This window comes from Luteibacter sp. CQ10, from assembly GCF_040900725.1.
Taxonomy (GTDB): domain Bacteria; phylum Pseudomonadota; class Gammaproteobacteria; order Xanthomonadales; family Rhodanobacteraceae; genus Luteibacter.
In genome coordinates, this window is record NZ_JAEUYM010000001.1 from 1,585,816 (window position 1) to 1,643,486 (window position 57,671).

At 67.1% G+C, this 57,671-nt stretch carries 46 protein-coding genes (2 of these 46 only partly in view); 28 read left to right on the forward strand and 18 right to left on the reverse strand.

Annotated features, from left to right (window positions below; all coding sequences use genetic code 11):
- Together JNG39_RS06895 and JNG39_RS06900 are read right to left on the reverse strand one after the other, a co-directional pair.
- A protein-coding gene (locus tag JNG39_RS06895; protein ID WP_368310415.1) for a hypothetical protein crosses the window boundary here: on the reverse strand, window positions 1–865 show its 5' portion. The gene continues 707 nt to the left of window position 1, outside the view; only the first 865 of its 1,572 coding nucleotides appear in the window; the start codon lies at window positions 863–865; its stop codon lies beyond the left edge, outside the window.
- Window positions 866–951: 86 nt separating this feature from the next.
- Complete coding sequence (locus JNG39_RS06900; RefSeq protein WP_247366553.1) at window positions 952–1,116, reverse strand: hypothetical protein; 165 nt, start codon at window positions 1,114–1,116, stop codon at window positions 952–954.
- Between the two features lie 221 nt (window positions 1,117–1,337).
- On the opposite strand from JNG39_RS06900, the gene JNG39_RS06905 reads away from it, so the two are divergent.
- The 8 genes from JNG39_RS06905 (at window position 1,338) to JNG39_RS06940 (ending at window position 12,371) form a co-directional block, all read left to right on the forward strand.
- A complete protein-coding gene (locus JNG39_RS06905; protein ID WP_368310416.1) occupies window positions 1,338–1,628 on the forward strand; it encodes a DUF3649 domain-containing protein in 291 nt (96 codons plus the stop codon).
- The gene (locus JNG39_RS06910; RefSeq protein ID WP_368310417.1) at window positions 1,625–3,178 is read left to right on the forward strand and encodes a PepSY-associated TM helix domain-containing protein; all 1,554 of its coding nucleotides are present in this window, start codon (window positions 1,625–1,627) and stop codon (window positions 3,176–3,178) included. The genes JNG39_RS06905 and JNG39_RS06910 overlap by 4 nt, the downstream gene beginning before the upstream one ends.
- The gene (locus JNG39_RS06915; protein ID WP_368310418.1) at window positions 3,175–3,483 is read left to right on the forward strand and encodes a DUF3325 domain-containing protein; all 309 of its coding nucleotides are present in this window, start codon (window positions 3,175–3,177) and stop codon (window positions 3,481–3,483) included. Before JNG39_RS06910 ends, JNG39_RS06915 begins: the two co-directional genes overlap by 4 nt.
- Window positions 3,484–3,612: 129 nt before the next feature.
- Window positions 3,613–5,841, forward strand: coding sequence for a TonB-dependent receptor (locus JNG39_RS06920; RefSeq protein WP_368310419.1), 2,229 nt, complete (start codon window positions 3,613–3,615; stop codon window positions 5,839–5,841).
- 309 nt (window positions 5,842–6,150) lie between these two features.
- Window positions 6,151–6,765: a hypothetical protein gene (locus JNG39_RS06925; RefSeq protein WP_368310420.1), complete on the forward strand. Its 615-nt coding sequence runs from the start codon at window positions 6,151–6,153 to the stop codon at window positions 6,763–6,765.
- A gap of 89 nt (window positions 6,766–6,854) precedes the next feature.
- The gene (locus JNG39_RS06930) at window positions 6,855–9,242 is read left to right on the forward strand and encodes a glycoside hydrolase N-terminal domain-containing protein (RefSeq protein WP_368310421.1); all 2,388 of its coding nucleotides are present in this window, start codon (window positions 6,855–6,857) and stop codon (window positions 9,240–9,242) included.
- Window positions 9,239–10,432 (forward strand): SGNH/GDSL hydrolase family protein, encoded by a 1,194-nt coding sequence (locus JNG39_RS06935; protein WP_368310422.1) that lies wholly within the window; start codon window positions 9,239–9,241, stop codon window positions 10,430–10,432. Before JNG39_RS06930 ends, JNG39_RS06935 begins: the two co-directional genes overlap by 4 nt.
- A gap of 67 nt (window positions 10,433–10,499) precedes the next feature.
- The gene (locus JNG39_RS06940; RefSeq protein ID WP_368310423.1) at window positions 10,500–12,371 is read left to right on the forward strand and encodes a hypothetical protein; all 1,872 of its coding nucleotides are present in this window, start codon (window positions 10,500–10,502) and stop codon (window positions 12,369–12,371) included.
- A 49-nt stretch (window positions 12,372–12,420) separates the two neighbouring features.
- Here the strand turns inward: JNG39_RS06940 and JNG39_RS06945 are convergent, their stop codons facing one another.
- Complete coding sequence (locus JNG39_RS06945; protein WP_368310424.1) at window positions 12,421–13,320, reverse strand: LysR family transcriptional regulator; 900 nt, start codon at window positions 13,318–13,320, stop codon at window positions 12,421–12,423.
- Window positions 13,321–13,456: 136 nt separating this feature from the next.
- Between JNG39_RS06945 and JNG39_RS06950 the strand changes: the two genes are divergently transcribed.
- The 3 genes from JNG39_RS06950 (at window position 13,457) to JNG39_RS06960 (ending at window position 17,311) form a co-directional block, all read left to right on the forward strand.
- Entirely contained in the window at window positions 13,457–14,386 is a 930-nt protein-coding gene (locus tag JNG39_RS06950) for a pyridoxamine 5'-phosphate oxidase family protein (protein WP_368310425.1), read from the forward strand.
- A 26-nt stretch (window positions 14,387–14,412) separates the two neighbouring features.
- Window positions 14,413–15,300, forward strand: coding sequence for an alpha/beta fold hydrolase (locus JNG39_RS06955; protein WP_368310426.1), 888 nt, complete (start codon window positions 14,413–14,415; stop codon window positions 15,298–15,300).
- 196 nt (window positions 15,301–15,496) lie between these two features.
- The gene (locus JNG39_RS06960; RefSeq protein WP_368310427.1) at window positions 15,497–17,311 is read left to right on the forward strand and encodes a glycoside hydrolase family 2 protein; all 1,815 of its coding nucleotides are present in this window, start codon (window positions 15,497–15,499) and stop codon (window positions 17,309–17,311) included.
- Between the two features lie 19 nt (window positions 17,312–17,330).
- On the opposite strand, the gene JNG39_RS06965 is transcribed toward JNG39_RS06960, so the two are convergent.
- The 3 genes from JNG39_RS06965 to JNG39_RS06975 all read right to left on the reverse strand — a co-directional run bounded on the left by JNG39_RS06965 (window position 17,331) and on the right by JNG39_RS06975 (window position 19,443).
- Window positions 17,331–18,452, reverse strand: coding sequence for a serine hydrolase domain-containing protein (locus JNG39_RS06965; RefSeq protein ID WP_368310815.1), 1,122 nt, complete (start codon window positions 18,450–18,452; stop codon window positions 17,331–17,333).
- Window positions 18,453–18,610: 158 nt separating this feature from the next.
- Entirely contained in the window at window positions 18,611–19,294 is a 684-nt protein-coding gene (locus JNG39_RS06970) for a 4'-phosphopantetheinyl transferase (protein ID WP_368310428.1), read from the reverse strand.
- Window positions 19,291–19,443 carry a hypothetical protein gene (locus JNG39_RS06975; protein WP_368310429.1) on the reverse strand — a complete coding sequence of 51 codons (153 nt, stop codon included), beginning with the start codon at window positions 19,441–19,443 and terminating at the stop codon, window positions 19,291–19,293. The genes JNG39_RS06970 and JNG39_RS06975 overlap by 4 nt, the downstream gene beginning before the upstream one ends.
- Between JNG39_RS06975 and JNG39_RS06980 the strand changes: the two genes are divergently transcribed.
- The gene (locus tag JNG39_RS06980; RefSeq protein ID WP_368310430.1) at window positions 19,436–19,582 is read left to right on the forward strand and encodes a hypothetical protein; all 147 of its coding nucleotides are present in this window, start codon (window positions 19,436–19,438) and stop codon (window positions 19,580–19,582) included. The two genes, JNG39_RS06975 and JNG39_RS06980, sit on opposite strands and share 8 nt — an antisense overlap.
- 58 nt (window positions 19,583–19,640) lie before the next feature.
- On the opposite strand, the gene JNG39_RS06985 is transcribed toward JNG39_RS06980, so the two are convergent.
- Window positions 19,641–19,823 carry a hypothetical protein gene (locus tag JNG39_RS06985; protein WP_368310431.1) on the reverse strand — a complete coding sequence of 61 codons (183 nt, stop codon included), beginning with the start codon at window positions 19,821–19,823 and terminating at the stop codon, window positions 19,641–19,643.
- A gap of 155 nt (window positions 19,824–19,978) precedes the next feature.
- Between JNG39_RS06985 and JNG39_RS06990 the strand changes: the two genes are divergently transcribed.
- Window positions 19,979–21,196, forward strand: a complete 1,218-nt coding sequence (locus JNG39_RS06990) for an FAD-dependent oxidoreductase (protein ID WP_368310432.1) — start codon at window positions 19,979–19,981, stop codon at window positions 21,194–21,196.
- Here JNG39_RS06990 and JNG39_RS06995 read toward each other — a convergent pair.
- The gene (locus tag JNG39_RS06995; protein ID WP_368310433.1) at window positions 21,170–21,616 is read right to left on the reverse strand and encodes an acetyltransferase; all 447 of its coding nucleotides are present in this window, start codon (window positions 21,614–21,616) and stop codon (window positions 21,170–21,172) included. The genes JNG39_RS06990 and JNG39_RS06995 overlap by 27 nt on opposite strands.
- 220 nt (window positions 21,617–21,836) lie before the next feature.
- Here JNG39_RS06995 and JNG39_RS07000 point away from each other — a divergent pair, with 220 nt between their 5' ends.
- Entirely contained in the window at window positions 21,837–23,930 is a 2,094-nt protein-coding gene (locus tag JNG39_RS07000; protein WP_368310434.1) for a phosphocholine-specific phospholipase C, read from the forward strand.
- Between the two features lie 190 nt (window positions 23,931–24,120).
- On the opposite strand, the gene JNG39_RS07005 is transcribed toward JNG39_RS07000, so the two are convergent.
- Both JNG39_RS07005 and JNG39_RS07010 read right to left on the reverse strand, forming a co-directional pair.
- Window positions 24,121–26,664, reverse strand: coding sequence for a family 78 glycoside hydrolase catalytic domain (locus tag JNG39_RS07005; RefSeq protein ID WP_368310435.1), 2,544 nt, complete (start codon window positions 26,662–26,664; stop codon window positions 24,121–24,123).
- Entirely contained in the window at window positions 26,657–27,712 is a 1,056-nt protein-coding gene (locus tag JNG39_RS07010; protein ID WP_368310436.1) for an NAD(P)H-dependent flavin oxidoreductase, read from the reverse strand. Before JNG39_RS07010 ends, JNG39_RS07005 begins: the two co-directional genes overlap by 8 nt.
- A 227-nt stretch (window positions 27,713–27,939) precedes the next feature.
- On the opposite strand from JNG39_RS07010, the gene JNG39_RS07015 reads away from it, so the two are divergent.
- Window positions 27,940–28,155 carry a hypothetical protein gene (locus JNG39_RS07015; RefSeq protein WP_368310437.1) on the forward strand — a complete coding sequence of 72 codons (216 nt, stop codon included), beginning with the start codon at window positions 27,940–27,942 and terminating at the stop codon, window positions 28,153–28,155.
- Window positions 28,145–29,917, forward strand: coding sequence for a glycoside hydrolase family 97 catalytic domain-containing protein (locus tag JNG39_RS07020; protein ID WP_368310438.1), 1,773 nt, complete (start codon window positions 28,145–28,147; stop codon window positions 29,915–29,917). Before JNG39_RS07015 ends, JNG39_RS07020 begins: the two co-directional genes overlap by 11 nt.
- On the opposite strand, the gene JNG39_RS07025 is transcribed toward JNG39_RS07020, so the two are convergent.
- Entirely contained in the window at window positions 29,908–30,405 is a 498-nt protein-coding gene (locus tag JNG39_RS07025) for a DUF4265 domain-containing protein (RefSeq protein ID WP_368310439.1), read from the reverse strand. The two genes, JNG39_RS07020 and JNG39_RS07025, sit on opposite strands and share 10 nt — an antisense overlap.
- Window positions 30,406–30,601: 196 nt before the next feature.
- Between JNG39_RS07025 and JNG39_RS07030 the strand changes: the two genes are divergently transcribed.
- The 12 genes from JNG39_RS07030 to JNG39_RS07085 all read left to right on the forward strand — a co-directional run bounded on the left by JNG39_RS07030 (window position 30,602) and on the right by JNG39_RS07085 (window position 47,667).
- Window positions 30,602–31,444, forward strand: a complete 843-nt coding sequence (locus JNG39_RS07030; protein WP_368310440.1) for an SAM-dependent methyltransferase — start codon at window positions 30,602–30,604, stop codon at window positions 31,442–31,444.
- A 206-nt stretch (window positions 31,445–31,650) separates the two neighbouring features.
- A complete protein-coding gene (locus tag JNG39_RS07035; protein ID WP_368310441.1) occupies window positions 31,651–32,397 on the forward strand; it encodes an HpcH/HpaI aldolase/citrate lyase family protein in 747 nt (248 codons plus the stop codon).
- A gap of 71 nt (window positions 32,398–32,468) precedes the next feature.
- Window positions 32,469–34,514 carry a TonB-dependent receptor family protein gene (locus JNG39_RS07040; protein WP_368310816.1) on the forward strand — a complete coding sequence of 682 codons (2,046 nt, stop codon included), beginning with the start codon at window positions 32,469–32,471 and terminating at the stop codon, window positions 34,512–34,514.
- A 43-nt stretch (window positions 34,515–34,557) separates the two neighbouring features.
- On the forward strand, window positions 34,558–35,775 hold the full coding sequence (locus JNG39_RS07045) for an ATP-grasp domain-containing protein (RefSeq protein WP_368310442.1): 1,218 nt from the start codon (window positions 34,558–34,560) through the stop codon (window positions 35,773–35,775).
- The gene (locus tag JNG39_RS07050) at window positions 35,772–37,547 is read left to right on the forward strand and encodes an IucA/IucC family protein (protein ID WP_368310443.1); all 1,776 of its coding nucleotides are present in this window, start codon (window positions 35,772–35,774) and stop codon (window positions 37,545–37,547) included. The genes JNG39_RS07045 and JNG39_RS07050 overlap by 4 nt, the downstream gene beginning before the upstream one ends.
- The gene (locus tag JNG39_RS07055; RefSeq protein ID WP_368310817.1) at window positions 37,544–38,716 is read left to right on the forward strand and encodes an MFS transporter; all 1,173 of its coding nucleotides are present in this window, start codon (window positions 37,544–37,546) and stop codon (window positions 38,714–38,716) included. Before JNG39_RS07050 ends, JNG39_RS07055 begins: the two co-directional genes overlap by 4 nt.
- A complete protein-coding gene (locus tag JNG39_RS07060; protein ID WP_368310444.1) occupies window positions 38,694–40,442 on the forward strand; it encodes an IucA/IucC family siderophore biosynthesis protein in 1,749 nt (582 codons plus the stop codon). The genes JNG39_RS07055 and JNG39_RS07060 overlap by 23 nt, the downstream gene beginning before the upstream one ends.
- Window positions 40,439–41,623 (forward strand): type III PLP-dependent enzyme, encoded by a 1,185-nt coding sequence (locus tag JNG39_RS07065; protein WP_368310445.1) that lies wholly within the window; start codon window positions 40,439–40,441, stop codon window positions 41,621–41,623. Before JNG39_RS07060 ends, JNG39_RS07065 begins: the two co-directional genes overlap by 4 nt.
- Before the next feature lie 57 nt (window positions 41,624–41,680).
- On the forward strand, window positions 41,681–42,616 hold the full coding sequence (locus JNG39_RS07070; RefSeq protein ID WP_368310446.1) for a hypothetical protein: 936 nt from the start codon (window positions 41,681–41,683) through the stop codon (window positions 42,614–42,616).
- Window positions 42,617–42,640: 24 nt separating this feature from the next.
- Entirely contained in the window at window positions 42,641–42,946 is a 306-nt protein-coding gene (locus JNG39_RS07075; RefSeq protein WP_368310447.1) for a putative quinol monooxygenase, read from the forward strand.
- Window positions 42,947–43,022: 76 nt separating this feature from the next.
- Window positions 43,023–44,552 carry a hypothetical protein gene (locus JNG39_RS07080; protein WP_368310448.1) on the forward strand — a complete coding sequence of 510 codons (1,530 nt, stop codon included), beginning with the start codon at window positions 43,023–43,025 and terminating at the stop codon, window positions 44,550–44,552.
- A 283-nt stretch (window positions 44,553–44,835) separates the two neighbouring features.
- Window positions 44,836–47,667 carry a TonB-dependent receptor plug domain-containing protein gene (locus tag JNG39_RS07085; protein WP_368310449.1) on the forward strand — a complete coding sequence of 944 codons (2,832 nt, stop codon included), beginning with the start codon at window positions 44,836–44,838 and terminating at the stop codon, window positions 47,665–47,667.
- A 60-nt stretch (window positions 47,668–47,727) separates the two neighbouring features.
- Here JNG39_RS07085 and JNG39_RS07090 read toward each other — a convergent pair whose 3' ends face one another.
- The 7 genes from JNG39_RS07090 to JNG39_RS07120 form a co-directional block, all read right to left on the reverse strand.
- A complete protein-coding gene (locus tag JNG39_RS07090) occupies window positions 47,728–48,825 on the reverse strand; it encodes a hypothetical protein (protein WP_368310450.1) in 1,098 nt (365 codons plus the stop codon).
- 69 nt (window positions 48,826–48,894) lie between these two features.
- Complete coding sequence (locus JNG39_RS07095; protein ID WP_368310451.1) at window positions 48,895–49,050, reverse strand: hypothetical protein; 156 nt, start codon at window positions 49,048–49,050, stop codon at window positions 48,895–48,897.
- 372 nt (window positions 49,051–49,422) lie between these two features.
- Complete coding sequence (locus tag JNG39_RS07100; RefSeq protein ID WP_368310452.1) at window positions 49,423–50,715, reverse strand: PAS domain-containing sensor histidine kinase; 1,293 nt, start codon at window positions 50,713–50,715, stop codon at window positions 49,423–49,425.
- A complete protein-coding gene (locus JNG39_RS07105; protein ID WP_368310453.1) occupies window positions 50,702–52,090 on the reverse strand; it encodes a sigma-54-dependent transcriptional regulator in 1,389 nt (462 codons plus the stop codon). Before JNG39_RS07105 ends, JNG39_RS07100 begins: the two co-directional genes overlap by 14 nt.
- A 20-nt stretch (window positions 52,091–52,110) precedes the next feature.
- Window positions 52,111–54,552, reverse strand: coding sequence for an ADOP family duplicated permease (locus JNG39_RS07110; protein WP_368310454.1), 2,442 nt, complete (start codon window positions 54,550–54,552; stop codon window positions 52,111–52,113).
- A 29-nt stretch (window positions 54,553–54,581) separates the two neighbouring features.
- On the reverse strand, window positions 54,582–57,023 hold the full coding sequence (locus JNG39_RS07115; protein WP_368310455.1) for an ADOP family duplicated permease: 2,442 nt from the start codon (window positions 57,021–57,023) through the stop codon (window positions 54,582–54,584).
- Window positions 57,020–57,671 carry the 3' portion of an ABC transporter ATP-binding protein gene (locus JNG39_RS07120; RefSeq protein WP_368310456.1) on the reverse strand. Its footprint extends 98 nt past the window's final position, so 652 of the gene's 750 nt are visible here — the last part of the coding sequence; the start codon falls outside the window, past its right edge; the stop codon is at window positions 57,020–57,022. The genes JNG39_RS07115 and JNG39_RS07120 overlap by 4 nt, the downstream gene beginning before the upstream one ends.

A 57,671-nucleotide genomic window follows, 5' to 3' on the forward strand; every position in this document is an offset into this window, starting at 1 on the left:
GGCTCGGCGGATAGGCGGCGATGTCCACGGTGTCGTCCAGAAGACCCAGGCGTTCGATCATCGCCCCGCGTCGCTGCACCTGCGGTGCGCGCACTTCGCCGTCGAGCAGGATGCCCCTGGATGCGATGTCGCCGTGCTGTCTCGTCAATGCCGTCGCGACCGTGCCCGAGTCCATGCCGCCGCTCAGTTCGAGCGACGTGGCACCTTCCAGCCAGGGCCGGAGGGACATGACCCGCTGCAGCGCCTCGGCGAACGGCGCAAGCATGTCCTGTCCCGAATCCGGCGCCGGCGCGGTCTCCGCCATCGCCTCGGGATATCGGTAATTCGCCCTGCCGGGCTCGATGTGCAGCGAGGCGCGCTCCGTCAGCATGACCACGCCGGTATAGATCTGCCGCGCCGAGTACACCGTGTGGAGAGCCAGTTGATGGCTCGCGACTTCCGCATCGATCATCGTCGGAACGTCGTTGAAATCGGCGGAATCCCAGGACACCTTGACCCGGTCGTCCATCACCCGGCAATACACCGGCACGGAGCCAAGTACTCCGGCGCGAATACGCACCCGATGTCCCGCGCGCGCCACTTCGATCATCACGTAATCGAGTGGCCAGAGCAGGCATTCCCGATAGAGCCTGTGGAACGTCTCGTCGTCCACGTGATCGCGTACGATCGACCCATTCGGCGCGGAGGCTGACGACGCCTGCCGCTCCCTCACCACGATGAACCACTGGTCGGACGCATGCACGAACAACGTTTCGAGCATGGCATGCGCATGCGGCCTGATGCTGCTGGTCCCCACGCTCACGGAGCCCTCTTTCCACGCCGGATCGAACGAAAGATCGGATAACGCGATATCGGCCTTGATCACCCAGGAGCTCCATCAATGGAAAGCCGCCCCCGGTGAAGGAGGCGGCTTTCGTTGCATTCGTCGACCGTCGGAACCCGAGCGGGGAATCAGCCCCAGTCGCCGCCGCTATGGGTGGAGCCGATGCGGCCGATGTCGCCCACGTCGTCGATCTTCGGCGCATGCTTGACCGCCGTCATGCCCTTCTGCATCGGTTCGTCCATCTGGATGGAGAACGGATTGACGTCGTTCAGAACCTTTTCGAGCTTATCCATGAAACTCTCCCATCGGTTGGTGGGCCGCGAGATGGCGGCGCTTTCGACCGTAACACGACAGCTATCGCAGCAAACGGCGGACGTTTACGCGTAATCGGACACGTTTTCCGGCAGGTCGCCGAAAACGTGCAATGGTGTAGAATCCGCCCGCTCGACCAGCCAGCCATCGCAAGCCACGTCGGCCACGACCTCCCGCTTTCACCGAGGCATCGCCGATCGCCATGCGCCACCCCATCGCTCCTGCCCTTCGGATCGCGTCGCGCGCGTTCGTCGCCATCGTCGGCGGTTACGTCGCGGCGGCACTCTATGCCGCGACCATGGCCCGCTGGCTTCCCATGCCTCGCACCGAAGCCGTGATGATCGGCATGCTGGCGTCGTTCGCCATCTACGCGGGCGTCGCGATCATGGCGTTCGCCGTCGGCAGCGCGACGCGCGCATGGATCTGGCTGGCCGCGGGCTGCCTGCCTCCGGCCCTCGCCCTCTACCTCTCGACACACGGCGTCTTCGCATGAAGGTCGGTCTGCGCCAGTCGATGGCGTTCCTGCACACCTGGGCCGGCCTGTTGTTCGGCTGGCTGCTGCTGGCGGTGTTCGTCACCGGCACCACGGCGTATTTCCAGGATGAGATCACCCGCTGGATGCAGCCGGAAATCAAGGGCGAGCGCCACCTCGTGGCCTCCGCCGAAGGCGCCGTCGACTACATGCGGCAGCACGCGCAGGGCGTGGAAACCTGGTCGATCCAATTGCCCGGCAAGCGTTCCGTGGCGGCCATGGGCTACTGGAAGGAAAAAGGCGAGACCTACCTCCAGTGGCGCGACCACGCTTTCATGGTCGACGGCCGTGGCGTTCGGGTGGACGCGCGTGACACCACCGGCGGCTGGCTGCTTTACCGGCTGCATTTCGACCTGCACTACGTGCCCGTGCTGTGGGGACGCTGGACGGTAGGGCTCGCCGCGATGTTCATGCTCGTGGCGATCGTCAGCGGCGTGATCACGCACCGGAGGATCTTCGCCGACTTCTTCACCCTGCGCCTGGGCAAGGGCCAACGCTCATGGCTGGATGCGCACAACCTCGGCGCCGTGCTCGCGCTGCCCTTCCACGTCATGATCACCTATACCGGCCTGGTCACCTTGCAGGCCGCGTACATGCCCTGGGGCATCGCCGCGGCCTACGAGCGGCCGGCCGACTACCATCGCGAGCTCACCGGCATCGATGCGCCGCCGACACGCTCGGGTACGTTCGCCGCCTCCGCGCCGATAGCGGACATGATCGCCCAGGCCCGCGCGCGCTGGAACGGCGCCGATCCCGGGTTCATCGCGATCCTGATCCCCGGCGACGCGAACTCGGTGGTGAAGATCACCCAGGACACGGGCACATCGATGGCCACGCGAGGGGAAACGCTCACCTTCGACGCCGCCACGGGCCACATGCGAACGCCGCCGGCGTCCAGGGGCGGCGCCGCCATGACCGAGAGTGTGATGGTGGGCCTGCATGCCGGGCGCTTCGCGCCGCCGGCGCTGCGTTGGCTCTACTTCCTGAGCGGCCTGATGGGTTCGGCCATGGTGGCGACCGGCCTCGTGCTCTGGACGGCCAAACGCCGCTTGCGGTTGCCCGATCCCACCCGTCCCCACGTTGGTTTCCGTCTCGTCGAGCGTCTGAACGTCGCCACCATCGCCGGGCTGCCTTTCGGCATCGCCGTGTACTTCATCGCGAACCGGCTGCTCCCGTCGGCCATGACGCATCGCGCCGCCTGGGAGGCGAACTGGCTTTTCATCGGCTGGGGCGCGCTGCTGCTGTACGTCTTCCTGAGGCCGCCGCGACGGGTATGGATCGAATCACTGTCGATGGTCGCGGTGGCTTACCTCGCGGTGCCGGCGGTCAACGCCCTGACCACGGACCGCGGCCTGCTGCGAAGCTTCGTCGCCGGCGATCTCGTCTTCGCCGGCTTCGACCTGTCCATGCTCGTCACCGCAGCGGGATTCGCGTTCGCCGCGTGGAAGCTGTTTCGGCGTCCGCTTGCCCGGGTTCGCGAAACACGATCGCGAAGGGAGCGCATCGCGTGATCGCCCTGTGCATCCTCGCAGCCCTCGCCGGTTTCGTGGGACTCTCGTTCGGCATGACTCGCCATCAGCGCGATGTCCTCGGCCGGACCCTGGCGCCATCGACTTCGCTTCGCTGGCGAATCGTCGGCTGGACAGGCGTGGCCCTTTCCCTGGTTCTCGCGGCGATCCGGGATGGCGCCGCGCTGGGAACGGTCTATTGGCTCGGCGAACTGACCGTGGCGGCGCTGGCCGTCGCCTTGGGCACGACCTGGCGCGGATCGAGACGGGGAGCGTCACCTGTCCGCGAACCCTCGGGCGAGCGGTAGAACGCCCGCAGGCCTCCTTCGGTAAGCAACCTGCGACGTTCCGTTGCTATGCAACACCTCGATTTTATTTCATAATGCGAGTCGTTCTCATTTGCGTCCGCATTATGGGCCCCGGGCCCGAGGAATTCCATGCTCCCCGCTCCGCTTCGCCGCCACTCGCTTTCGGCCTCCGTTCGCTCCGCCCTCATCGCCACCATCGTTTTCGCTTCGACCGCGCACGCCGCCGAAACGGACGAACAGAAAGCGCTCCGCGACAACAGCACCACCTTGTCGGGCGTACAGGTGCAGGCCAACGTGGCGGCGCCGACCGCCGAGTACGCTGGCGGCCAGGTCGCCCGTGGCGGACGGTTCGGCGTGCTGGGAAACCAGGACGCGATGAACGTGCCGTTCGCCCTCACCAGCTACACCGACACGTTGATCCGCAACCAGCAGGCACGCTCGCTCGGCGACGTGGTGGGCAACGATCCGGCCGTGCGTACCGGCTTCGGCTTCGGCAACTTCTCGCAGGTGTTCACGATCCGCGGCTTCCAGATCTATAGCGACGACATCGCCTTCGACGGTCTGTATGGATTGCTGCCACGCCAGCTGCTCGCACCGGAACTGGTCAGTCGCGTCGAAGTATTCAAGGGCGCCAGTGCGTTCCTCAACGGCATCAGCCCGGGCGGCTCGGGCATCGGCGGCAGTATCAACATCGCGCCCAAGCGTGCCGACGCCACACCCGTGACGCGCGTCGGCCTGGACTGGGGCAGCGACAGCCAGATCGGGGAAAGCGTCGACGTCGGTCGCCGCTTCGGTGCGAGCCAGCAGTTCGGCGTGCGCGTCAACGCCGTGCATCGCGAGGGCGGCACCGCCATCGATGGCGAGAAGCGCCGCGTCACGGCGCTTGCAGTGGCGTTCGACTATCGCGGGGAAAACCTCCGCGTGACCACCGACCTCGGTTACCAGAAACAGGTGATCACGGGAGGCCGCGCCGTGGTCTACGCCAGCGGTCTCACGTCCATTCCGCGCGCGCCTTCGGCCACGACCAATTACGCGCAGCCCTGGTCGAACTCCTCGCTGGAAGACACCTTCGGTGTGGTGCGCGCCGAATACGATGTCACTCCGTGGCTAACGGGGTACGTCGCAGCAGGCGCCCACCACGGCAACGAGTTCGGCGACTACGTGAGCCCGACGCTGGTCGCCACGAACGGCGCCGCCACCGAGTCACGCTTCACCGTGCCCTATATCGCCGACACTGCCACGGGCGAGGCCGGTTTCAATGCTCACTTCGAGACGGGCGAGGTCACCCATCGCGTGAACCTCGGCTTCTCCGCGCTGAGTTTTCGCAAAAAGGCGGCGTATGCCGGTTCGAGCAGCAGCACCAACCCTCACGTCATCGACACCAATATCTACGATCCCACCTACGTTTCCGTACCCGAGTTCGTCTACAACATCGGTCCCATCAGCGATCCGGGTATCACCGGCCGTACGCAGCTTCGCAGCATCGCCGTGTCCGACACGCTGGGCTTCATGGACGACAGCCTGGAAGTCACGCTCGGTGCGCGTCGCCAGAAGCTTCACACGCTCGGCTATGCCTACGCGGTGAACGGCGTGAACGGCAGGAAGAATTCGGAATACGAGCAATACGCCACCAGCCCGGTCGTGGGCGTGAACTATCGTTTCGCCGACCAGTGGTCCGTGTACGCGAACCATATCGAGGCCTTGAGCCAGGGCGACCAGGCCCCGGACTCCTTCGCCGGCAAGCCCGTCACCAATGCGGGCCAGGTGTTCGCGCCGTACAAATCCAAGCAGAACGAAGTGGGCGTGAAATGGGATGCCGGCACCATCGGCAGCACGCTGGCCCTGTTCCAGATCAAGCAGCCCAGCGCGTACGTGGACGCCGCCACCAACACGTTCGTGGTGGACGGCGAACAGCGCAACCGCGGCGTCGAGTGGAGTTTCTTCGGCCAGCCGGCGCAAGGCGTTCGCCTGCTGGGCGGCCTGAACTACATCCAGCCCGAGCAGGTGAAGACGCAAGGCGGCGCCAACGACGGCAAGGACGCGATCGGCGTGCCGCGCTTCCAGGCGAACGCGGGCGTCGAATGGGACATCCCCCATACGCCCGACATCACCGTGAGCGCACGCGCGGTGCGCACCGGCAAGCAGTACCTCGACACGGCCAACCAGCTGAAGGTACCGGCGTGGACGACGTACGACGTGGGCGCGCGTACCACGGCGCATCTCGAAGGCGTTCCCGTCACCTTCCGTCTCACCGTGCAGAACCTGACCAACAAGGGCTACTGGGCCTCCGCCAACGGCGGTTACCTCACCCAGGGCCTGCCGCGCACTTACTACGTATCCGCGTCGTTCGACCTCTGATCCCCACACGTCGCGCACGAGAGGCCTCGGCGTCGTTCGACCGTTGACCCTCCTCACGTCGCTCCTGCGCACGCAGGAGCCCAGCGCCCTGAGATCGGTTTTCGCGAAACGGTGATGCGGCTCTTCGGTGCCTTGCCAAAGCCGATGAAACGTTTTCGCTCGCCGGGACGCAAGGCGCTGGATTCCTGCGTGCGCAGGCATGACGTGAGGGGACTGGAACCAAATCCGTCCCCGAGGGTCTGAGCGACCTGACCGCAGGGAGGGCGTGGGGTGGAGAGGAACCGATACTCGAGGCTATCCGCTCGCCGCGTGGCAGCCATGGTCGTGGCGATCGGGTGCCATCTGGGGCTGCTGGTGGCGGTGCTTCGACCGGCGACCCATCGCCATACCGCCATTGATGTGGCGCCTCGCGAAGTCAGCGCGCTTGAGCTTCGTTTTGTCGCCATGCATGCGCCACGACCGATTGTCGTGCCCGCACACACGCGGATCGCGACACCGCCAAGGCATGCGAAGCCACTGCCGATTCGACCGAAAGACGCCCCGCCGGCGCCCCCGCCCTCACTCGGCGAGGTCACGGCACCGCCTGCCCCACCCACGGCCCCCACGACGTCCTCCTTCGCCAACGGAAGCTTCGAGCGGCAACTGCACGACGCGCAGCGATCGAACGCCATGCCTGCGCTTCCCGGCTCCGATCTGCGCCGGGCGCCCGGCATTCAACTGATCGATCCGATGAACCAGGGCATCGGTGCCATCGCACGCAAGTCGCAGCGCCTCTTCGGCGTTCCGAGCAGCCATTGCGTCGATGTCGATCGTTTGCGAAGCCTCAGTCCCGAAGAACTCGCTTCGCGCCATCTGTCGCCGCGTGACGTGGCGCACATGAACGAGAAGTACGACTGCCAGCGGCCCCTGGGCCTGAGTTTCTAGTTGACAGAGCGCGCGATGCGAGCCTAGTTTCCGTTTTGTAGTACAAATACCCGCTCGTGGCGCCGGGGAGCGTCGGCACAGGGATCACGATGAAGCACGAAGACGAGTCGCCGTCGGCATCGCGCCGCCAGTTCCTGAAAATGAGCGGTCTGGCCGGCCTCCTGCCCCTGATGGGCATGCCGGTGTTCAGCGCCTGCGCGGCGGTGTCGCGCCCCACGGCGCCGCTGCCGCCCGGATCGAACAAGCTCGCGCTCTGGTATCCCACACCTTCCAGCGAGGCGAACGTCTTGCGCGAAGGCCTGCCGATCGGCAACGGCCGCATCGGCGCCCTCGTCGGCGGCGATCCGCTGCGCGACTTCCTCTACGTCACCGACGGTTCGATGTGGCTGGGCGGTCGCAACGCCGTACTCGACGAGAAGGGGCAGTTCGGCTACGCCACCACCGACTTCGGCAGCCTGGTGATGCTGGCGAAGCTCTATCTCCAGGTGGACGGCCACGACATCGCCGGCCTGGAGGACTTCCGCCGCGAGCTGGACATGGCCCGCGGTGTCGTGCGGATGTCCTATCGCAAGGGCGGCGTGCGTTACCTGCGCGAGGTCTACGCCAGCCATCCCGACGACGTCATCGTGGTGCGCCTGTCGCAGGACGGTGGCGGCCGTTACAGCGGCGTGCTCGACCTGCAGGGCGCGCACGGCGAGATCGCCCGCACCGAAGGTCGCGTGCCCTCGCGGTTGTTCGACGGCAAGTTCGACAACGGCCTGAAGTATGCCGCGGTGGCGCGGATCGAGGCATCCGGCGGCACCGTGCGCGGCACCGCCGACGGCCTTCATTTCAAGGACTGCGATGCGCTGACCGTGATCTTCTGCGGCGGTACCAACTACGTGCCGGACGCCAGGCGGAACTACATGGATGGGACGGTCGATCCGGCCGCCCGCGCGCTTTCGAAGATCGAGGCCGCCCTCGAGCCGTCGCCGGACGCGTTGCTGCGCACGCACGTTGCCGACCACGCGCGCCTGTTCGACACCATGCACGTGGACCTGGGCGAGTCGACCCCCGAACAACGCTCGCTCGACACATGGGCGCGCCTGCAGGCTCGCTCGCAGGCCACCTCCGCACCCGATCCGGAACTGGAAGCCAGCTACCTGCAATTCGGCCGGTACCTCACCATCGCGGGCTCGCGCGACAAGCTGCCTACCGGCCTGCAAGGCCTCTGGCTGTCGGACAACGCGCCTCCCTGGATGGGCGATTATCACACCGACATCAACATCCAGATGAACTACTGGCTGCCCGATCGCGCGGCGCTTTCCTCGTGCTTCGACGCGTTGACCGAGTATTGCCTGTCGCAGATCGATTCATGGACGGCGCTCACCCGCCAGCTCTTCAACGATCCGCGCAACGGCTTTCGCAATAGCTCGGGCAAGGTCGCCGGCTGGACGGTGGCGTTCTCCACCAACATCTACGGCGGCAACGGGTGGTGGTGGCATCCCGGTGCCAGCGCCTGGTTGTGCAACAACCTGTGGCAGCACTACGAATACACCCAGGATCGCCGCCACCTGGAGCGCATTCACCCACTGCTGAAGGGCGCGTGCGAATTCTGGGAGGCCCGGCTGATCCCCACCCGGGTCACCGATCCCGCGACGGGCCACACCCGCGAGGTGCTGATCGACGACGCGGACTACTCACCCGAGCAGGGGCCGACCGACGCCAAGGGCAACACCTATGCGCAGGAGCTGGCATGGGACCTGTTCGGCCATTTCCGCGAATCGAGCGTGCTGCTCGGCCGCGATGCGGACGCCGCGGCGCGCTTCACCGCCCTGCGCGAAAAGCTCTATCTGCCCCGCATCAGCGAAAAGACCGGCTGGCTCGAGGAATGGATGACGCCGGACAACCTGGGCGAAGTCACGCACCGGCATCTCTCGCCCCTGTTCGGCTTCTTCCCCGGCGATCGCATCCGCGTCGAGGATAGCCCGCCCGAACTCATCCAGGCCGTCACCCGCCTGCTCACCGCCCGCGGCATGACGGGCTTCGGCTGGGGTTGCGCGTGGCGCGCGATCTGCTGGGCACGCCTGAAGAACGCGGACAACGCCTACCGGTTGCTGCTCACCAACCTGCTGCCGGCGATGAACCACAGCAACGGCACCACCGCGAATTTCTTCGACTTCTACCAGCTCGACGAGAACGCCGACGCCTTCCAGATCGATGCCAACTACGGCACCCCCACCGCCATGCTGGAGATGCTGTTGTATTCGCGACCGGGACGCATCGAACTGCTTCCCGCGCTGCCCAAGGCATGGCGCGACGGCAGCATCACCGGCCTCGGCGCGCGCGGCGGTTTCCAGGTGGACATGGCCTGGCGCAACGGCAAGGTCACGGCGCTGACCGTGCGCAGCGTCGGCGGCGCAAAGACCGACGTGGTCTTCGACGAACGATCCCATCCCGTCTCGCTGCGTGCGGGCGAAAGCAAGGTGCTGCTATGAAACGACTCGCGATAGGACTTCTCGGCCTGATGGCCTGCGGCCAGGGCATGGCCGACGATGCGGGCCAGCGCGTGGCGGCGTGGGCGCCGTCCGTGACGCCGGGCGGACCGGCCTTCCACGCCCAGACCTTGCGCATGGCGGTGCATCCGTCGGTCGGCGGCACGGCGCCGCAAGTGCGCGTGTCCAACCTGTACGGCACCACGCCCCTGCAAGTCGGGCATGCCACGCTCGGCCTGCAGGCGAGCGGTGCCTCGCCGGTACCGGGAAGCCTCCGTCCGCTCACCGTGGGCGGCTCGGCGAGCTTCACGATCCCCGCCGGTGGCGAGGTCTGGACCGATCCCGTGCCGGTCGAGGTCAAGGTGGGTAAAAATCTGCTGGTCTCGCTCTACCTGCCCGATGCCGTCGCGTCGTCGACCTTCCACCAGGACGCGTTCGAGACGACCTACGCCAGCGCGGACGGTGCGGGCGATCATGCGGGCGACGTCGACCCGGCCGCGTTCACCGAAACAAGCACGCACTGGTACGAGCTGTCGGCCGTGACGGTCGCCGCCCCGAAACACGACACGCTCGTGGCCTTCGGCGATTCCATCACCGATGGTTACAACACGCCGGTCAGTGCCAACGCGCGCTGGCCCGACGCGCTCGCCCGGCGTCTGGTCGCCGGCGGGATTCCCCTCGCCGTGGTCGATGCGGGCATCGGCGGCAACCGCGTGCTCACCGACGTGGTGCCGGACGTGGCCCGCGGCGTCAGCGCCCTCAAACGCTTCGACCACGACGTACTGTCCCTGCCGCGCGTGCGCACGGTCATCCTGCTCGAAGGCATCAACGACATCGGCAACAACGCCGGGCCGGACGGTGGCCCGCTCACCGCGGACCACCTGATCGCGGGCTACCGCGAACTGATCCGCCGGGCCCACGCCGCCCACATCCGCATCCTCGGCGGCACGATCCTGCCTTACCGGGGTGCCGGCTACTTCTCCGAAGATGGTGAGAAGACGCGGCAGGCGGCGAACGACTGGATCCGCACCTCCGGCGAATTCGACGGCGTGATCGATTTCGACAAGGCGGTTCGCGATCCGGCCCAGCCCCAGCGCCTGAAGGCGGCCTACGACGCCGGCGACCATCTCCATCCCAACGCGGCGGGAATGAAGGCCATGGCGGACGCCATCGACCTGCGCAAAGTGCGGTAATAGCCAAGCCGACGCAGGGATAAACGCCTATACTGAGGGGTCCAGCGTTTACGGTACTGCCCAGCATATGTTGAGAAGCGATCAGGTCCTCGTCACCGTCGGCACCGCCTGCACCATCTCGGCGGTCGGCTCCACGGAAACCTACCAGGCCGTGGTGGCCGGTTCGGATGAATTCCTGCCCCTTGCGGCGTTCGACGCCGGTCTGGTCGAGCTCGACCCCGAGGCCGCCAGCGCGGCCGACGGCATGCGCTGGGCCCAGGGCGACCGCGCCGGCGAGCCCGTCTCGCTCGACGAACTCACGCGCCTGCACGGCGAGTCGCTGCGCGCCAACAGCGGCATCCGCCACGTGCCCGGCGTGCGCGAACTGGCGCCGCGCGTGGTCACCGACATCGCCGCGCCGCTGCCGCACGACCTCGAAACCGTCGGCCTGCGCCGCCTGGCCGGCCTGCGCTACGAGGACATCCGCGGTTCGAAGCTGAAGGAAATGCACGGCCTGTTCCAGAGCGACCCGCTGCTCAGCCCGTCGCTGCAGTCGCAGCTTTTCGCCTATGGCGCCCTGGGCGCGCTGGCCGGCCTGCCGCGTCCGCTGGCCGAGCTGGTGCCCGACCCGTTCGGTTTCCGCGTGGCCTCGGCCACCGCGTTCGGCGGCCTCGACGGCCTCGGCCAGTGGCTGCGTCCCGATGCGCCGCTGCCCGAGGGCGGCTTCCCGAAAGACACCTTCGCCGTACGCCTCTCGCATTCGCTGGGCTCGCATGGCCCCGCCCTGGTCTCGACCATGCTCGCCCCGGCCTACGGCATCAGCCGCGTACTCAAGAATCCCGAGCTGCGCGAGTCGCTGAAGTCGGACAACGTCGGCTTCATGCGCGTGCCGCAGGCGCCGATGACCGCCGTGGGAGCCTGCGCTTCCAGCCTCGTCGCCCTGGCCGACGTCGCGCCGCAGATGCTGTTCGACTACCCAGGCTTCCAGAAGCCGAAGATGGTGCTGCTGACGGCCGCCGATGCCGCGTTGCAGCCGCGCTACGGCATCCTCGAGGCCTTCGGCGGCGGCGCCCTGATGACCGGCGACAAGCTCGCCGCGAAGAATGCCGCCCATGCCGACGGCACCGTACGCAGCGTGCACGACTCGCTGGCGCCGTTCGACGTCGATGCCGACGGCACGGTGGTCGGCCACGGCGGGTCGGGCCTGCTGGTGACCACGCTCGACTTCGCGCTGCGCAACCGGCTCGACATCACCTCGATCATCGTCGGCTGGGGCCAGAGCGCCGAGGCCGGCGGCAAGGCGCACTTCGCCGGCGTGGGCTTCGGCGGCGAGAACGCCCTCGTGCAAGCCCTCGACATGGCCTACGAAGGGCATGGTTACGGCGTGCACGACTTCCACTACCTCGCGGCACACGCCACGGGCACGCGCACCAATTCCAAGACCGACCTCGGCACCGCACTGGCGGGCCTGCGCGGCGCGGCGCAGCGCCAGGGCGTCGAAGGCGACGTGCCGAAGCTGTTCGTCGGCACGCCGAAAGCCGTGGGCGACGGGCATACCATGGGCGAAACAGGCCTGAAGGCGATGTCGCAGGCGCTGCAGTTCGTGCTCGGCCGCAAGGCCCCGGGCGTGCCCACGTTGCGCCGCCTCGATCCGGATCTCGGCGACGTATCCCGTTACTTCCACCTGCAGGCCGCGCCCTCCGAAGGCATGGCCGACGGTGGCGCCATCTGCGCCACACAGGGTTTCGGCGGTTACAACGGTGCGGTGGCGCTACGCTCGGCCACGGCCGAGGCGTTCGCACGCTATGCGTGCGATGCCGAGGTGCTGTCGGCGTATCTCGAGGCGTGGCCGACGATCCGAGCGGAGCGCGAGAAGCGCGAGCGCGTTGCCCGCCGTAGCCCGAAGCTGGCGCTGGCGATGGCCGAAATGCACGCGTGGAAGGGTCTCGAGGCGACCTGACCCTCGACGCCGCAGGCACCGGCCTGCGCCGGTGCCTACGGCGAATCGCTCAGGCGAAGGCCGGGTGCCCGCGCAACGACTCGGCAAGCATGTCGATGAACCGCCGAACCTTCGCCGAGCCGAACTTGCTTTCCCGGTGCACCACGTGCACCGGCCACGGCGCTTCCTCGTAATCGCCCAGGATCACCTTGAGACGGCCCGAGGCCAGTTCGTCGGCCACCTGGTAGGACAGTAGCCGTACCACGCCGAGCCCTTCGGTGGCGGCGGCGATGGCGCCATCGTTGCTGGTCACGGTCAGCCGCGGCTTCACCCGCACCATGGTGGGATCGTCGGCGGCGCCGAACTTCCAGTCCACGCGCGGCGACACGCCGCTGGCCGCGACGATCACGTGATTCAGCAGGTCCACCGGGTGCGTCGGCTCGCCATGGCGACGCAGGTAGTCGGGCGACGCACACAGCACCCGCCGCACCTGCCCCACGCGGAGGGCCTTCAGGCCCGAGTCCGGCAGATGGCCGATGCGCACCGCCACGTCGATGCCCTCGTCCACGAGGTTGACCACGCGATCGAGGAAATAGGCGGCGATGTCGACCTCGGGGTATTCCTGCAGGAAGCGCACGATGCACGGCATGATGAACCGCTTGCCGAACAGCACCGACGCGGTCACCGACAGGTTGCCCTTGGGCGCGGCGTTGACGCCGGCCGCGGCTTCGTCGGCTTCGTCGATGCTGGCGAGGATGGCACGGGTGTCGTCCAGGTAACGGCGTCCGGCCTCGGTCAGGCGCACGTTGCGCGTGGTACGCGCGAGCAGCTTCACGCCCAGGTGCTCCTCCAGCGCGCCGATCGCCCGGGTCACCGCGGCAGGCGACAGGTCGATACGCCGCGAGGCGGCGGCGAAGCTCTCTTCCTCACCCACCGCCACGAACACCTTCATGAGGTGGATCTGGTCCATGTCCCGTCTTCGCGTAACGCCGGAGGCCTTGCGGGCATTATGACCTCCGCCGCGCGCAATAGTGAATTACCCACCGCCTCGTTCCCGGACTTGCGTCGAATTCCCAGAATTCACCCAACGCAACGAGGTCGGTGCCATGAACAACCCACGCTTCCACGAAGGCGAAAGAACGGCCCAGGCGATCACCGGCGAAGCCGGCATCGCGGCCCGCAACATCGCCATGCTGCGCGATACCGTGCCGGGCGGCGCCCTGCCCTTCATCGCACGCCAGTTCATGGTGGCCATGGGCACCGTGGACGCCGCCGGCAACGTCTGGGCCTCGATGCTCTTCGGCACGCCCGGTTTCGCCCATGGCGAGACCGGCGAATCCCTCCGGGTCGAGATGCCTTCGAGCCGCCGCGATCCGCTGGAACCCGCATGGGACAACCTGGCCGAAGGCAAGCCCGTGGGCCTGCTCTTCATCGAACTGGATACGCGTCGCCGCTTTCGGATCAACGGCGTGCTGGCGAGCCAGGACGAAACGGGCTTCGAGGTTGGGGTGCGCGAGGCGTACGCCAATTGCCCGAAGTACATCCAGCGACGCCACCTGCGCACGCTCGGCGAACCCGGTGCTGCCGGTCAGGCGGCGCACGGCAGCGTACTGCGCGGCAGCGTGGCGACGCTCATCCGCCAGGCCGACACGATGTTCGTAGCGAGCCGCCATCCGACGGCCGGCGCGGACGTGTCGCATCGCGGCGGTGAACCGGGCTTCGTGAAGCTTCTCGACGAGCGCACGCTGCGCATCCCCGATTTTCCGGGAAACAGCCTGTTCAACACCCTGGGCAATTTCCTGACCGATCCGCACGCCGGACTGTGCGTGCCGGATTTCACGAGCGGACGGCTGCTTCAACTGACCGGCACCGCCGAGCTGCACTGGAACGAAGACGATCCCGACGACGAGACCGGCGGCACCCATCGCTACTGGGACTTCCACGTCGGCCAATGGATCCTGCGCGATGCCCTCCAGCGGGCGGAGTGGGAGTTTCTCGACGCATCTCCCTTCAATCCGCCCGTATCCCACCCCTGAAACACCTTCATCACCGGAGAATCCTCATGAACGCTTCCACCCTCCCTGTCGTATTCCATCGCAGTGAACAGATCGACGGCCTCAAGATCGCCTACCGCGAAGCCGGCCCGAAAGACGCGCCCGTCGTGGTGTTGCTGCACGGTTTCCCCACGTCGTCGCACATGTTCCGCCATCTCATGCCGTATCTGGCCGATGGCTACCGCGTGATCGCCCCGGACTACCCCGGCTACGGCCAGAGCGACGCCCCGGACCACACGACGTACGCCTACACGTTCGAGAACTTCGGCAATCTGGTTCGCACGCTGCTCGAGCGGCTCGGCGTGCAGAAATACGCGATGTACGTCATGGACTATGGCGCGCCGGTGGGCTGGCAGCTGTTCCTGAAGCATCCGGAGAAGCTCACCGCCCTCATCGTGCAGAACGGCAATGCCTATGACGAAGGCCTCAAGACCTTCTGGGACCCGATCAAGACGTATTGGGCCGACGGTGCCGAGAAGAGCCGCGATGCGCTGCGCTGGCTGGTGAAAGCGGACACCACCATTTTCCAGTACACCGACGGCGTGGACGACGTCACGCGCATCTCGCCCGACAACTGGGTGCACGACCAGGCGCTGCTGGATCGCCCCGGCAACGAGGACATTCAGATGGACGTGATGTACGACTACCGCAACAACGTGCCGCTGTATCCGGAAGTGCAGCGCCTGTTCCGCGAACACCAGCCGCCGACCCTCATCACCTGGGGCGAGCGCGACACGATCTTCCCGGCCGACGGTGCGCATCCGTACAAGCGCGACCTGCAGGACCTGGAGTTTCACCTGTTCCCGACCGGGCACTTCGCGCTGGAGGACAAGGGCGACGAGATCATGCCGTTGATCCGCGATTTCCTCGATCGGAAGATCGGCAAGAACGTCTGAGTGTCGTCGCACCCTCATGGAACGAGGCGCTGGGTTCCCGCTTGCGCAGGAACCCAGCGCCTAACGTGCGGCTTTCGCGAAAGAGGCGATGCGGATCGTCCCGACCCGCCATGTGGATTTCATCTTCCGCACCCCGTTCAAATCCACACGCTCCTTGAGCTAGCCTTCCGGATCACGGATTTACGAAGGCGGCATCATGAACTTCCACGCACGTTGCATCCTGGCCATCGCACTCGCCACGGCATCCACCGCCGAGGCGTCGTCCACCGTGCCGTTGACCACGCCATGGACCGAAGAAGCCAGGGCCGCACAGGTGCCGCTTCCCGACTATCCGCGCCCACAGATGACCCGCGCCGCCTGGCTCAACCTCAATGGCACCTGGGATTACATGGGCGGAAGCGCCGCGCCGAAACCCGACAGCCAACGGACCGCGCCGCCGGGCTTTCCGGCGAAACACGCCACCATCAAGGTACCGTTCGCTCCCGAGTCGTATCTGTCCGGGGTGATGACCAGGCAGCCGATCAACATGTGGTATCGGCGACGCTTCGCCGTTCCCGCGTCGTGGGGACAACGACCCGTGCTGCTGCACTTCGACGCGGTATCCCACGAGGCCGTCGTCTACGTGAACGGCCATCTCGCCACCACCCACCAGGGCGACTGGGATGCCTTCGAAGTGGACATCACCCGATGGCTCCGTCCCGGTGAGAACGAACTCGTCGTCGGCGCGCGGGATACCCACGACGGCACGCACTCCAGCGGCAAGGGCGCATTGAAGCGCGGCGATTACACTTTCACCTCGGGCATCTGGCAAACGGTATGGCTCGAGCCCGTGCCGTCGACGCACGTCGAAAGCCTGAAGATCACGTCCGACGTGAAGACGTCGACGGTGACCGTGTCCGCGGCCATCCAGGGCGACGCGGCGCGGCTCCACGCGATCATGCTGTCGGACGGCAAGGCCGTCGCCGAAGCCACGTCCGATGCGTCCCGGGCCGCCGAACTGCACGTCGCGCATCCTCGCCTGTGGTCTCCCGACGATCCCCACCTCTATGACCTACGGGTGCAACTGCTGGATCGCGAAGGCAAGGTGCTCGACGAGGTCGGCAGCTACGTGGGCATGCGCTCGGTGGCCCTGGGCAAGGTCGACGGCCGGTTGCGCCCCTTGCTCAACGGCCGGTTCGTATTCCAGATGGGGCCGCTGGACCAGGGCTATTGGCCCGACGGCATCCACACCGCTCCCACCGACGCCGCGTTGAAATCCGACCTCGACGTCATCAAGCGCCTGGGTTTCAACATGGTGCGCAAGCACGCCAAGGTCGAACCGCAGCGCTGGTATTACTGGGCCGACCGAATCGGCCTGCTCGTGTGGCAGGACATGCCGTCGATCTGGTATCCCGACGATCGTCCCGAGGTGCGCACGCAATTCGAGCACGAATGGCGGCGGATCATCGAGCAGCACGGAAACTCACCGGCCATCGTCGCCTGGGTGCCCTTCAACGAAAACTGGGGCGCTTACGACGTGCCGCGGATCACCGCCTGGACCCAACGACTCGATCCCACTCGGCTTGTCGACGGCAATACCGGCTACAACAACGCTCCCGATTATCGAAAGGCCGCGGGCGACCCCGGCAACGGGGATTTCGACGACCTGCACATCTATGTCGGCCCCGGCCATCCCCCCAAGCCGAGCGCTACGCGCGCGGCGGCGCTCGGCGAGTACGGTGGGTTGGGCATGCTCGCACCCGGCCACATGTGGCCCGGAAAACACGGGTCATACGAGATGGCCCCGAACAAGGAAGCCCTGACGAAGCGTTTCGAACAGGTGCAGTCGGCGTTGATACCGCTGGTCGCGCAGGAGGGTCTCGGTGCCGCCGTCTATACCCAGACCAGCGATGTCGAGCACGAGGTCAATGGCTTTCTGACTTACGACCGGCGCATGGAGAAGATGGAGTTCCAACGCGTAAAAGCCGCCAACGACGCCGTGTTCAAGGCTGCGAACCCTCCCCGTCCATGACGTCGCGCCGAGGCACTCGTCATCGCAGGGGCAGGAATTTCAGGTCGCCGTACTCCCACGCCCAAGGGACGCCCGCCTCGCCCAGCACGGCGTGGACGATGCGGGGAAACCCCGCCTCCGCACGCACGTCGTTGCTCAACACGACCACGCAGCGTTGGCCACGCTCGACGCACACCCATACGTTTCCTGTCGAATCGTTGTGACCGGTCTTGAAGAACCCCGGGCCCTGCGGTCCCTCGAAATGGACCACGCCGATACCCGCGCCCAGGCCGGGCACGCGATCGGCGACGGGCAAGTCCGGCTGGAGGGTCGGGAACTGCGACTTCGTGGTGATCGGTGCCTGCGAACGGACCATCTCGGCGCGGGATGCCGCACTCAGCCCCTGTCCTCGCACCATGGCCGCCGCGAAGCGCGCCATGTCGGCGATGGTCGTGTCCATGGAACCGGCCGCCCGGGTCTTCGAACGCTCGTCATGGGGTTCGGTCTTGCCATCGAGGGTCCATCCATCGGCGAGGTTGCCGGCGAAGTCGGCACGCCACACCATGGAGGTGCGCTTCATGCCCAGCGGGGCGAACACACGTTTGCGCATCTCGTCGCCGACGTCGAGGCCCAGGCCCTTTTCGAGAACGAACTGCATCAGGATGATGCCGTCGCCGGAATAGCCGTAACGGGTGCCGGGATCGAAATGGAAATGGAGCTTGTGGTCGGGCTCGAGAAAACCGAAGTTCGCAAAGCCGCTGCGATGGCTGAGCAGGATGCGCGGGGTGAGCTTCCGCCATCGCTCGTCGCCTTTCAGGGCGCTGTAGTCGGCATAACGGTCCTCGATGTCGTCACCGACGTAATCGGGAAGCGGCCTGGGCAGGTACGTGGCGATCGAGCGGTCCAGATCGACGCGTTTTTCGTCGACCAGCTGCATCACCGTATACGCGAAGACGGCCTTGGTCAGGCTCGCTCCGTACATGATCGTGTCGGTGGTCAGCGGCTCGCCCTTGGCGTTCCGCTTGCCGTACGCCTGCACGTCGACGACCTTGCCCCCGTCGATCACGGCCACCGCGATGCCCTGGGCGCCCGTGCCGCGCATGACTTCCTTCACCGTGCGGGAGAGCTCGACATCGGGAGGCGCCGCCGATACCGGCGCCATCCCGACCCAAGCAGCCATCGTCGCCATCGCGAGAAACGTCGAGCGCATTCGCCAGTCCTCCGCATCGCTGTGTGGGGATCGTAGGATTTCGCGATGATCGCGGGCAAGCCAACTAACGGCAGGGCATCGGCGAACAACGGTAAGGACGAGGGCGGCCTTCACCACCGGAAGCTGGTGACCACCGTCGCTTCGTTCAGCGCCGCGTATCCCATCGCGACTTCCATACCCGTCGGTAACGACGACGCCAGCGGCTCCGCCACCCGCGCGTAAAGCCTGTCCTCATCGCCGCCTACGATCTTCAACGCCGTGAACTCGAAGATTCGTCCGACCGTCGCCGCGGTGGCCTTGTAGAAACTCTCCTTCGCCGAGAAGGCCACGGTCAGGGCCATCGGCCATCCGATGCGTTGTGCGATATCGCCCAGCTCCCGGTACTCATCGTCGTCCACCACCGACTGCACGATGGCCTCCAATGCGCTTTGCGTCGCGACGTCTTCGATGTCGATCCCCACGCCACGCACTCCGCGGTTGGGCATGGCGACGGCCGCCGCCATGCCCGACGCGTGCGTGATGCTGCCGGTGAACCCGGTGGGCCAGGCTGGCGCGCGATTTTCACCGATCGCCACGTCGTGCACGGCGGCGCCCGCCTCGCGCAGCGCGGCGACCGCCACTCGCCGGCCGGCGAGGTATTCGGCGCGACGCTTGGCCACGCTGCGCTCCACCGACGGCGGACAGGCGATACCGTGGCGGACGAACGCGTCGGCGCCGCCCTCGTGGAGGCCGAAGGCCAGCAGGAACGCGTCGGGCCATCCGCCGGGATGCCCCGCGAGCGACAGCCGCCTCAAACGGCCACCCGGGCGAGCACGATCTCGTTCTGTCTCCGCCTCACCGCGAGCCGGACGCGCGGGAAGGCACGGATCACCCAAATACCTGGGAGATGGTCCGCGTCGCCCCCAACGGCCTGGCTCATCGTGTCGATCGTCGGGATGCTCATCAGCCACATCAGTAGGAAGCGTACGCCCAACCCGAAGCACGCGATCCCGAAGCTCCCCGGCACGGCCGGCCCGGTCATCGAGAACACGAACGTCAGCGAATACGTGCACGGCACCTTCGCCGTGGCGACGGAGGCATGATGGATTTCCTCAGGGATCTCCGCAAGGCCGAGGGGGCCGTCCCCTCGAGCGATGCGGATCAGTTGGGCGCGCAGCGCCAGGTAGCCTTGCCGTTCACCACGCCCACGAACTCGGCATGCTCCCCATCCGCGCATACCGGCGCGTTGTTGTAGCCGTGATTGACGTCGCGACCGCCAAGGCCGGCGGCGTTGACCGAAACGGCGGCGACGAGCATGACCAGACCCGCGAATACGATCTTCATATCGACCTTCTCCCCTGGCGTGAGCACGATCCACGTCGACTAACGTGGACATCGTCGCTGGCTATACTCCCTGTCCATATGGCTTGCAATGAAGTTGCCGTTATTGCTTGATCCACTTGTTATGCTGTCAGCCTACGCAGCGCTCAAGGACGTCGATGAGGATCGCCATCGCAGGATACGGAACCGCGGGACAGGCTACAGCCATCCTGCTGGATGCGCAGGGGCATGAAGTCACGGTTTTCGAGAAGAGCCCGGTGCTCGGTCCGGTCGGCGCGGGATTCCTGTTGCAGCCCACGGGCCTGGGCGTGCTGGCGCGCATGGGCCTGGCCGATCGCGCGTTGTCACTGGGCCAGCGCATCGACGAGCTGCACGGTACGACGCCGAGCGGACGCGCCGTGATGGCGATGCGATACGGTGACAGGCGGCCCGGCTGTTTCGGCCTGGGCATGACGCGGGGTGCCCTCTTCGAACTGCTGCGCTCGGCCCATCCGGGTGCGGCGTCGGTCCGTACCGGCATACGCATCGTCTCCCACGACGAGCGTGCGAGTACGCTGCGCGACGAGGCCGGCCGTGAGTACGGTCCGTTCGACCTCGTCATAGCCGCCGATGGAGCCCATTCCAGCCTGCGGACCCACGTGGCCGACCAGGTGCGCCGCGACAAGGTCTATCCGTGGGGCGCCGTCTGGTGCCTCGTGCGGGCCGACGAATGGGCGGCTCCCGACCGACTGCTGCAACGTTACGCGGGAACGCGGCGGATGATCGGCATGCTGCCGGTGGGACGTCGGCCCGGCCACGACGGCCGGTGGGCGACGTTTTTCTTCAGCCTGCCCGGCGACGAGGTGGATCGCTTCGCCGATGATGCATTGACCGGCCTCAAGGCCTCGGTGGCGTCGATATGGCCGAAGCTGATGCCGCACCTGGAAGACATCGGCGAGGCGACGCAACTACACAAGGCACGCTATCGCGACGTGGTGCTCAAGCGTCCGCACCGTGGACGCCTGGTCGTGATCGGCGATGCTGCCCACGCGATGAGTCCCCAGCTCGGACAGGGCGTGAACATGGCGCTGCTCGACGCCATGGCGCTGGCCGAAGCCTTGCGCGAACACGATGCGGTGGATGCCGCGCTACATGCCTACCGTCGCGAACGCCAGGCCCACGTGCGTACCTACCAACGACTCAGCCGCTGGCTGACGCCGCTTTTCCAGTCGGACCGGACCTGGCTCGGCCATGGCCGCGACGCCCTCTTCGGCCCACTCGGCCGCTTGCCGGGTTCGCGCGGCAACGCGCTGAGCATCCTTACCGGCGAGGCCCGGCTACCTCGCCGCACGTCGCGTAGCGATAGCGCGTTACCCGACGCCCTCGACGAGGTGTAGCAGCGGAAATGGCCTGCCCTCGCCGTCGGTCTCCGAGCGGCCCGCTACGGTGAATCCCTTGGCGCGGTAGAAGCCGAGCGCTTGCGGGTTCTGTTCGTTCACGTCCACCGTGAGCGCGCCCTTGCGCGAGCGGGCGTGCTCGAGCAGGCGCGATCCGCCGCCTTTTCCGGCATACGGGGGATCGATGAAGAGCGCCTCCAGCTTCGTGCCATCCAGGCCCATGAAGCCGATGGGCTGGCCGTCGGCCTCCAGTACCCAGACTTCGAGGAAAACCAGGGCACCGTCCCTCACGGCGGGAATGAGCGCCTCGATGTCGGCCTCGCTCAGGAAGGTGTGCGTAGCGCGCACCGAGCGCAGCCACAGGGCGAGGAGCCGCTCGCCATCCTCCGGCGTGGACGGCCGGATCGTGATGTTGTCCATGGGTAAATCCCTTTCGTTCGACACGCAAGCGTATACGAACGCGGTGCCTCCGCACAGGTGTGATGCACGCCTCATTACCGGCACGCCATGCGAGAACGGCTTCCTTCGGCATGAAGCTGTCACAGATACTCCGGACACTCCCACCGCAGGGCAAAAACCACGACGTCGCCGCGCACCCCCATGGTGAGGGGTATCGCCGCGTCCTTCACAAGGGTGAGTCATGACCTCGGAAGATCGCCGCAATTTCCTGAAACTGTCCCTCGGCGCGATGGCGGCCGGCGCGATGCCGGCGTCGATCCAGAAAGCGCTGGCGGCACCCGCGCTGCGCCGCACCGGCACGATCATGGATATCGAGCACGTGGTGATCCTCATGCAGGAGAACCGCTCGTTCGACCATTACTTCGGCAGCCTGCGCGGTGTGCGAGGCTTCGGCGATCCGCGACCCTTCACCCTGGCCAGCGGCAAGTCGGTGTGGCACCAGCCGCGTACGCCCGGCAGCGACGACGTGCTGCTGCCGTTCCGTCCCGTGGCCGATGACCTCGGCCTGCAGTTCATCGAAGACCTGCCGCACGGCTGGAACGACACGCATGCGGCCTGGAACGCCGGCCGTTACGACGCCTGGGTGCCGAGCAAGGGCACCACGACCATGGCGTATCTCACGCGCGAGGACATTCCGTTCCACTACGCGCTGGCCGATGCATTCACCATCTGCGACGCCTATCATTGCTCGCTGCTTACCTCGACCGATCCCAACCGCTACTACATGTGGACGGGCTACGTGGGCAACGACGGCGTGGGCGGCGGCCCGGTGATCGACAACGCCGAGAAGGGCTATGGCTGGACGACCTACCCCGAGCGGCTGGAAAAGGCGGGCGTCTCGTGGAAGATCTACCAGGACGTCGGCACCGGCCTCGACGCCGCCGGCTCCTGGGGCTGGACGCCCAATCCGTACATCGGCAATTACGGCGACAACTCGCTGCTCTACTTCGACGCCTACCGGAATGCCCAGCCCGGCAGCGCGCTCTACGAGAAGGCGCGTACCGGCACGAATACCCTGTCGGGCCAGTCGCTGTTCGAGATCCTGCGTGCGGACGTGATGGCCGACACGCTGCCGCAGGTGTCGTGGATCGCGGCGCCCGAGGCGTACACCGAGCACCCGAACTGGCCGGCGAACTACGGCGCCTGGTACGTCGACCAGGTACTCGACGCGCTAACCGCCAATCCCGAGGTATGGGGCAAGACGGCACTGTTCATCACCTATGACGAGAACGACGGCTTCTTCGACCACGTCGTGCCGCCATATCCCCCGGCCTCGCGCGACCAGGGCCTGTCGACGGTAAGCACCGACGGCGAGATCTACACCGGCGGCCACGGCTTCACCACCGGCGCCTACGGCCTCGGTGTGCGCGTGCCGATGATGGTGGTCTCGCCGTGGAGCAAGGGCGGCTGGGTGTGCTCGGAAACCTACGACCACACCTCGATCATCCGTTTCCTCGAACGCCGTTTCGGCGTGCGCGAGCCGAACATCTCGGCGTGGCGCCGCGCGATCTGCGGCGACCTCACCAACGCCTTCGACTTCTCCCAACGCGACGCCGACACCCCGCGCCTACCCACCACGACGGGCTACCGACCGGATCAGGGCAACCACGCCACCTTCCACCCGGTCGCCCCGTCGGGCGGCCAGCGGTTGCCCGAGCAGGAACGCGGTCGCCGTCGTGCCCGCCCCTTGCCCTACGCCCTCGACGTCACCGGCCGTCTCGATCTGGACGAAGGCCGCTACTGGATCGACTTCGACAACACGGGCCCGGCGGGTGCGTTCTTCCACGTCTCATCCGCCGCGCGCTCGGACGGCCCGTGGGCGTATACGGTCGAAGCGGGGAAACGGCTCTCCGACTACTGGACGAGCTCGTATAGCGGCAACGCCTACGACCTTACCGTGCACGGTCCGAACGGATTCCTGCGCCAGTTCGCGGGCACGCAGCCGTCAGGTTCCGCCGATCGGGATCGCATGGCGCTGCCCGAGGTGAGCATCGCGCACTCGGGTCTTCCCGGACTGCTTCGCGTGGTGCTGGAAAACCACGGCAGCCGGCCGTGCTTCGTCACCGTCAAGTCGAACGACTACGGCCGGCAACCGCCACGCCGCCACCTCCTGCTGCCTGGCGTGAGAATGGAAAGCCTCTGGGACATTCTCGGTAGCGACCACTGGTACGACCTCAGCGTCACCTGCGATACCGATCCGCGCTTCCTGCGCCGTTTGGCGGGGCATCGGGAAACCGGCAGGGCGTCGTTGAGCGATCCGGCGTTGTCGCGCTGAGCCGGGGATCGCTCGCACGGAGAAAACAGACGTACGTAGCCATGCCGCGCATCGCTTCGCCGGGATTCGCGGACACGGTCCGCTCCCACCCCTTCGGTAGCGAGCATGCGGCGACCTGCCTATCGACGGGGTAGAGCATTCGGTGGGGCTGGGAGCCGATCGTATCGGCGAAGGAGTCGCCGTCGGCCGCCTACCGCAGGTGAAGCGTGTGCCTTCCGCTTCCGAACACGGTGTCGGCCTGTCCGGGCAGGCCGACCACCGCCTGGGTTCCCACCGGCACCACCACGTCGATGGTCACTACCCGGCCTTCCTTTCGCCAAGCCACCGAGGCCTCGCCATAAGGCGTCATCACCGCCGCGGACGCATGGTCCAGCCATGCCGTCAGTGCCGGTTTCACCCCGATGCGTTTCCAGCCGGGCTCCAGCGGACGCAGGCCCGCCACGTCCTCGAACAGCCAGTCGTCGACGGTGCCGAGGAAATAGTGACCCCGCGAGCGCGAGGCAAGCTTCCAGTGTTCCCACAGGCTCGTCGCCCCGTTCGCACGCCAGAAGCCCCAGCTCGGGAAGCTGACCTGCGTGGCGATGGCCCATGCCTCGTCGGCGTGCCCCGTGGCCGTGAGCACGGGAAGGATCAGCTTGGTGGCGAGCGCACCGGTATCCAGGTGATCGCCCCGGGACTTCGCATCGGCCGCGACACCGGCGGCCACGCGATCACGAAGCGCGTGCGGAACGAGTCCGAAACCGAGCGCCAGGAGCTGATGGGCCTGCCGGTATCCCCGGTCGTTCTCGCCCCGGTAATGATCGCCATCGAGGAAACGCCGGTTGAACGCGTCTCGCACCTTCGCCGCCATGCCGTCGAAACGCGCGGCGGCCACGGCATCACCCTTGAGGCGATACATCTCGGCCACGGCGCATTCCATGCGATACAGGTAGGCCGTCGCGGCGACGCGCTTGTCCTCCGGCGCGTTCTCGCCGGCCGGATCGGTCTCGGGACTCACCCAATCGCCCAGTTCGGTATCGGCGATACCGCCCGGCGAGCGGGCGTCTTCCATGGAGACATAACGGGCGATGCCATCGAGGTGTTCGTCGATCGGCGCACGGTCGCCCGCATACATCCACAGCGACCACGGCACGAGCACGTAGGCGGCATGCCAGGTGGGCGCGCGTACGTCGCCCCAGCCAGGGTTCGGCGCGATCAGCAGCGGCGCACCTTGCGTGTTGCGCGCATCGGCGATGTCCCGCACCCACTTGGCGAGCAGGCGGCTCGCGTCGAAGTTACGCAGGAACATGTCGGCGCCGAGCATGCCGTCGCCCGTCCAGCCGTTCTTCTCGTACATCGGCGTGTCGGTGGGAATGCCGTACAGGTTATTGAGCATGGTGTCGACGGCGGCACGATGGATCCAGTTCAGCAGGCCGTTGCTGCTGTCGAATCGCCCCGTGACCGCGACGTCGCTATGCACGACCTGCGCTTTCACCGCATCGAGGGGCGGCTTGCCCGGCCAGCCTTCGAGCTGCACGTAGCGAAATCCCTTGTAGGAAAAACGCGGATGCCACAGCGTGCGTCCCCCGGCCAGCGTCAGGCGGTCCGTCTGGAAGCCCTGCTTGAAGTAGTGATGCTCGTCGCGCGCATCGACCGTGCCGTCGGGTAGGAGCTTTTCGCCATAACGGGCGACGACGGTGCGACCCGCCGGCCCGCTGACGTCGAACGCCGCCCATCCCGCGATGACGCGCGGAAAGGCGAACACGAATACACCGGGCTTCGGTTCGCTGACCGCGCTCGCGTCCAGCGTGGATACGATGCGGATCGGCGGCTCGATCTGCGCCACCAGGCGTCCCGCCGGCGCAGGCAGTTCGGCGGCGGGCTTCCATGCGCGGGGCATCGCGCGACGGGCGTCGTACTGCTCGCCGCCGTAGAGGTCGTCGAGCACGGTGGGACCATTCGCCAACTGCCAATCGTGGCCCGTCGCGACGTCCTCGACGCGACCGTCCGCATAGACGATGTGCAGCAAGGCACGGAAGCGCGGCTGACCGTGCCAGGGGGCTCGCTCCCAATGCCATACGTTCGGGTTGGTGAGACCGAAGAAGCCGCGACCGAGCTCGACGCCCAGCGTATGCGAACCCGAGGTGAGCGACAGTTCGGTCGCCACGACCTCCACGCGCTTGCCGTAGTCGGTGAAGCCCGGTGAGAGCACGGCGTCGCTGACCGCGCGGCCGTCGAGCGTGACGTCGGCATACCCACCGGCGGCCACATAGAGCATGGCGCGAGCGACCTGGCCCTCGGTATGAAAGGTCTTCCTCAGCAGCGGGGCCGCGGGATCGTTCGCGTCGGCCTTGCCGATCCAGCGCGCGGCCGCCCATTGCGCGTCATCGAGCGCCGTATCGAAATGCGATGCGGCGGAGGCGTCACCTTCGGAGGTATGCACGTCCACATGCCAGTCGTAACGTTCGCCCGCGCGCAGCGCGGGGCCCGCGTAGGCGACGTCGAACGACCGGCCGGAACGCACATCGCCACTGTCCCAGACCGGCTTTCCGCCCTGCCCGACCACGAGCCGATAACCGGTCTGTACCGTGCCGTTGCGTGATGCCCGCACGATCCACGAAAAACGCGGCCGTGCCACGTCCACGTAGGTCGGGGCATCCATGCGCTCGACGCGCGGCTGCACCAGCGTGGCGGCACCGGCCGGCGCGGTGAAGAAAAGACAGGGAAGGACGAGGAAGCGCGCGCTCCTACCCATGTGCCGCGTCGCCGAGGTAGCGGGTCAACTCGGCCGAGGTCATGTCCCTCGCGAGGGCCGCGGCTTGTCCCGCCCACATGTTGCTGAAGTCCGGTTCGTTCGCTTTTTCCGCCACCGCGCGCAGCGGCGCGAGGGCGGCCGCCGCGGTCGGAAAGGCCGGTGCGACCGCCGACAGGGGCCCGACCTCGCGCATGAGGCGGTTGAGGATGCCGCGGGCCGGGCGGCCGGTGAAGACGTTGGTCACCGCCGTGCCGTCGTCGGTCGCCGCATGCAGGGCTTCGCGGTGGAATGCGGTGATGCTGGCCTCGGGCGTGAACAGGTAGGCGGTACCTACCTGTACTGCCGAGGCCCCGAGCGCGAACGCGGCGCGCACCCCGCGCGGATCGGCGATGCCACCGGCCGCGATCACCGGAACTTGCACCGCATCGACCACCTGCGGCACGAGTGCCATCGTGCCCACCTGGGTCGCCATATCGTCGACGAGAAAGTTTCCACGATGGCCACCCGCTTCGTAGCCCATGGCGATGACGGCATCGACGCCACGTTCGGCCAGCCATCGCGCTTCCGCCACCGTGGTGGCCGAAGCGATCACCTTCGCGCCCGCGTGCTTCACGCGATCGAGCAGCGCACCGTGCGGAAGACCGAAATGGAAGCTCACCACTTCGGGGCGATACGCCTCGACGAGTTCGCAGTACGCGTCGTCGAACGGTGCCCTGCCCCCGGACGGCAACGGAGCGGCGGGATCGAGCCCGCGATCGACGTAATAAGGCGCGAGCCTGGCGCGCCACGCCATCTGTGCGGCGGGATCGGCGGGTGGCGCGGTATGCGCGAAGAAATTGAGGTTGATGGGCTTCGCCGTGGCGGCGCGGATCGTCTCCAGCGCCGCCGTCATCTGCCCCACCGAAAGCGCCGCCCCCGGCAAGGAGCCGAGACCGCCGGCGTCGCTCGCCGCGATGACCATCTCAGGGGTGGTCGCTCCGGCCATGGGTGCCTGCACGATGGGCCGTTCGATGCCGAAGAGGTCGAGTATGCGGTTGTTCGGGGCCATCGCGTTCATCCCATGCCGTCAGCCCGGAAGCTTACTTTGACTCGGCGTCCGTCTGCATGAGCCGAATCGCTTCCGCGTGACAACCGAATGCAGGCGCTGGATTCCCGCATGCGCAGGAACGCCGGGATACGAGATTCATCCGCGCGCAGGAACCCGGCGCGTCGTTCCCCAACCCGTGCGATGCGGCGTACAATCGGGAAGCAACACCGCCGCGAGGGGAAAACGAAGTGGATCGCAAGACCTACTGGTTCGGCCGCAAGCGCGTCGGGATCGGTTTCGGCCCGATCGCCTGGCAAGGCTGGGTGTTGATGCTCGCTTACATCGTCGCCATGCGCTCGATCGCCTGGTTCACGCCGCGTCCCGAACACGCCGCGCTGATGATCGCGGCGTCCGCCGCCGCGCTCGGCCTGGCCCTTTGGAAATTCCATCCCCGTGCGCAATAGCCTTCTTCTGCTCGCCGCCTCGCTGTTTTCCTTTTCCGCCTTCGCCATGCCCGACGCCTCGCTGAGCCTTCGCGACGGCGGAAAACCGGTACTCTCCATCCGACCCGACGGCGTTGCGCCCATCGAGGTCACCCTGGGCCTGCGCCTGGCCGACGAAGACCTCACGCAGGGTTTCGCCTTGGGCGGCTCGTCGAAGCGCGAGTGGAACGAGCATTACCGTATGCCCACCGGCAAGCGGCTCGAGCGCGAGACGCACTTTCGCGAAACGCGCTACGCCTTGCGTAAGCCGTCGGGAGAACGGCTCGACGTGGTCGTGCGCAGCACGGCCGACGGCGTCGCCTTCCGATACGAGATACCCGGGCGCTCGTCGGCGACGGTGACCGGGGAAGCCACCGGCTTCACCCTCCCTGGCGATGCGCCGGCATGGTTGCTGCCCTACAGTCCCGAATACGAAAAAGAACGCATGCAGGCGACCGCCGCCAGCGCGCCGGCCGGCGATTACGGTTATCCGTCGCTGTTTCGCTTAGGCGACACCTATGTCCTGCTGACCGAGGCCAACAACGACGGGCGTTACGACGGCAGCCGGCTCGGACACGCCGGGAATTCGGGCACGTACGCGCTCACGCTGGCCGATTCGAGCGTGCAGTCCACCGGCATCACACCGTGGCGTGTCGCGATCATGGGCGACCTGGCCAAGGTGACCGAATCCACGCTGGTCGACGACCTCGCCGACCCGTCGCGCTTGACCGATACCGCCTGGATCAAGCCCGGCAAGGTCTCATGGTCGTGGCTGAGCGAACACCAAAGCCCTTCGGACGTCGAACGTCAGAAGGCCTACGTCGATTTCGCCGCCCGCCACCACCTGCCCTATACGCTGGTCGACGAAGGCTGGAGCGATGCCTGGGTGCCTGAACTGGTCCGGTACGCCAACACGAAGCACGTGGACATCCTGCTGTGGTTCAACTGGGCGAAGCTCGACACGGCCGCCAAGCGCACGGCCGAGCTGCGCAAGGTGAAGGCCTGGGGCGTGAAGGGCGTCAAGATCGACTTCATGGAATCGGATTCGCAGGACCGCTATCGCTGGTACGACGCCACGCTGGCCGACACGGCCGCCCTGCATCTGATGGTCGATTTTCACGGCGCCACCATTCCGCACGGCCTGGCGCGCACGTGGCCGCACCTGGTCACGATGGAAGGCGTTCGCGGTGCGGAGAACGACCCGCCTGTCGTGGGCAACACCATCCAGCCCTTCACGCGCAACGTCGTGGGTTCGATGGATTACACGCCGGTGGCTTTCGACGCGGGACGCGAGCAAGCCTCGATCGCGCACGAAGTGGCCCTGCCCATCGTCTTCGAATCGGGGCTGACGCACCTGGCCGATCGCCCTGAGGCCTATGAAAAGCGTCCCGTGGCCATGGCCTTCCTCGAGCAAGTACCCACGGTGTGGGACGAAACGAAACTGCTTTCCGGCACGCCCGGACAGGACGCCGTGTTCGCACGTCGCAGCGGCGACCGCTGGTTCGTCGGCGCCATCGAAGCGGGCGGTGCGCGCAAGCTCACCGCCGACCTGTCGAAGCTCGGCGGCGGTCCGTGGCATGCCGACGTCGTGCGCGACGGCGAAGGACGCGGCGATGTGGTCCGGTCGTCCCTCGATGTCGCGAAGGGCGGCTCGCTCGCGTTCGACGTGCCGGTCAATGGCGGTTTCGCGGCGATACTCTGCGCGACGCCGAAGGCCGGCACGAACGGGACATGCTATCGCTGAACCGGCGATGGGTGCCCGTCGGCGATACGGCCTGTTTCGACCTCGATCATCTTCTGCCGGGCAAGGATGGCCAGCCGGCCGCCCAGTGACCTGGCGCGCGATTCGTGGACGCTCAGGGCGAGCAGGTTGGGAGCCGACCATTCCACCAGCGGCTCGAACGCCTCGCTGGCCTTGAGCACTTGGTCGCGCGTCCCGGGTTCGCGCCCGTCGATGCGCACCCTGAAGGTTACCTGCCCGGAGCGGCGCGCGATGCGGCGAACGATGTGGCAGGCATTGGTTTCCACTTCATCGCCGAGCGCAAGGTCGTCGATGAGGAACGGGATGCAGCACAGCGTGAAACGCCCACGCGCGGTCCTGCGCCACCAGAGCTGTTCCCATCGACTGCGGCCGCCATGGACGCCGGCGAGCATGTGGAAAACGCTGGTCGCCCTGTCCCGCCAGACGGGGTGCTTGTGGACGACGACGAGTCCGCGCTCCTGATGTTTCATAATGCTTCTCCATGAAAGCCCGTGAAGGGCTCGATGCGATCTCGTCCAACCATTACCGCTCAATGACTTACCCGCCTCACGACGAGGGCGCGCACCATACGCAATTTCTTGCGAACGGGTCAACTTTCACCGCTGACGAGGACGCGATGGCCGTGGCGGCCATACGTCGCCCGATCGGTTCTTGCCGGAATTACACATGTCTCATTACACCGGGCCGCTGCTCACCCGCGACGTCGCCACCGCCCTCCTCGCCGCCCGCGATGCCGGAAGCACGTCGTGGACGGGGTCGTTCGACCTGGGGCGTTCGCAAAGCGCGGCCGTGCTCTCGCCGGACGGCTGGCGATGGCGTGACCGCGATCATCCCTACCCTTCCCGCCTCAAGGACCGCACGATCTACTACCTCGACGGCGAGGATTACGAACCCGTTTCGCGGTTTTCCGGCTCGCTGATCAAGCTGGTGCCCACCGAATGGGGAGCTCCCACCTTCGAGATCGACGGCATCAAGATGCTGCCCACCGCGAAGGAATCGCCCCTCGACGATGCGCGGCGCAAGGTGGCGCTGGTCGAACCGCGCGGCAAGTCCGTGCTGGATACGTGCGGCGGCCTGGGCTATTTCGCGGCCTGCTGCCTCGATGCGGGCGTGGCGAGCATCCGTTCGTTCGAGAAGAACGACGACGTGCTGTGGCTTCGCACGATCAATCCATGGTCTCCCGACCCGGATGCCACGGAGAGCGGTGGGCGCCTGTCGCTTACCCATGCCGATGTCTCCGACGCCATCGGGCGCATCGCCGACGCGTCGATGGACGCCGTGCTGCACGATCCGCCTCGCTTCGGCATCGCCGGGGAACTGTATTCCCAGGCTTTCTACGATCAACTGGCCCGGGTGACCCGTCGCGGCGGCCGCCTGTTCCACTACACCGGCAGTCCCAACAAACTCACCAGCGGCCGCGACGTGCCTCGCGAGGTCGCCAGGCGCCTGGAAAAAGCCGATTTCGTCGCCCGACCGGAACTCGACGGGGTCTTCGCCACGCGGCGCTGACGTAAGTCGGGTTCGGCATGTACCGGATGCAACGCTTCGCACGATTCGCGGATACGGTCCGCTCCCACCCCTTCGGTAGGAGGCCAAACACCCAAGCGTGGGAGCGGCAAGCAGGCGTGCGAATGGGCTCCGCGTCACACAAATGCAATTGATAACGATTGTCATTTAGATATACTGCGCACCTCTTCAGCTCCGGCCCCTCGTCCATGGATTGCCACGTCGGCCTGCTCAATTCGGTGCCATCGCCTCTGCTGTGCGAGATGTTCGGCGCGGCTGGCTACCGGTTCGTCGTACTCGATCTCGAGCACCAGTTGCTATCGCCAGGCGACCTCCAGCATGCGATTCGCGCCTGCGAGCTCGGCGGCTGCGAACCCTGGGTGCGCGTGCCCGAGGTCGATGCGAAGCTGATCGGCCGCGTGCTCGACGCGGGCGCGAAAGGCATCGTGATTTCCCGGCTCGAAACCGTCGAGCAGGCGCGAGACGCCGTGGAAGCCGCGCACTTTCCACCGTTGGGCAGGCGCGGCATCACCGGCGGGCGGGTGACGGGATTCGGCAAGGTGTCCCTGGCCGACTACATCGCCGCGTCGCGCGACGGCATCCGCATCGTGCCGATGATCGAAAGCGAGGCAGGCATCGATGCCCTTCCCGGCATCCTCGCCGTGCCGGGTATCGGCCTCGTGATGGAAGGGGCGCTCGACCTCGCGCTCGACATGGGCCTGGGACCAGATCCGCTGCATCCGCACGTGTGGCAACGCGTGCTCGACATCGCCGGGCATTGCGACGAAGCCGGCGTGCCGTTCTGTCCCAACCCCCGCACGCCCCACCAACGCGAACACTGGCTCGCGCGGCGTCCCCGCTGGCTGCTCGCCGGCGAGGACCGCGGCCTGCTGCTTAGCGCGCTGCGCGAACGGCGTCGCGAGCTGGTCCCCGACGTTCAAACCACCCCTGCCTGAAGGACCCACCCTCCGTGCGTGCGATTCTGCGACTTTCCTGCCTCAGCCTTGCCATCGGCAGCGCCCTCTTCATCGACCGGGCCCATGCCGAGGACACCGACACGACCAAACCGCGCGACCTCCAGGCGGTGACGGTGCAGGGCAACGTACTCGGCGCATCGAAAGCCGAAGACGTGCGCACGTACGCGGGAAGCCGCCAGGTGATCGACGCGAAGACGCTTTCGACCGGCGCCTACCGCTCCCTCGACGACGCCCTCCAGCATGTGCCCGGCATCAAGATCTTCGACGAGACCGGCACCGGCGCGCTGCCCCAGATCATGCTTCGCGGCCTGTACGAGAGCCGCAGCGGACGTGTGCAGGTGCTCGAGGACGGCATTCCGCTCTCGCTGGCCCCGTATGGCCAGACCAGCCTGTCGCTGTTCCCCGTCACCATGAACCAGGTGGATCGCATCGACGTCGTGCGCGGTGGCGCCGCCGTGCAGTACGGCCCCAACAACGTAGGCGGCGTGATCAACCTGGTGAGCAAGGCCATCCCCGAAGCCTGGACCACCACGCTCGGCGAGAAGGTCACCGCCGGCGGTAAGGGCACCTACCTCAAGGACACCAGCCTCAGCACCGGCGGTTACCTCACGCCCACCTTCGGCATGCAGCTGGATGCCGATTGGCAGAAAGGGCAGTACTGGCGCGACCACAGCGACACCGACGTGAAGAACGTGCGCCTGCGCACCGAGTGGTGGGTCGACGACGACAAGCTCATCAAGGCGGACATCGGCCGTTACGTGGCCCATATCGATCTCGCCGGCGCGCTGTCGCCGGCCGACTATCGCGACAACCCGCGCCAGGCCACGCGCCCGCTCGACCGCTTCACCGGTCGCACCACGCGCAGCTCGCTCACCTACCAGCAGGATCTCGGCGGCTGGGGCCCGTTCGACCGCTCGCAGTTCGACTGGACGAGCTTCGGCGCGGAAAGCTCGCGCAACTTCTTCGTGGGGATGCGTCGCGCCTCCACCGAGACATGGCGTTCCGACCTGCCGCCGCAGCTCCTGCAGAGCGCGCCACGCGGTTTCAGCGTGTACGGCAGCGAACCGCGCGTGTCGCTGCACGTGGACGGCAGCGTCACCCAGACCATTACTGCCGGCGTGCGCGCCGAGCGCGAGGACATCGACTTCCTCGTCGGCAACACCGGCCTCGATAACGGCGTGTATACGCTGGTGCGCAACTGGAAGTTCAAGGATCGCGCCTTCGCGGCCTACGTCAGCGACGCCATCGGTTTCCTCGACGATCGCCTCACGGTCACCCCGGGCATCCGCTACGAGCACCTGGACTCCGACTACCGCGACCTCTCCAGCGGCAAGACCACGCAGAACAACATCCGCAATGGCCTGCCAGGCCTTACCGTGGGCTACAAGCTGTCGCCCACCTGGTACGTGTACGCCGACGCGCAACGCTCGCTGCGTGCGCCGCAGGTCACCCAGATCGTGTTCGGCGACAGCCTCGATTCCGAACTGGCCTGGAATTACGAAGCGGGCTTCCGCTACTTCCCCACCGAGGGCACCCGCCTCAACGTCGACGTGTATCGCATCGATTTCGACAAGCAGATCGTGCTGGACAACACCACGCGCACCTACGGCAACATCGGCAAGACCCGCCACCAGGGCGTCGAGGCCCAGTTCGAATGGAGCCCCGCGAACCTTCGCCAGCTGAAGTTCGACGTGGGCTACGCCTACCTCGACGCCGCGCAGCAATCGGGTGCCTTCGAGGGCAAACGCGTGCCCTACACCTCGCGTAACCAGTACAACCTCGGCGCGTCCTACGATCTGGGCGAGACCACCTTCGCGCTGAACGGCTACTACTTCAGCAAGGCCTTCACGGACGCGGCGAACACGCCCACCGAAAACGCCATCGCCTCGGTGGGACCGTTGCCCGCCTACGCGGTGTGGAACGCGCAGGTCACGCATACCTTCATGCGCAACGGCAGCAGCTCGCTGAAGGGCTCGCTGGCCGTGAACAACCTCGCCGACCGTCGCTATTACTTCCGCGGCATCGACACGAGCCCCTGGGGTCGCGAATCCGCGCCGGGCCGTACCTTCACGGCCGGCGTGGAGCTCGCTTTCTGAGCCTTCCGGCACGACGTATCTCCCCACCAAGGTGAAGCTGGTCATGGACACGTTCCCGCTCGTCATCCTTACGCACGTCCGCCATCCCGCCGTCACCGAGGGATTCCTTCCCGCGGCCCATCGGGTGGGCCTGCCCACGGTGCTGCTCACCGACCACCGCATGGACCACCTGCGCCATTTCGATGCGCACCCGGATGATGCGCCGGCAGCGATCCTCGAATGCGACGTCTTCAATCCGCTGAGCGCCATCGATGCGTTGCGCGGCGCGGGCATCCGGCCCGCCGCGGTGTTCTCCAACAGCGACCACCTGCAGGCCTCGACCGCGCTCGTGGCGGAAGGCTTCGGCCTTCCGGGCAAGGACTGGCGCACGTGCTACGCCGCAAAAAACAAGGCGGCCATGCGCGAGCGACTGCGCGAGCGCGGCCTGCCGACGCCCTGGTTCCACAGCCTCGTCCCCGGCGCCACGCCCCCGCTGGACACGCCGTGGCCCGTGGTGGCCAAGCCCCGCGAAGGCGTGGCCAGCATGGACGTGAGCCTGTGCGCCGACGCGTCCGATCTCGATCGCTACCTGCAGGCGTTCTGGCGTCGCCACCCGGGGCGCACCGTGCTGCTCGAGGCCTTCGTCCAAGGCCCGCTGTTCACGCTGGAAACCCTGGGCGACGGGCGCGGCATCCACGCGATCGGCGGCTTCGACGTGACGCTTTCGGCGCCGCCGCATTTCATCGAGATGGAAGCCCGATGGAACGGTCCCGTCGTCATGCAGGGCAAGGCCGCCGCCCTCGCCCAGGTCGAAGCGTTCGGCGTGGGCTTCGGCATCTGCCATAGCGAATTCATCCTCACCGACGACGGCCCGGTGCTGGTGGAGATCAACTACCGAAGCATCGGCGACGGCCGCGAATTCATGCTCGATCGCATGCACGGCGGCCGGTGGTTCGAAACGATCCTGCGCCCGCATCTGGGTCACCCGGTCGCACTGCCCGAAGCGGTGCGCAGCCATGCGCGGGTGACGTACGTCGTGGCCACCGAAGAGGGTCGCATCGACGCGGCCAGCGGCGACCGTTCGCACGGCGATGCCTCGTCACACGTGGATTACCGTGCACTGCGCCACGCAGGCGACACGATACGGCTGACGCATTCCAACAAGGATTACCTCGGGATCCTCCATGCCGTCGGCGACGACGAAGCCAGGCTCGACGACGCGCTGCACGCGATGCGGTCCACGCTCCATTGGCACATCGCCACGACGGAAGCCGCCGCATGACCGCCCGTCCCCGGCCGGTGTCCACGGACGAAGCCTATGTCGCCCGGCGCATCGTCGACTGCTGCCTGCGCGAGAACCTGCGGGGCTTGATCGAACACGGCCGCCGGGCCGACCCCGACGCCGCGCTGCTGCGCGCATGGCCGCACGAGGCGCCTCCCTTCTGGTGGCGTGTCACGCACCTGCCCGGCGGCACGCTCTGGATTCCGGCCGAAACCCGCGACTACATGCAGGCCATCGGCACGTCGAGCCATGGATGGCTGCATGAACGTGACGGCATCGCCCGCTATGAAGACGCCGCCGCGCGCTGGCTCGAACGACTAGGGGAGGCCCTCGACGACGACACCGTCGCCCTGCATCGCCAATACGCCGAGGAAGCCGCCTGTGCCGCCGCCCATCGACGGCTCGCCCGCGAAGGCTATGCCGCACATGCGGGTCGCCTCGCCTTCGCGTTGACGCATGCCGACGACGCCGAGCGCGCACTCCTTTGCGACCAGGTGGCGAGCTATCGCGATCACCCGTTCTACCCCACGGCGCGCGCCAAGTCGGGCTTCGGCGACGACGACCTGCGCACTTATGCGCCCGAATTCGCCCCGACGTTCGCGCTGTGCTGGCTCGCCGTGCCGAAGGCCTCGTTGACCCTGACCACACCCGCACCGTCCTTCTGGCCGTCGATGGCCGACGTGGGCCTGCCGCCGGGCCTGGAAACCACGCACGCCGTCCTGCCCGTGCACCCGTTGACCTGGGATCGACTGGACGCATTCGAACTGCCCGAAGGCACGCTGCGTGCGCCGGATCGCTTTCTCTCCGTGCGGCCGACGCTCTCCGTACGCACCGTGGTGCCGGTAGCGCATACCCGCCATCACGTGAAGCTGCCGCTGCTCATGCGCACGCTGGGCGCGCTCAACCTGCGCCTCATCAAACCCTCGACGATCTACGACGGGCACTGGTTCGAACGCGTGCTGCGTCACCTCGGCGACACCGATCCCGCCCTGCGCGGGCGTTACGTGCACGTGGACGAGTCCCACGGCGGCCACGTCGACGAAGCGCGTCACCTCGCCTACATCGTGCGTACCTATCCCGCCTCGCAGGGCGAAACGCCGATTCCCGTGGCCGCCTTCTGCGCATCCATGCCCGATGGACGGCCGCTCGCCCTGCACGTGGCCGATCGCTTCCACGGAGGCGACGTCTCGGCATGGTGGAGCACCTACGTCGCGCTGATGTGCGACGTGCACCTGCGACTGTGGCTCCAGCACGGCATCGCGCTCGAATCGAACCAGCAGAACGCGGTGCTCGCGTACCGTCCCGACGGGCCGCCCAGCTTGTGGATGAAGGACAACGACGCCGCACGCGTGCGCCTGGATCGCCTCTACGCCACGTCGCCGTCACTGAAGCACCTGGATCTTCCGCGCGATCCCCGCCTTTCCGTGGACGGCGACGACGCGCTCGCGCGCATGTTCTGCACGATCACCCTCCAGCTCTGCCTGCTCGCCGTGCTGGAAGGCGTGGCGGAACGCGTGCCCGAATGGCGCCGCCCCTTCTACGCCGTGTTGGCGGACACGCTCGACCGGAGCCTGGAGACGCTCGCCGCCGAAGGCATCGACGTTTCGCCGGCGCGTCGCCTGCTCGATGGCGAAACGCTCCCCGTAAAATACCTGCTCAGCGCGGGCAGCCTGCTCAGCAAGCAGGCCACCGGCGCCGCCGACATCAACAAGTTCTACGGCGACAGCGGTCCCAACTTCATGCGCGATCCCGCGTTGCGCGGAGCACGCTGATGCGCGTGCTGGGGCCGGTGCTGGCCGCGCACTACCTCGCGGCCTTCACCGCATTGGGCATGCCCGTGTTCATGCCGCGCGTGCTGGCGCAGCTGGCGCCGCATGCGCCGGCCTGGCTCGCCGGCGCGCTCTACGTGTTGCCGACGATCTGCACGGCGTTGACCGCCACCGCCTGGGGACGCCTCGCGGACCGTTACGGCCGGCGGCTGTCGCTGCTGCGCGCGCAGGCCGGTCTCGCGCTCGGCTTCACCCTGGCCGGTTTCGCACCGAACCTCGCCTGGTTCGTGGTGGCCCTGGTGATCCAGGGTACGTGCGGCGGCTCGCTGGCTGCCGCCAACGCCTACCTCGCCACGCAGTTCGGACGTGAGGAGACGCAGGGTTCGCTCGCGCGGGCGCTGGACTGGACGCAGTTCTCCGCACGGCTGGCGATGGTGTCCGCACCCGCGCTGCTCGGGCTGGCCATGGGCTGGGGCGCGGCGCAGGACCTCTATCGCTACCTCGCCTTGTTGCCGCTGGCCGCCTTCGTGGTGACCCTGGCCTTGCCGAAAGATCCACCGAGTGCGGCGAGCGTCACCGTCACGCGCGTCGCGCCCGCCTGGCGCGACTGGAGCGGGCTGCTCACGGTGCAATTCCTGTTCTGTTTCGCGATGGTGGTCACCTTTCCGTACTTCGTGCCCTACGCCGAACGCCTCGGCATCGCGCACGACGCTACGGCGGGCCTGCTCTACAGTCTTCCGCACCTGGTCTACCTGGTAGCGCTGCCGTGGTGGCGCGGCTCGACGGTATCGCCGCAACGTCCCCTGCTGATCGGGCTCGCGATGTTTTCCGTCGCCTGCCTCATCCAGGCGTGGACGAACACCGTCCCGTGGATCGCACCCGCGCGCTGCCTGTACGGCGCGGGCATGCTGTTGGTCATCGGCGGGCTCAATCGCGCGCTGGGCGCGCGCGCCGGTGGCGGCAACGCCGGCCACGTCTTCGGTTTGTTCGATGCCTGCGGCAAGTGGGCCGGTGCGCTCGGCGGCCTCGCCGCGGGCGGCCTCGTGTCGCGCATCGATCTCTCCGCTCCCTTCGTCGCCGCCACGCTCGCCGGCCTCGCCGCCGTGGCCGCTGCCGCCTACGTCTTCCGTCCCCCGAAGAGGCCGCTCCATGTCCCCGCTAGCGATACGTGAACAGTGGCACCAGGCGCAAGCGGAAGCGCAGGCCGTCGCCTGCTGGCTCAACTGCTATCTCCGCGAGTTCGCCCTGCCGCGTGCGCAGGTCGACCTGGACTACCGGGGCCGTGACGTACCCGCCGGGCTGCCGCACGGCGAAGGCCGTCTCGTACGCGTCCATTTCGCCGAGCCGGGATACCTGGTGTGCATCCGCGCGCGACGAAGCAGCCGCCTCGGCCGTTGCGAGTACGCATCGTCGCCCTACCTGAAGGCGCCAGGTGAAGCCTGGCGTTGCGCCGACGCCGACGCCGCCGTGCACTTCCTCCTCGAACGGCTGTCGCCGGAATGCGGCTTCAACGCGGATCTGCACGCGCAGACCATGAACAGCATCGCGATCGCCCGCGAACTGCTCGCCCGTTCGCTCGACGCCCCACTCACCGGCGACGCCTTGCTCGACGCCGAGCAAGGCATGCTCTGGGGCCACGCCATGCATCCCACGCCAAAGAGCCGGGAGGGGCTTCCGTTACCGGTGGTGCTGGATGCATCTCCTGAAGTACGCGCACGCGTACCCTTGTTCTGGTTCCGCATCGATCCCAGGCTGTTTCGCGGGCGGGGGCGAGACGTTCGCGCCACGCTGGAGAAAGTTTCGGGCGCCCCGGGCCTTTACCCCTGCCATCCCTGGGAGGCCGAACGGCTGCTCGCCCAGCCGCCGATGCGGGCCGCCATCGCGGCGGGCTGGATCGAGCCGGTGGGCCCCATGGGCGAAGCGCTTCACCCGACGTCGTCCGTGCGCACGATGTACCACTCGGACCTGGACTATTTCCTCAAGCTCTCCATCCATGTGCGCCTGACCAACTGCGTGCGCAAGAACGCGTGGTACGAGCTGGAAAGCGCCGTGGCGCTCACCGCCCTGCTCGCCCCGGTGTGGCGCGACGTGGCGCGGCAGGTGCCCGGCTTCGACGTCATGGTGGAACCGGCGGCCACCACGCTGGACTTCGCCCCGTTCTCCGATGACGCCGACGCCTTGCGCGAACTCGCCGAAGGCTTCGGCATGCTCTATCGCGAAAACCTGCCGCCCTTGCAGCGCAAGCGTTACCAGCCACAGGTCGCCGGTGCGCTGTTCACCACCGACCGCGACGGCCACAGCATCTGCCGGCGCATGGTCGAACGCCTCGGCGGACCCTACGCACCCATGGCGTTGTGCTGGTTCGAGGCCTATGCCTCGTTGCTGCTGGAAGGTACCTGGCTCGCCTTCTTCCGCCACGGCGTGGTGCTGGAACCGCACCTTCAGAACACCGTGGTCGGCTTCGACCGCGGCATGCCCGCGCACCTCTGGATCCGCGACCTGGAGGGTACCAAGCTCGTCGACGGGTTCTGGCCGCGAGAACGTCTCGACGGGCTATCGGAACGTGCACGCGCCTCGGTGGTCTACGCGGCGGAACTGGGCTGGAAACGGATCGCCTACTGCGCGCTCGTGAACAACCTCGCCGAGGCGATCTTCCACCTGTCCGGCGATGATGAGGATCTCGAAGGCCAGATGTGGCAGGCCGTGGCGGATATCGCCGAGCGCTGGCAGGCCCGCCACGGCAGGCAACCGCTGCTCGAAAGCCTGATCGACGGCGAGCCGTTGCCGAGCAAGAACAACCTGCGTACACGGCTGTTCAAGCGGGCCGACCGCGATTCGGACTACACCGCCGTGCCCAGCCCGATCGGCGCGCCATCGTCCTCGCGGGTCACCGCATGAATCCCTACGCCTCGCTGCCACGCCTGCGTGCCGCCGTGGATGAACTGCGAAGCGAGTCCGACGAGCCCGTGTGCGCCTACGTCTACGACCTCGACGCGCTCGCCCGGCATGTGCGCTGGATGCGCGAAACCCTGCCCGACGGCTGCGAGCTTTACTACGCGGCCAAGGCCAATGCGGATGCGCCCATCCTCGATACGCTCGCGCCCTGGGTGGACGGTTTCGAAGCCGCCTCGGGCGGCGAATTGCGCTGGCTTCGCGAACGCCAGCCCGGCAAACCGTTGCTCTTCGGCGGTCCGGGCAAGCTGGACAGCGAACTGGCCGACGCCGTCGGCGAGCCGGGATGCACGCTTCACGTGGAGAGCCTGGGCGAACTGCGTCGACTCGCCGCCATCGTGGCACGCACGTCGCACGGGGCACGGGTGTTCCTGCGCATGAACATCGGTGTGGACGGCGTGGGCGATACGCGGCTCATGATGGGTGGCAAGCCCACGCCGTTCGGCATGGACGAAGCCGATCTCCCCGCGGCCATCGCGCTGTTGCGGGAACACCCGTCGCTGACCCTGGAAGGTTTCCATTTTCACCTGATGTCGCATCAGCGTGACGCGGACATACAGCTCCGCCTCGTCTACGCCTATCTCGACGCGGTGCATCGTTGGCAACGCGACCACGGGATCACCGTGCGCACGGTCAATGCCGGCGGCGGCTTCGGCGTGGACTACGCCGACCCTTCGCGATCGTTCGATTGGGCGGCGTTCTGCCAGGGCCTGCGCCACATGCAGGCGGATCGCGGCGAAACGCTGCGCCTGCGCTTCGAACCGGGCCGCTTCGTGAGCGTGGCCTGCGGCTGGTACGTGATGGAGGTGATCGACATCAAGCGCAGCCACGGCGAATGGTTCGCCGTGGCTCGCGGGGGCACGCATCACTTCCGCACGCCACCGGCGCAGGGGCACGACCATCCCTTCATCGTGCTGCGAGGCCCGGGCACGCCCTCGCTGAGCGGCGAGCGCGTTACCCTGGTCGGCCAGCTCTGCACGCCCAAGGACGTGCTCTCACGCGCCCAGCCCGTGGACACCCTCGCCGTGGGCGACTGCCTGGCCTTTCGGCTGGCCGGCGCCTATGCCTGGAACATCTCGCACCAGAACTTCCTGATGCATGCGCCGCCGAGGATGATGTACCTGTAACCCAAAGGCATCGCGGCGCGAACTCACCCGCATGATCTTCCCCTCACCCGCATCGACATGAACCGGCGGCACGCCCTCGCGGCGCTCGGCACGGGGCTGGCCGCCGTCGTGGCCGCCTCACTGGGCCGCGACGCGTGGCCGGTCCCACCCGCCAACGGGCTCGATCTGATCGGCGGTCGCATCCACGTCGTGTTCGACGAGGCGGACGGTATCGATCGCGACCGCGTGCTGGGCTGGATACTCCTTGGCGCGCGCGCCATCGAGACCTATTTCGGCCGCTATCCCGCGGCCCGGCACGTGATCGAGGTGATCGCCGAGAACGGACGCAAGGTCGGCCACGCCACGACCTGGGGTGGAAACGGCTCGTCGCTCACGCGCATCCACGTCGGTCGCGACACCGACGAGGATGCCTTCCTGCGTGACTGGGTGCTGGTGCACGAGATGGTCCACGCCTCCCTGCCCGACCTGCCGCGTCGCGCGCTCTGGTTGCAGGAGGGCAGCGCGACCTGGATCGAACCCGTCGCGCGGGTCCAGGCGGGCCAGCTTCCGCCCGAAGCCATCTGGTCGCAGGCCGTCGCCGGCATGCCGAAGGGCCAACCCGGCGCCGATGCGGGCGGCATGGACGGCACCGAGGCCTGGGGCCGCCTCTACTGGGGCGGCGCGACGTTCTGGCTGCTTGCCGAGATCGCGATCCACGAAGCCAGCCAGGGCACGCGCGGCCTGCGCGAAGCGTTGCGCGCCATTGCCCGCACCAGCGGCGGCAACGTCGTGGTATGGACACCCGAGCGGATGATGCGCGAGGGCGACGCCGCCGTGGGCAACGGCGCCCTCTCGTCTCTGTATCGGACCTTCGCCTCCCGTAGGGTGCCGACGGACCTCGACGCGCTGTTCGCACGACTCGGCGTAGAACCGACGCCTCACGGCATCGCTTTCGACGATCGGGCTCCCCTTGCCGCGCTGCGCCGCAAGATCGGCGAAGCCGGGCCGGGATGACTTTCCCACGCACGGAGACATGCCATGACAAGCAAGACCCTGTACGTCGAACTGCACGCAAAGCCTGGCAAGGAGGCCGAACTGGCCGACTTCCTGAAGAGCGCCCAGCCCCTGGCCGTCGCGGAACCGGGCACGGTGACCTGGTTCGCCGTCCGCTTCGACGAACGCACGTTCGCCATTTTCGATGCGTTCGACGACGAGGCCGGTCGCGACGCCCACCTCAACGGCGATATCGCCAAGGCGCTGATGGCGCACGCCGACGAGCTACTCGCCTCCGCGCCACAGATCCGCAAAGCCGACGTGCTCGCCGACAAACTTCCTGGCAGGTAACGGGGCGCTCCACGCTCAAGCCGGGCCTCCCGCGGCCGATAACCGAGCCATCGGAACCGTCCGCAGGAAGCCCGGCATGATCGATCCCCTCCGACCGAACCCCGCATCGCAGGCAGCGCTCACCCAGGGCTGGGCGGCGCGCCTTTCTTCGGCCGTGTCGAACGTACGCGTCGCCGCCACGCCGACGCCTTCGGTGCGCTTCACCGTCAGTGACGGCACGCCGCCGGACGATCCGACATACGCCGCCGCCCTCGCCGATCCCGCCAAAACGTATTCGAACGATGCGCTGGCCGCGCTGCTCGACCGCAACGCCGATGCCGCCACCGCGTCGGGCCAGTTCGCGAGCCTCGGCAAAGCCTTGCTCACGCGCTTCGGCGCCGACGGCGACGACGTATCGCTGGCCACGACGCCCTCCGCCGCCGTCGACGGACTGGCACCCGTGCATGCCGGGCCCGACTCGGACGCGATGCTGTCGATACGCACGACGGGTGGCGCCACCGTCAAGGTCACGCTCCATCACGGCGACGACGGCCTGTCCATCGCGATGAAGAGCGACGGCCCGTTGAGCGACGACGACCGCCAGGCCGTGTCGAAACTCGCCGGTGCCTTCCAGGGCGCGCTCGACGGCCTGGGTGCCTCCCCGCCCCGGCTGGCACTCGACGGGCTGATGGGCAATGATCCGCGACTCGCGTCGGTGGACTTCAATGCGCGGGTTGACGACGGCCAAGGCAAGCCGCAGACCATCGCGTTCCACGCCGGCAGCGACGCGCGCAGCCTCCAGGTGGACGGCCCCTCGGGCACGCTGAGCGTCGGCATGGACATGACGTCGGCCGCCCTGTGGGGAAACCAGGCGCAACGGCAGGCCTCCGTCGCCAACTATCTCGCCCAGATCGACGATGCCGTGCAGCGCGGTCATGGCGATGCCTCGCTCATCGCGATGTTCAAGGACGCGTTCGGCCAGATGAACTCGAATTACCCGCCGATACCCGACGCCTCGACGGCCGGCCCCCACGTGGGCCAGGGCGACCACGCGGCCCTGACCGGGCTGGCCGACTTCACGGCGTCGTTGAGCCAGGCCGCGTCGGCTCCCAACCCACTGAGATCGAACGAGCTGGACACGTTCAGCTACGACCTCTCGCAGCAGTCGCGCCTGGGCGGCCTCAACGATGCGTCGCGGACCATCGACCAGCACCAGTCGTCGCACCTGAAGGCCAGCTACCACCAGGCGCTTTCGCCCGATGCCACCTTGCGGCTGACCGAAGATCCCAAGTCGCAGAACTACCTGTATCGACTGATCGACGACAGCGCGACCAGCGACACCCACATCGCCTACGACAAGGGCAAGCTCGCGCAGGCCTCTGTCACGCGCACGGCGAACCAGAGCACGCACGACATGAAATACGTGCTCAACCGACTGGTGGAAGACGCCACCACGCCTTCGACCCGTTCGCGAACCGATGACCTGCGGGCGTTGATCGCCCCCCGGCTGCTCGGGAACGGCCGGTCCGGGTTTTCACCGGAATCGCTCGCCCGTGCCCACGCGGATATCGCGTTGACGTCCGAGCCTTATCTGCTCGGCCCCGCGTCGTCGACCGTCTCGCCGTAGGCGCGAAATCCTCCGAAAAGCGGAGCCATTGGACGAAAAGCGCTTCCTTTGGCGAAACCCGCTCGCAATCATTTGCGAATATGAGGTTTTTGTTCGGAAACGGCTTGTCACTCAAGTGACGGTGGCGTTATGTTGGTGTTACGCCGTCATGTCCACAGGGGATTGGACGGCGCGGGTTTCCCCACCCTCCCCAATTCAAACCCCACAGGATGGTGCCTTCCCCAGGGCGCCGTCCCTTTCCGAAGTTGCCGTTCCGCCGCGAGGCGGGGCGCGGAGGTCCACCATGAATACGAACTCCTTCCGGGGCGTGCCGAAGCGCACCGCTCTTGTCGTTGCTCTGAGCACCTGCCTGCTCTCGGCCGCCGTCTACGCTCAGGACGCCGCTCCCGACGCCAGCAAGTCGCAGAACCTCGAGACCGTCACGGTCACCGGTTCGCGCATCCGCTCGGTGGACGTCGAAACCTCGCAGCCGATCTTCACGATGGATCAGCAGGCGATCAAGGCCACCGGCCTGACCAACGTCAACGACGTGCTGGCCCGCCTGCCCTCCACCGGCACGCCGGACATCACCGGCCAGAACCCGCTCGCCAACGGCGACGGCGTCGGCGGCAGCTACGTCAACATCCGCAACCTCGGTTCCAAGCGCACGCTGGTGCTGGTCAACGGCCGCCGCTGGAGCACCAACCTCTCCGGCCTCACCGACATCTCGACGATTCCGGTCTCCATCATCGACCGCATCGACGTGCTCAAGGACGGCGCCTCGTCGATCTACGGCTCCGACGCGATCGGCGGCGTGATCAACATCGTCACCAAGCAGAAGTTCGACGGCGCCGAAGCCAACGTCTATTACGGCACCAACGGCAAGCACGACGGCGACCAGAAGAACTACGAGTTCACCTGGGGCCACAGCACCAAGGACAACTCGATCATCCTGGCCGCCACGCAGCAGGAAACCGATCCGCTGATGAGCAACACCCGTTCGCTGACGCGCTATCCGCAGGGCCCGCGCCACCCGAACGATCGCCTGGGCCTCACGAACGAAGGCAACGTCTTCGCGCCGGATGGCACCAGCTACGTGCTGCGTCCAGGCGGCAACGCCGCCAACCTCGGCGACTACGACCAGCGCGACGCCAACGGCTACAACACCCAGGCCGACTCCACGTTCCGCTCGGGCACCAAGCTGCGCAACCTGTTCATCACCGACCGTTACAACCTCACCGACAACGTCATCCTGCACGCCACGGGCAGCTACAGCGTGCGCGATTCGTCGAGCGTGGTGGCGGGCTATCCGTTCAGCACGTCGTCGACGGGTCTGCAGCTGTCCGGCGAGAACGCCTACAACCCGTTCCCGGGCCAGGACGTCGACTTCGCCCGCCGCATCACCGAAGAGCCGCGCAACTCCTACAACAAGGACCGCATGGCTCACCTGGACGTGGGCGCGGAAGGCTACTTCACCTTCTTGAACCACGACTGGAACTGGGACGCGACCTACACCTACTCGCAGTCGAAGGTGAAGCAGGTCTATGACGGCAACGTCTACCTGCCGAACGCCGCGAAGGCCCTCGGCCCCACCACGATCATCGACGGCCAGGTCGCCTGCGCCAACGCCGCCGATCGCGCGGGCGGCTGCCTGCCGTGGAACATCGCCGGCGGTCCGGCCGCCATGAGCCCGGCCCTGTGGCAGTACCTGGGTTACCTCGCCACCGATCGCGCCACGCAGAAGACCAACGACTTCAGCGCCAACGTCGGCGGCGGCCTGTTCGACCTGCCGGGCGGCACGGTCAGCATCGCCGGCGGCATCGAGCATCGCAAGGAACAGGGCAGCTTCACGCCCGACGCCATCGATGCCCAGGAGCTCACCACCAACCCGGCCACCCAGCCGACCAATGGCGGTTACATCGTGAACGAGGCCTACCTCGAGCTCGACGTGCCGCTGCTGCGTGACCTGCCGGGCGCGAAGGAACTGGGCGTCAACGTCGCCAGCCGCTATTCGCACTACAGCAACTTCGGCAGCACCACCAACAACAAGTACAGCTTCCGCTACCGTCCGATCGAAGACCTGCTCGTTCGCGGCACGTATGCCGAGGGCTTCCGCGCCCCGAGCATTCAGGACCTCTTCCAGGGCCAGGCGCAGACCTTCGACAACTACCTCGACCCGTGCGACGCCGTGTTCGGTTCGGCCGCCGCGAAGCCGGTCTGCGCCGCGCAGGGCGTGCCGGCGAACTTCCGCCAAGTCAATCAAAACAATGTGCCGATCACCAGCGCCAACGGCGACTCGGGCCAGGTGCCGTTCCTGCAGGGCGGCAGCACCCAGGTGAAGCCGGAGCGCTCGATCACCCGTACCGCGGGTCTGGTCTACAGCCCGCATTACGTGCAGGGCCTGGACTTCACCCTCGACTACTACAAGGTCGAAGTCACCAACGCGATCACCAACCTGACCGCGAACGGCGTGCTGAACTTCTGCTACATCCAGAACATCCCGTCGTTCTGCAACAACGTGACGCGTAATGCCACGGGTGCCATCACCAGCCTGCTGGAAACCCCGGCCAACGTCGGCAAGATCCAGACCCAGGGCTACGACTTCGGCGTGCACTACCGCCTGCCGGAAACCTCGATCGGTACGTTCTCGATCGCGTCGGACAGCACCTACCTGAAGCAGTACGACGAAACCGCGGGCCCGGGCGCTCCGGCGCGCCACCTGGTGGGTTACCAGGTGAACCAGGCCGTGGCCACCAACTCCACCGCCGGCGAGTTCCGCGTGCGCTCCAACCTCGCGCTGAACTGGGAATACAAGTCGTTCGGCGCGAGCTGGACGATGCGCTACTTCTCGGGCCTGAAGGACGTCTGCGTCGACGATTTCGAGTGCTCCAACCCGACGGCGATCAACAACGACACCGGTACGCTCGGCGTCGCCAAGAAGGGTTCGGTCACCTTCAACGACGCGCAGTTCCGTTACAAGGCGCCGTGGCAGGGCACGTTCTCGGTCGGCATCAACAACGTGTTCAACCGCAAGGGCCCGCTGTACTACGACGCCGCCACCTCGGGCGTGCCGCCGTACAACTCGGCCTTCGACGTGGATCGCTTCTTCTACGTCAGCTACGACCAGAAGTTCTGATCCATCGGGATACCGTCGCCACGGGCCTTCGCGGCCGTGGCGACGCCCTTCCCGCGGCGGTCACTCGACCGTCAGCAACGGCCGCTCCGGCGGCCGTTCTTCTATGCGCTCGCCCAGCGCCTCGATCGCGTCGGACCGGCGGAACGACGCCATGTCCACGCCCTGCACCGCCTCGAGCGGCGCATCGGTGCGGCCCGTCATCAGCATCGCCGTGAGGCAGCGCAGGACGGGGTACTCCGGGGCCATCTCCTCGACGAACAGGAACTGCCCCGCCTGGTTCACCTCCAGGAAGTGATACCCGCCCTCGGTGTCGATCACCAGGTCGACGGCGCCGAAGACCAGGTTCAGTTCGCGCATCAGCGCGCGTAGTTTCGCCTCGACATCGCCCGGCAACGTGAACGCCTCGGCCAGCACCGCGCCCTTCTTGGCGTGGTCGCGCCAGTCGACGAAACCTCCCCCGCCCATCCGCTTCGTCAGCTTCAGCGGAAACATCCGCTCGCCCATCACCGTCACGCGCACGTCCGCGGACTTCTCGATGTAGCGCTGGTAGATGCCCGGGCATACCGCGATGGACTCGGGCGGCAACTCGCTGTGTTCGTCCAGCAACGTGACGCCGACGGCATGCATGCGGCCATTCTCGCTCTCCTCCCAATGGTGGACGAGAAAGCTCTTGAAGATGATCCTGCCCCAACGACGGCGCAGCGCATCCACCTGCGCGGCATCGGTGGTCACGATCGTGTCGGGAATGGGAATACCCACCCGACGGCATGCCTCCAGCTGCACGATCTTGTATTCGGCGCGCTGGGCGGCGGGAAAGGGGTTGATCCACAACGCGTCGCCGAACGTCTGCGGAAGGTTGAACAGGCCCCGCTGGAAGAGCTTCCATTCCCATTCGGCGAACGTGCGATCGGCTTCGGCGCAGTGCGGCGTCGGGTCGTGCAGGCGCCGGTTCCACACCGCGCTGATGCCGTCGCCGCCACGCAACGAATCCTCGAGCGATACCTCGTCGTCGGAAACACGGAAGGTGTAGTGCACACCCGGCCGCGCCTGCAACGAGGGCATCCACAGTGGGCTTACGCCCTGTTTTTCGAGCGCCCAGGCGAGGGCACTGGCATGCGGATCGGTGTCGGGCGCGAGGATGAGGGGGCGTTTGCTCACGTAGGAATTCCGTCTGCCTGGGGATCGAAGGACACGCGGCTGTCGCGCCGCGTGTCCGAGGTCGATGTATCAGCCCAGGCCGCCCGGGAATTCCGGCTCGGGACGGTCGTCGGTGTTGACCGTGAGGAACAGGCCCTTGTTGTCCTGGTCCTTGGTGAGTTCGGTGACGTCCGAGGCGTTGATGCGGGCGAAGGCGCGGATCGTGGTCGTTTCTTGGGACTGCATGGGACAGATCTCCTGAAGGTTGATCGCACGTTGGATGGCGCACGGTGTGCTCCCCACGCCGTCATGGCGCACGGAGACCATCCGATACTAAGCATCCGGCCACGGGGCGCCCGACGTAACGGCCGTTACGGAGGACATTTGCCGATTCCACGTGTCGATTCGAAGGTTCTTGCCATCGCGTCACCCCATGACGCGGCGGAAAAAGCCGATGCGGTGATATCGCTCGCCCGTTCGCAAGGCGCTGGGTTCCTGCCTGCGCAGGAACGACGTACTGCACGATTTATCTCTCTGCATGGAACAACCTCACGTCGTTCCTGCGCAGGCAGGAACCCAGCGCCTTGAATCCGGTTTTCGCGAAGCAGCGATGCGGCCCTAAACGACGATCACCGGCAAACTCATGCGCGCCACCGCTCCCCGCGCATCCTCACGCGCATGCAATTCCAGCGTCCCGTCCTGCGCTTCCACGATCTGCCGTGACAAGGCCAGCCCGATCCCCGCGCCCTGCGGCTTGGTGGTGAAGAACGGCACGAACAGGTTGCCGCTCGAGGGCAAGCCCGGTCCCAGGTCGCTCACTTCGATGAGCACGCTCCTTCCCTGCCGACGCCAGCCGAGCAAAACCTCGTTGTCGCCACCTGCTTCGACCGCATTGCGCAGCAGGTTGATGAGTACCTGTTCCAGTTGGTCCGGATCGCCCATCAGCTCGAGGGGGTCGCCCGGCAGCACACGAATGCGCGCATCGTCGAACAGCCTCACCACGCGCTCGGCGAGCGCGGCTACACCGACCCGGACGCGCTGGGGCGGCGGCAGGCGGGCAAGCCGCGCATAGTGGCCCACGAACCGTTGCAAGGCGGCGCTTCGCTGGCCGATCACCTCCAGGCCATGGCGCAGGTCGGCATCGAGTTCGTCGCCTAGCGGCTGGCCCGCCCCTGGCAGCAAACCATGCAGGGTTTCCACCATGGAGCCGATCGGTGCCATGGAGTTGGTGATCTCGTGGCTGAGCACGCGCAACAACCGACGGAAGGCCTGGGCTTCTTCCTCGCGCAACGCACGTTCCATCGGCTGCACCACCAGCAGGCGCCCTTCCTGGCTGCGGCTGCGCAGCGAGGCGTGTCCCACCTGCCAGCGACCCGACTGCCCGGCGAACCGATGCGCGACGATCTCGCCCGACGGCACCTCCAGCAACGACGCAAGCCCCAACGCCCCGGCATCGGCCCCCAGCAACGCCACCGCCGACCGTCCCAGCAAGCGCTCGCCGGCCGGATTGACCAGGCGCAGGCGTCCGTCGCGCTCGAAGGCGAACACGGCGCCGTCCAGCGCCGCCAACGTCTTGCTCAGCAGTTGCACCGATTCCTGCAACCCGCGCTGCTCATCCTGCAAGCGCACGGCCAGTTCGTTGAAGCGGCGCGCGATGTCGCCGAAATCGTCGGCGCGTTCCGCACCGGAGGCACGCACGCCGTAGTCGCCTTCACGCAAGGCCTCGAGCAGGTTCGCCACGGTCTGCAGGCGGTTGGGCCGCTCGCCGACGAAACGCCACGCCACGACGGTGAGTAATACCACCAGCATCGATAACGCCACCGCTTCGGCGGGACGTGGCGAGCCGGCGAGCAACACTCCCGCCAGCGCCAGCAAGGCCGGCACGGCGACGAGGAGGTTACTCCGCCTCATCGCGCTGGAGTCCGTACTTCTCCATCCGTCGATAAAGACTCTGGCGCGTGATGCCCAGTTGCACCGCTGCGCGCAGGAGGTTGCCGTCGTGCCGCTCGATCGCCACGCGTAGCATCATGGCCTCGACATCGTCCAGCGTCATGTCTTCCATGCCCTTGGGCTTGGCCGCCCTGCGCAGCCGCAGGTCGGCCACGTTGACCCGTTGGCCCCCCAGCAGCGCGGCGCGTTCCATCGCATGCGCCAGTTCGCGCACGTTGCCCGGCCATGCGTGTTCCAGCAGGGCCTTTTCGACGGCGGCATCCATCACGGGCGGATCGCGACGATAGCGACGACTGGCCGTCGCGAGGTATAGGCGTGCGAGCGGCACGATGTCGTCGCGACGTTCGCGCAGGGGCGGCAACCTCAGCGGAAACACGCTCAGGCGATAGAGCAGGTCTTCGCGGAAGCGTCCGGCATCCACCTCGGCATCGAGATCGGCGTTGGTCGCGGCGACGATGCGCACGTCCACCCGCTGCGTGCGCGACGCGCCGAGGCGCTCGAACTCGCCGTCCTCGAGCACGCGAAGCAGCTTGGGTTGCTGTTCCAGCGGCAGGTTGCCGATCTCGTCGAGGAACAGCGTGCCGCCGTCCGCCGTTTCGAAACGGCCGGCACGATCCTGGCGCGCGTCGGTGTAGGCGCCCTTGACGTGACCGAACAACTCCGCCTCGAACAGCGTGGGCGCGAGACCGCCGATATCGACCTTGACGAAGGGACGCTGACGGCGCTGCGACGACTGGTGCAGGCGTTTGGCCAGCACGCTCTTGCCGGTGCCGTTCTCGCCGAGCAGGAGCACCGCCGCGTCGCTCACGGCAATCCGCTGCACGTCGTCCATGAGGCGGCGCATGGCCGCGGATTCGGCCACGAAGGCGTCGCCGTCATCGAGCATCAGCGCCTGCGCGTCGCGCAGGCGTCGCACGTCGCGCTCGCTGCGCTGCAACGACACGCGCGCTTCCAGCACGCTGAGCAGGCGGGCGTTCTGCCAGGGCTTTTCGATGAAATCGACGGCGCCCTCGCGCATCGCTTCCACCGCCAGTTCGATGCTGGCCCACGCGGTCATCGCGATGATGGGAAGATCGGGCTTGCGCTCGCCGAGTTCGCGGATGAGCGCAAGGCCTTCGTCGCCCGAGGTGGTGTCCTGGCTGTAATTCATGTCGACGAGCACGGCGGCGTAGTCGTCGGTCTGTACCAGCGACAGCGCGGCGGCGGGAGACGCCGCCTCGCTGACGCGATAGCCCGAATGCTTCAGCAGGAGACGCAACGCATCGCGCACGGCGTCCTGGTCGTCGACCACGAGGACATGCGGTGTAGCGGTGCCCGGGAGGGAATGATCGGCCATGGCTTCCAGTCTAGACGCCGTCAGTCGACGCGCAAAGCCTGCATCGGCCGCACGCGCGCCGCCCGCCATGCCGGCGGCAGGCTCGCCAGCAGGCCGGACAACCCGAGGGTAAGCAGAACCGCGCCGATGGCCAGCGGATCGAGGGCATCGATGCCGAAAAGAAAGCCGGCCAGCAGGCGCGACAACGCCATGGCCGCCGCCAGCCCGATCGCCAGGCCCAGGCCCACCTGCACCGCCGCCGAGCGGATCACGGTCATCAGCAGGCGGCTTCGGGTGGCACCGAGCGCCGAGCGCACGCCGTAGTCGTGCCGATGCGCCGTCACCGCCACTGACATCACCGCGTACAGGCCGACGGAGGCCAGCACGAGGGCCATGCCCGCGAAGAGGCCGACGAGCAGCAGGTTGAGGCGTTGCTCGGTGGTCGTGGACGCCACCACCGACTCGAGCGACTGCACGTTGGAGATGGGTTGGCCCGGTGCCGCCTGGTTGACCGCGTCGCGCAGCGTGGCCTCACTCAAGGCCGTGCCCGGATGCAATCGAACGGCAAAGGAGAAGCCGCCGAACTGACGAAGGAACGACCATACCCCTGACGGCATCTGCATGCGCGGCGTGTAGAAAACCGGTGGCGCGGGCTTGGCGGGACCGTACTGACGCACGTCGCCGACCACACCCACCACCCGCATGCCCACGTTGTTCTCACCACCGATGTGCAGCGTAACGATCCGCCCCAACGGACTCGATGCCCCGAAATAGCGTCGGGCGAACGACGTGCTGACCACGCAGACCGGATCGGCGCCCGCGACGTCGGTCGCCGCGATCATGCGACCCGCAAGGAGCGGAACGCCCACCGTCTCCAGAAAGCCCGGGCTGGTGATCCGGTACTGGACGCTGACCATGCCACCGTCGGGAAGAACGACCGGCCAGTTGAGCTGGTCCGCCGTGGGCAGCGTGGTGGATTCGCCGGCGGACTCCACCTCGGGCAGGCGACGCAGGCGTTCCAGGACGTCGTGGGTCAGCGAGGCGACGTCGGTAGCCGTCACGTAACGTTGCTTCACCGGCGACAGCGCAAACGTCGTGACGTCGCGGGTGCTGAAGCCCATCGGTATCGATTCGAGTTCATACAAGGTGCGCGTGAACAAGGCCGCACCCACCAGAAGCACGACCGCCACGGCCACCTGCGCCACGACCAGCCACCGCCCCACCCGGCCGTCCTCGCGACTGATACCGCCGCGGCCCCCACCGACGAGTTCACCGCGCCAGTCGCGACGCCGGCCGCGAAGCACGGCGAGCACGGTCGCTCCCGTGGCGGCGACCAGGCCTGCCATCGTGGCGAACGCCACGCTCATGCCGGTCAACGCCACCGGCTCGCCACGTGTCCATTCGGGGGGAACGAAGCCCCCGACGAGTCGCAAGCCGATCCACGCCAGCAGCAGGCCGCACGCCGCGCCCAGCAGGCCGACCAGAAGGCCTTCACCCAAGGCGGGCAAGCTCAGCCGTCCGGTCGATGAGCCGAGCGCGGCACGCACGGCGTACGCATGCGTACGCGACAACGAGCGCATCAGGATGAGACTGGCCAGGTTGATGATGCCGATCAGCATCACGCATGCCGCCGCGCCGAGGAACAGCCAGATCGTGCGACCGCTATTTCCGACGAACACGCTCCGCATGATCGGAATCGCCCGTGGCGGCTCCTGGGCGAGTCGTTGGCGTGCTTTCTCCGGATCGATCACCGAGGCCAGCAGAAGTGGGGTGGCGATGCTCGCCGTCGCCGCGGATACGCCCGCCACCGTCGCGCCGGGCCTCATCCGCCCGAGGACGAGCTGGTTCTCGTTCATGTCGTCGGATGCGGGGTCCGGCTGCATGGCGACCACGAGATCGATGGCATCGGGCCATCGAAAGGTGGCGGGCAGCACGCCGACGATCTGCATGCCCTTGCCCTCGACCTCCAGCACGCGTCCCACCGCGGCGGGATCGCCGCCGAAGCGTGTTTTCCAGAACCCGTACGAGAGGAGCACCGCCCCGGGGCCATGGGGAAGGCTTTCCGCTTCGTTGAAGTTGCGGCCGACGGCCATCGGCAATCCCAGCGTTTTGAGGAAGCCGCGATCGGCTTTCAGGGCCGCCACCACATGGGGGCGTCCATCCAGTACGACGTTCTCCGGTTGCACGCCGGCCATCGCGATGCCCGCGGACTCGAGCAAGGGCATGGCCTTGAGCGGCCGGTACAAAGCGATGCCCGCGGCGTTCCGGTCCTCGCCCATCATCGTGCCCAGGGTCACCAGCCGTTCGGCATGCGGGAAGGGCAGCGGTTTCAGCAACGCCTGGTCGAGCAGCGCGAACATGGCGGTGACCGTCGCCACGCCGAGCGCCAGGGTGAACGTCGCCAGCAGCAGGAATGCGGGGCGCCGGAACAGGCCGCGCCACGATTGGCGCAGCTCGGTGAATACGACCGACATCGCGATCATGGGGTCTTCCTATCGGATAAGGGCATGGGTCAATCCACGCGCAGGGCCTGCATGGGTTTCACCCGCGCGGCACGCCAGGCCGGTGGCAGGCTCGCGAGCAGGCCACAGGAACCGAGCACCAGGAGCACCGAGCCGATGGCCAACGGATCCAGTGCCTTGATGCCGAAAAGGAAACTTCCCAGCAGGCGCGAAACGGCCATGGCCACGGCGAGGCCAATGGCGAGGCCGAGACCGACCTGCGCCGCCGCCGAGCGGATCACCGTGAACATCAAGCGGTCACGCGTGGCGCCGAGGGCCGCGCGCACGCCGTAATCGTGCCGATGTGCCGTGACCGCCACCGACATCACCGCATACAGGCCTACCGAGGCGAGCAGCAGGGCCAGGCTGGCGAAAAGGCCAACGAGCAGCAGGTTCAATCGCTGCGCGCCGGTGGTGGACGCTACCACCGACGCAAGCGTGCGCACGTTGGAAATGGGCTGTTCCACTGCGACTTCATTGATCGCATCCCGCAACGCGCCCGCGTTCAGTTCCATGCCGGGATGCAATTGCACGGCGAAGCTCAACGGACCGAACTGGCTCAGCATGGACCAGATGCCTTCCGGCACCTGCGCGAGAGGCGTATAGAAGATCGGCGGCGCGGGCTCAGCCGGACCATCCTGGCGCACATCACCCACCACACCCACGATGCGCAGTGCGATCTGCTTCGTGTCGTCCAATCGCAGCATGACCTTGCCGCCCAACGGATCGTCCTGACCGAAATGCTTACGAGCAAACGCCTCGCTCACCAGACAGACCGGCTCGGCACCGGCCACGTCGGTGGTCGCGATGCCGCGTCCCCTCAGCAGCGGCACACCGACCGATTCGAGGAACCCGGGGCTGGTCATCCTGTACTGCGAACTGACGATGGAGCCGTTGGGCAGCACGATCGGCCAGTTCATCTGCGAAGCGGTGGGAAGGTTGCTCGAGGCGCCGGCTTCCACCACCCCCGGCATGCGGCGCAATCGATCGAGTACCCGGACGGTCAATGCCGTGACCTTATCGATCCCGACGTAGCGCTGCTTCACCGGCGAAAGTGTAAAGGTGGTGACATTACGGCTGGAGAACCCCATGGGCACCGATTCCAGTTCATGTAGCGTGCGGACGAATAAAGCCGCGCCCACTAGCAGCACTACCGCCAGGGCGACCTGCGCGATCACCAGCATGCGACTCGCCCGGCCGTCCTCCCGGCTGATTCCGCCGCGGCCGCCGCCGACGAGTTCCCGGCGCCAGTCGCGCCGACGACCGCGCACCATGGCGACCGCCGTGGAACCGCCCGCGGCGACAAGCCCCGCGACGAGCGCGAATACCACGCTCGTTCCCGTCAGGCTCACTTGCTCACCGCGCAACCACTCCGGCGGCACGACGTTGCCGATCAAGCGCAGGCCCGTCCAGGCGAGCATCAGTCCCGACACCGCGCCGAGCAGGCCGATGAGCAGTCCTTCGCCCAGCGCCGGCAGGCTAAGGCGGGCACCGGACGAACCCAACGCCGCGCGTACGGCGCTGGCATGCGTGCGCGACAACGAACGCAGCAGGATAAGGCTGGCAAGGTTACTGACGGCGATCAGTAGCACGCACGCGGCGGCACCGAGAAACAACCAGAGGGTTTCACCGATCCGATTCGTGAAGATGCTGACGAGAAGGGGCTCGGCGGACGGGGGCTGAACACGCAGCGCCTCCCTCGCCCTTGCCATGTCGTCGGCCGATGAAAGCAGCAAGGGCCCCAGCTTGCCCGCTACCTCCGCCCCCGCCGCCGCGACGGTTGCGCCGGGTTTCAGGCGCCCCACGATCAACTGATTGTTGGACATATCGTTCGAAGCGAGGTCCGGCTGCATCGACAGCACCATGTCGATTCCCCAGGGCCACCGGAATTGGCTGGGCAGGACACCGATGATCTGCATCCCCTTGCCCTCCACCTGCAACACACGGCCCACCACGGAGGGATCGGCGCCGAAGTGCGAAAGCCAGAAGGCGTGGGTGAGAATCACCGCGGAGGGGCCATGCGGGCGGTTTTCCGCTTCGTCGAAGTTGCGACCGAGGGCCATCGGTAGTCCCAGCGTCTGGAAGAAGCCGCGATCGGCATGCATCGCAACAGCTACCTGGGGACGACCGCCCGGCGCGATGTTCACATTGACCGGGCCGCCATCGAGCATTCCCGCGGATTCGATCGACGACGAGGTCTTCAGCGGTGCGTAGTAAGCAGGTGCGGCACTGTATTCGTGATCGTTCATGTACGACCCCATGGTCACGAGCCGGTCCGGATGCGGAAACGGCAGGGGTCGGAGCAGCGCCTGGTCGAGCAGCGAGAACATGGCGGTGACCGTCGCCACACCGAGCGCCAGGGTGAATACGGACAAAAGGAGGAAGGCCGGACGGCGCAGCAGGCCCCGCCACGACTGGCGAAGCTCAGCCAGGACAACCGACGTCGCGGTCACGGCGAAACCTCGTGCATCAGCGGGATGCCCTTGTCTTCCTCCCCACGCATCCGTTCGAAGGTGTCTTCGTCGACGATGCGCCCGTCGAGCATGTGCACCACGCGGTGGGCGCGACGCGCGAATGCCGGATCGTGGGTGACCATGCACAGGGTGGCGCCGTCGCGGTTGAGCTGTTCGAGCAGTTGCATCACCGCCTCGCCGTTGCGCGAATCGAGGTTGCCCGAGGGTTCGTCGGCGAGCAGGATGCGCGGCTCGCCGACCAGCGCGCGGGCCACGGCGACGCGTTGCTGCTGGCCGCCCGAAAGCTGCCCCGGATAGTGGCGATGGCGATGGCTCATGCCGACCTGGTCGAGCACGTCGCGCACGCGGCGTTGGGCCACGTCGCGACGATAGTCGCTGCGGAAGGTCAGCGGCAGCGCGACGTTCTCCTCCACCGTGAGGTCGGCGATGAGGTTGAAGGCCTGGAAGATGAAACCGATCTTCGCGTTGCGCACCTGGGCCTGGCTGCGCAGGTCCAGTCCCGCCACGTCGGCACCGTCGAGCAGGAAGCGGCCCGACGAGGGCGAATCGAGCAGGCCCAGCATCGACAGCAGCGTGGACTTGCCGCAACCCGAGGGGCCGGTGATCGCCACGAAGTCGCCCGCGGCG

What these genes read in the sequence shown, in the direction of transcription:
- JNG39_RS07050 (WP_368310443.1), top strand. Translation starts at nt 35,772, where the DNA reads ATGACCGCCCGTCCCCGGCCGGTGTCCACGGACGAAGCCTATGTCGCC.
- JNG39_RS07105 (WP_368310453.1), bottom strand. Translation starts at nt 52,090, where the DNA reads ATGGCCGATCATTCCCTCCCGGGCACCGCTACACCGCATGTCCTCGTG.
- JNG39_RS07005 (WP_368310435.1), bottom strand. Translation starts at nt 26,664, where the DNA reads ATGGGTAGGAGCGCGCGCTTCCTCGTCCTTCCCTGTCTTTTCTTCACC.
- JNG39_RS06965 (WP_368310815.1), bottom strand. Translation starts at nt 18,452, where the DNA reads ATGGCGCCGGTATCGGCGGCGCCTCCCGATGTCGAGCTCTCCCGCACG.
- JNG39_RS07060 (WP_368310444.1), top strand. Translation starts at nt 38,694, where the DNA reads ATGTCCCCGCTAGCGATACGTGAACAGTGGCACCAGGCGCAAGCGGAA.
- JNG39_RS06990 (WP_368310432.1), top strand. Translation starts at nt 19,979, where the DNA reads ATGAGGATCGCCATCGCAGGATACGGAACCGCGGGACAGGCTACAGCC.
- JNG39_RS06905 (WP_368310416.1), top strand. Translation starts at nt 1,338, where the DNA reads ATGCGCCACCCCATCGCTCCTGCCCTTCGGATCGCGTCGCGCGCGTTC.
- JNG39_RS07000 (WP_368310434.1), top strand. Translation starts at nt 21,837, where the DNA reads ATGACCTCGGAAGATCGCCGCAATTTCCTGAAACTGTCCCTCGGCGCG.
- JNG39_RS06985 (WP_368310431.1), bottom strand. Translation starts at nt 19,823, where the DNA reads ATGAAGATCGTATTCGCGGGTCTGGTCATGCTCGTCGCCGCCGTTTCG.
- JNG39_RS07030 (WP_368310440.1), top strand. Translation starts at nt 30,602, where the DNA reads ATGTCTCATTACACCGGGCCGCTGCTCACCCGCGACGTCGCCACCGCC.
- JNG39_RS07065 (WP_368310445.1), top strand. Translation starts at nt 40,439, where the DNA reads ATGAATCCCTACGCCTCGCTGCCACGCCTGCGTGCCGCCGTGGATGAA.
- JNG39_RS06950 (WP_368310425.1), top strand. Translation starts at nt 13,457, where the DNA reads ATGAACAACCCACGCTTCCACGAAGGCGAAAGAACGGCCCAGGCGATC.
- JNG39_RS06980 (WP_368310430.1), top strand. Translation starts at nt 19,436, where the DNA reads ATGCTCATCAGCCACATCAGTAGGAAGCGTACGCCCAACCCGAAGCAC.
- JNG39_RS06920 (WP_368310419.1), top strand. Translation starts at nt 3,613, where the DNA reads ATGCTCCCCGCTCCGCTTCGCCGCCACTCGCTTTCGGCCTCCGTTCGC.
- JNG39_RS07070 (WP_368310446.1), top strand. Translation starts at nt 41,681, where the DNA reads ATGAACCGGCGGCACGCCCTCGCGGCGCTCGGCACGGGGCTGGCCGCC.
- JNG39_RS06995 (WP_368310433.1), bottom strand. Translation starts at nt 21,616, where the DNA reads ATGGACAACATCACGATCCGGCCGTCCACGCCGGAGGATGGCGAGCGG.
- JNG39_RS07110 (WP_368310454.1), bottom strand. Translation starts at nt 54,552, where the DNA reads ATGATCGCGATGTCGGTCGTATTCACCGAGCTGCGCCAATCGTGGCGC.
- JNG39_RS07095 (WP_368310451.1), bottom strand. Translation starts at nt 49,050, where the DNA reads ATGCAGTCCCAAGAAACGACCACGATCCGCGCCTTCGCCCGCATCAAC.
- JNG39_RS07045 (WP_368310442.1), top strand. Translation starts at nt 34,558, where the DNA reads ATGGACACGTTCCCGCTCGTCATCCTTACGCACGTCCGCCATCCCGCC.
- JNG39_RS06910 (WP_368310417.1), top strand. Translation starts at nt 1,625, where the DNA reads ATGAAGGTCGGTCTGCGCCAGTCGATGGCGTTCCTGCACACCTGGGCC.
- JNG39_RS07075 (WP_368310447.1), top strand. Translation starts at nt 42,641, where the DNA reads ATGACAAGCAAGACCCTGTACGTCGAACTGCACGCAAAGCCTGGCAAG.
- JNG39_RS06975 (WP_368310429.1), bottom strand. Translation starts at nt 19,443, where the DNA reads ATGAGCATCCCGACGATCGACACGATGAGCCAGGCCGTTGGGGGCGAC.
- JNG39_RS06955 (WP_368310426.1), top strand. Translation starts at nt 14,413, where the DNA reads ATGAACGCTTCCACCCTCCCTGTCGTATTCCATCGCAGTGAACAGATC.
- JNG39_RS06935 (WP_368310422.1), top strand. Translation starts at nt 9,239, where the DNA reads ATGAAACGACTCGCGATAGGACTTCTCGGCCTGATGGCCTGCGGCCAG.
- JNG39_RS07025 (WP_368310439.1), bottom strand. Translation starts at nt 30,405, where the DNA reads ATGAAACATCAGGAGCGCGGACTCGTCGTCGTCCACAAGCACCCCGTC.
- JNG39_RS07100 (WP_368310452.1), bottom strand. Translation starts at nt 50,715, where the DNA reads ATGAGGCGGAGTAACCTCCTCGTCGCCGTGCCGGCCTTGCTGGCGCTG.
- JNG39_RS06960 (WP_368310427.1), top strand. Translation starts at nt 15,497, where the DNA reads ATGAACTTCCACGCACGTTGCATCCTGGCCATCGCACTCGCCACGGCA.
- JNG39_RS06940 (WP_368310423.1), top strand. Translation starts at nt 10,500, where the DNA reads ATGTTGAGAAGCGATCAGGTCCTCGTCACCGTCGGCACCGCCTGCACC.
- JNG39_RS07080 (WP_368310448.1), top strand. Translation starts at nt 43,023, where the DNA reads ATGATCGATCCCCTCCGACCGAACCCCGCATCGCAGGCAGCGCTCACC.
- JNG39_RS07085 (WP_368310449.1), top strand. Translation starts at nt 44,836, where the DNA reads ATGAATACGAACTCCTTCCGGGGCGTGCCGAAGCGCACCGCTCTTGTC.
- JNG39_RS07010 (WP_368310436.1), bottom strand. Translation starts at nt 27,712, where the DNA reads ATGGCCCCGAACAACCGCATACTCGACCTCTTCGGCATCGAACGGCCC.
- JNG39_RS06930 (WP_368310421.1), top strand. Translation starts at nt 6,855, where the DNA reads ATGAAGCACGAAGACGAGTCGCCGTCGGCATCGCGCCGCCAGTTCCTG.
- JNG39_RS07035 (WP_368310441.1), top strand. Translation starts at nt 31,651, where the DNA reads ATGGATTGCCACGTCGGCCTGCTCAATTCGGTGCCATCGCCTCTGCTG.
- JNG39_RS06945 (WP_368310424.1), bottom strand. Translation starts at nt 13,320, where the DNA reads ATGGACCAGATCCACCTCATGAAGGTGTTCGTGGCGGTGGGTGAGGAA.
- JNG39_RS06900 (WP_247366553.1), bottom strand. Translation starts at nt 1,116, where the DNA reads ATGGATAAGCTCGAAAAGGTTCTGAACGACGTCAATCCGTTCTCCATC.